This window comes from Cellulosimicrobium composti (assembly GCF_009711085.1).
Classification (GTDB): domain Bacteria; phylum Actinomycetota; class Actinomycetes; order Actinomycetales; family Cellulomonadaceae; genus Cellulosimicrobium; species Cellulosimicrobium composti.
Genome location: NZ_WMKA01000021.1, coordinates 1 through 57,671, shown reverse-complemented (window position 1 = coordinate 57,671; position 57,671 = coordinate 1). Strand labels below are relative to the sequence as shown.

General features: G+C 75.3%; 47 protein-coding genes (1 of these 47 running past the window's edge). 37 read left to right on the top strand and 10 right to left on the bottom strand.

The genetic code is table 11. The annotated features are described in order from the left end of the window. Positions 1-301, bottom strand: partial view of an APC family permease gene (locus GJV82_RS10620; RefSeq protein WP_318657511.1) — the 5' portion only. It extends 1,040 nt beyond the left edge of the window; only the first 301 of its 1,341 coding nucleotides appear in the window; the start codon lies at positions 299-301; the stop codon falls past the left edge of the window. A 108-nt stretch (positions 302-409) separates the two neighbouring features. Between GJV82_RS10620 and ald the strand changes: the two genes are divergently transcribed. From ald to GJV82_RS10605, 3 genes are all read left to right on the top strand, one after another. After that, positions 410-1,525 carry an alanine dehydrogenase gene (ald, locus tag GJV82_RS10615; protein ID WP_155099189.1) on the top strand — a complete coding sequence of 372 codons (1,116 nt, stop codon included), beginning with the start codon at positions 410-412 and terminating at the stop codon, positions 1,523-1,525. A 71-nt stretch (positions 1,526-1,596) separates the two neighbouring features. Next, positions 1,597-2,232 carry a GNAT family N-acetyltransferase gene (locus GJV82_RS10610; RefSeq protein ID WP_318657510.1) on the top strand — a complete coding sequence of 212 codons (636 nt, stop codon included), beginning with the start codon at positions 1,597-1,599 and terminating at the stop codon, positions 2,230-2,232. A gap of 99 nt (positions 2,233-2,331) precedes the next feature. Then, on the top strand, positions 2,332-4,494 hold the full coding sequence (locus GJV82_RS10605) for a M3 family metallopeptidase (RefSeq protein ID WP_404812960.1): 2,163 nt from the start codon (positions 2,332-2,334) through the stop codon (positions 4,492-4,494). A 21-nt stretch (positions 4,495-4,515) separates the two neighbouring features. On the opposite strand, the gene GJV82_RS10600 is transcribed toward GJV82_RS10605, so the two are convergent. Further along, positions 4,516-5,223, bottom strand: coding sequence for a response regulator (locus tag GJV82_RS10600; RefSeq protein WP_024840163.1), 708 nt, complete (start codon positions 5,221-5,223; stop codon positions 4,516-4,518). Then, complete coding sequence (locus tag GJV82_RS20760; protein ID WP_024840164.1) at positions 5,220-6,482, bottom strand: sensor histidine kinase; 1,263 nt, start codon at positions 6,480-6,482, stop codon at positions 5,220-5,222. The genes GJV82_RS10600 and GJV82_RS20760 overlap by 4 nt, the downstream gene beginning before the upstream one ends. 166 nt (positions 6,483-6,648) lie before the next feature. On the opposite strand from GJV82_RS20760, the gene GJV82_RS20070 reads away from it, so the two are divergent. The 3 genes from GJV82_RS20070 to GJV82_RS10580 all read left to right on the top strand — a co-directional run bounded on the left by GJV82_RS20070 (position 6,649) and on the right by GJV82_RS10580 (position 10,739). Continuing rightward, entirely contained in the window at positions 6,649-7,260 is a 612-nt protein-coding gene (locus GJV82_RS20070; RefSeq protein ID WP_225873265.1) for a hypothetical protein, read from the top strand. Between the two features lie 180 nt (positions 7,261-7,440). Beyond that, positions 7,441-9,204: a multicopper oxidase family protein gene (locus tag GJV82_RS10585; protein ID WP_155099186.1), complete on the top strand. Its 1,764-nt coding sequence runs from the start codon at positions 7,441-7,443 to the stop codon at positions 9,202-9,204. A 155-nt stretch (positions 9,205-9,359) separates the two neighbouring features. After that, the gene (locus tag GJV82_RS10580; protein WP_115943675.1) at positions 9,360-10,739 is read left to right on the top strand and encodes a M20/M25/M40 family metallo-hydrolase; all 1,380 of its coding nucleotides are present in this window, start codon (positions 9,360-9,362) and stop codon (positions 10,737-10,739) included. Positions 10,740-10,749: 10 nt separating this feature from the next. On the opposite strand, the gene GJV82_RS10575 is transcribed toward GJV82_RS10580, so the two are convergent. Both GJV82_RS10575 and GJV82_RS10570 read right to left on the bottom strand, forming a co-directional pair. Next, on the bottom strand, positions 10,750-11,577 hold the full coding sequence (locus GJV82_RS10575; RefSeq protein ID WP_318657509.1) for a fructosamine kinase family protein: 828 nt from the start codon (positions 11,575-11,577) through the stop codon (positions 10,750-10,752). Between the two features lie 10 nt (positions 11,578-11,587). Further along, the gene (locus tag GJV82_RS10570) at positions 11,588-11,821 is read right to left on the bottom strand and encodes a DUF5703 family protein (protein ID WP_024840169.1); all 234 of its coding nucleotides are present in this window, start codon (positions 11,819-11,821) and stop codon (positions 11,588-11,590) included. A gap of 102 nt (positions 11,822-11,923) precedes the next feature. On the opposite strand from GJV82_RS10570, the gene GJV82_RS10565 reads away from it, so the two are divergent. Next, a complete protein-coding gene (locus GJV82_RS10565) occupies positions 11,924-12,238 on the top strand; it encodes a hypothetical protein (RefSeq protein ID WP_024840170.1) in 315 nt (104 codons plus the stop codon). 63 nt (positions 12,239-12,301) lie between these two features. On the opposite strand, the gene GJV82_RS10560 is transcribed toward GJV82_RS10565, so the two are convergent. Continuing rightward, a complete protein-coding gene (locus GJV82_RS10560; RefSeq protein ID WP_024840171.1) occupies positions 12,302-13,270 on the bottom strand; it encodes an aldo/keto reductase in 969 nt (322 codons plus the stop codon). A gap of 186 nt (positions 13,271-13,456) precedes the next feature. On the opposite strand from GJV82_RS10560, the gene GJV82_RS10555 reads away from it, so the two are divergent. Next, positions 13,457-14,332 carry an undecaprenyl-diphosphate phosphatase gene (locus GJV82_RS10555; RefSeq protein ID WP_318657508.1) on the top strand — a complete coding sequence of 292 codons (876 nt, stop codon included), beginning with the start codon at positions 13,457-13,459 and terminating at the stop codon, positions 14,330-14,332. 16 nt (positions 14,333-14,348) lie between these two features. Here the strand turns inward: GJV82_RS10555 and GJV82_RS10550 are convergent, their stop codons facing one another. Beyond that, entirely contained in the window at positions 14,349-15,413 is a 1,065-nt protein-coding gene (locus GJV82_RS10550; protein ID WP_061267731.1) for a CorA family divalent cation transporter, read from the bottom strand. A gap of 119 nt (positions 15,414-15,532) precedes the next feature. On the opposite strand from GJV82_RS10550, the gene mshC reads away from it, so the two are divergent. Then, complete coding sequence (gene mshC / locus GJV82_RS10545) at positions 15,533-16,807, top strand: cysteine--1-D-myo-inosityl 2-amino-2-deoxy-alpha-D-glucopyranoside ligase (protein ID WP_318657507.1); 1,275 nt, start codon at positions 15,533-15,535, stop codon at positions 16,805-16,807. Between the two features lie 79 nt (positions 16,808-16,886). Here mshC and GJV82_RS10540 read toward each other — a convergent pair whose 3' ends face one another. Next, positions 16,887-17,753, bottom strand: a complete 867-nt coding sequence (locus tag GJV82_RS10540; RefSeq protein WP_024840174.1) for a PAC2 family protein — start codon at positions 17,751-17,753, stop codon at positions 16,887-16,889. A gap of 151 nt (positions 17,754-17,904) precedes the next feature. Between GJV82_RS10540 and GJV82_RS10535 the strand changes: the two genes are divergently transcribed. Further along, the gene (locus GJV82_RS10535; protein WP_024840175.1) at positions 17,905-18,648 is read left to right on the top strand and encodes an HAD family hydrolase; all 744 of its coding nucleotides are present in this window, start codon (positions 17,905-17,907) and stop codon (positions 18,646-18,648) included. A 60-nt stretch (positions 18,649-18,708) separates the two neighbouring features. On the opposite strand, the gene GJV82_RS10530 is transcribed toward GJV82_RS10535, so the two are convergent. After that, the gene (locus GJV82_RS10530) at positions 18,709-20,931 is read right to left on the bottom strand and encodes an alpha/beta fold hydrolase (RefSeq protein WP_155099185.1); all 2,223 of its coding nucleotides are present in this window, start codon (positions 20,929-20,931) and stop codon (positions 18,709-18,711) included. A gap of 40 nt (positions 20,932-20,971) precedes the next feature. Further along, positions 20,972-22,066: a class I SAM-dependent methyltransferase gene (locus tag GJV82_RS10525; protein ID WP_155099184.1), complete on the bottom strand. Its 1,095-nt coding sequence runs from the start codon at positions 22,064-22,066 to the stop codon at positions 20,972-20,974. A 125-nt stretch (positions 22,067-22,191) separates the two neighbouring features. On the opposite strand from GJV82_RS10525, the gene GJV82_RS20755 reads away from it, so the two are divergent. From GJV82_RS20755 to GJV82_RS10395, 27 genes are all read left to right on the top strand, one after another. Then, positions 22,192-24,918 carry an ATP-binding protein gene (locus tag GJV82_RS20755; RefSeq protein ID WP_155099183.1) on the top strand — a complete coding sequence of 909 codons (2,727 nt, stop codon included), beginning with the start codon at positions 22,192-22,194 and terminating at the stop codon, positions 24,916-24,918. A gap of 51 nt (positions 24,919-24,969) precedes the next feature. Continuing rightward, complete coding sequence (locus tag GJV82_RS20750; RefSeq protein ID WP_024840179.1) at positions 24,970-26,148, top strand: site-2 protease family protein; 1,179 nt, start codon at positions 24,970-24,972, stop codon at positions 26,146-26,148. Between the two features lie 206 nt (positions 26,149-26,354). Further along, positions 26,355-27,386, top strand: coding sequence for a tRNA (adenine-N1)-methyltransferase (locus GJV82_RS10510; RefSeq protein ID WP_376739796.1), 1,032 nt, complete (start codon positions 26,355-26,357; stop codon positions 27,384-27,386). A gap of 182 nt (positions 27,387-27,568) precedes the next feature. Continuing rightward, positions 27,569-29,227 carry a proteasome ATPase gene (gene arc / locus GJV82_RS10505; RefSeq protein ID WP_024840181.1) on the top strand — a complete coding sequence of 553 codons (1,659 nt, stop codon included), beginning with the start codon at positions 27,569-27,571 and terminating at the stop codon, positions 29,225-29,227. 143 nt (positions 29,228-29,370) lie between these two features. Beyond that, positions 29,371-31,008 (top strand): depupylase/deamidase Dop, encoded by a 1,638-nt coding sequence (gene dop, locus GJV82_RS10500; protein ID WP_034603909.1) that lies wholly within the window; start codon positions 29,371-29,373, stop codon positions 31,006-31,008. Positions 31,009-31,159: 151 nt separating this feature from the next. Next, on the top strand, positions 31,160-31,360 hold the full coding sequence (locus tag GJV82_RS10495) for a ubiquitin-like protein Pup (protein WP_024840183.1): 201 nt from the start codon (positions 31,160-31,162) through the stop codon (positions 31,358-31,360). 19 nt (positions 31,361-31,379) lie between these two features. Next, positions 31,380-32,315 (top strand): proteasome subunit beta, encoded by a 936-nt coding sequence (gene prcB / locus GJV82_RS10490; protein WP_024840184.1) that lies wholly within the window; start codon positions 31,380-31,382, stop codon positions 32,313-32,315. Continuing rightward, positions 32,312-33,109, top strand: a complete 798-nt coding sequence (gene prcA / locus GJV82_RS10485) for a proteasome subunit alpha (protein ID WP_024840185.1) — start codon at positions 32,312-32,314, stop codon at positions 33,107-33,109. Before prcB ends, prcA begins: the two co-directional genes overlap by 4 nt. Positions 33,110-33,115: 6 nt before the next feature. Further along, the gene (gene pafA / locus GJV82_RS10480) at positions 33,116-34,477 is read left to right on the top strand and encodes a Pup--protein ligase (protein ID WP_155099182.1); all 1,362 of its coding nucleotides are present in this window, start codon (positions 33,116-33,118) and stop codon (positions 34,475-34,477) included. 13 nt (positions 34,478-34,490) lie between these two features. Next, entirely contained in the window at positions 34,491-35,519 is a 1,029-nt protein-coding gene (locus tag GJV82_RS10475) for an FKBP-type peptidyl-prolyl cis-trans isomerase (RefSeq protein WP_318657506.1), read from the top strand. Then, positions 35,516-36,286, top strand: coding sequence for an imidazole glycerol phosphate synthase subunit HisF (gene hisF / locus GJV82_RS10470; protein WP_024840188.1), 771 nt, complete (start codon positions 35,516-35,518; stop codon positions 36,284-36,286). The genes GJV82_RS10475 and hisF overlap by 4 nt, the downstream gene beginning before the upstream one ends. Before the next feature lie 290 nt (positions 36,287-36,576). Continuing rightward, positions 36,577-38,478: an ABC transporter ATP-binding protein gene (locus GJV82_RS10465; RefSeq protein ID WP_155099196.1), complete on the top strand. Its 1,902-nt coding sequence runs from the start codon at positions 36,577-36,579 to the stop codon at positions 38,476-38,478. Then, a complete protein-coding gene (locus tag GJV82_RS10460; protein ID WP_115942628.1) occupies positions 38,475-40,346 on the top strand; it encodes an ABC transporter ATP-binding protein in 1,872 nt (623 codons plus the stop codon). Before GJV82_RS10465 ends, GJV82_RS10460 begins: the two co-directional genes overlap by 4 nt. 196 nt (positions 40,347-40,542) lie before the next feature. Then, the gene (hisI, locus tag GJV82_RS10455; protein ID WP_225873271.1) at positions 40,543-40,914 is read left to right on the top strand and encodes a phosphoribosyl-AMP cyclohydrolase; all 372 of its coding nucleotides are present in this window, start codon (positions 40,543-40,545) and stop codon (positions 40,912-40,914) included. Next, positions 40,911-42,488, top strand: a complete 1,578-nt coding sequence (locus GJV82_RS10450) for an anthranilate synthase component I (RefSeq protein ID WP_196217223.1) — start codon at positions 40,911-40,913, stop codon at positions 42,486-42,488. The genes hisI and GJV82_RS10450 overlap by 4 nt, the downstream gene beginning before the upstream one ends. Then, the gene (locus GJV82_RS10445; RefSeq protein ID WP_024840193.1) at positions 42,485-43,114 is read left to right on the top strand and encodes a Trp biosynthesis-associated membrane protein; all 630 of its coding nucleotides are present in this window, start codon (positions 42,485-42,487) and stop codon (positions 43,112-43,114) included. The genes GJV82_RS10450 and GJV82_RS10445 overlap by 4 nt, the downstream gene beginning before the upstream one ends. A 107-nt stretch (positions 43,115-43,221) precedes the next feature. Further along, a complete protein-coding gene (locus GJV82_RS10440; RefSeq protein ID WP_024840194.1) occupies positions 43,222-43,473 on the top strand; it encodes an HGxxPAAW family protein in 252 nt (83 codons plus the stop codon). Next, positions 43,470-44,045, top strand: coding sequence for a DUF4190 domain-containing protein (locus GJV82_RS20745; RefSeq protein ID WP_115942625.1), 576 nt, complete (start codon positions 43,470-43,472; stop codon positions 44,043-44,045). Before GJV82_RS10440 ends, GJV82_RS20745 begins: the two co-directional genes overlap by 4 nt. A 10-nt stretch (positions 44,046-44,055) precedes the next feature. Continuing rightward, the gene (locus GJV82_RS10430) at positions 44,056-44,487 is read left to right on the top strand and encodes a DUF2752 domain-containing protein (RefSeq protein ID WP_034603911.1); all 432 of its coding nucleotides are present in this window, start codon (positions 44,056-44,058) and stop codon (positions 44,485-44,487) included. A 175-nt stretch (positions 44,488-44,662) separates the two neighbouring features. Then, positions 44,663-45,475 (top strand): indole-3-glycerol phosphate synthase TrpC, encoded by an 813-nt coding sequence (gene trpC / locus GJV82_RS10425; RefSeq protein WP_024840197.1) that lies wholly within the window; start codon positions 44,663-44,665, stop codon positions 45,473-45,475. Between the two features lie 127 nt (positions 45,476-45,602). Beyond that, the gene (gene trpB / locus GJV82_RS20060; protein ID WP_318657514.1) at positions 45,603-46,871 is read left to right on the top strand and encodes a tryptophan synthase subunit beta; all 1,269 of its coding nucleotides are present in this window, start codon (positions 45,603-45,605) and stop codon (positions 46,869-46,871) included. Next, a complete protein-coding gene (gene trpA / locus GJV82_RS20055) occupies positions 46,868-47,782 on the top strand; it encodes a tryptophan synthase subunit alpha (RefSeq protein ID WP_024840199.1) in 915 nt (304 codons plus the stop codon). Before trpB ends, trpA begins: the two co-directional genes overlap by 4 nt. After that, positions 47,779-48,792: a prolipoprotein diacylglyceryl transferase gene (lgt, locus tag GJV82_RS10415; RefSeq protein ID WP_034603912.1), complete on the top strand. Its 1,014-nt coding sequence runs from the start codon at positions 47,779-47,781 to the stop codon at positions 48,790-48,792. The genes trpA and lgt overlap by 4 nt, the downstream gene beginning before the upstream one ends. A 138-nt stretch (positions 48,793-48,930) precedes the next feature. Further along, positions 48,931-53,514: a glutamate synthase large subunit gene (gene gltB / locus GJV82_RS10410; protein ID WP_155099180.1), complete on the top strand. Its 4,584-nt coding sequence runs from the start codon at positions 48,931-48,933 to the stop codon at positions 53,512-53,514. Next, the gene (locus GJV82_RS10405) at positions 53,507-54,973 is read left to right on the top strand and encodes a glutamate synthase subunit beta (RefSeq protein WP_024840202.1); all 1,467 of its coding nucleotides are present in this window, start codon (positions 53,507-53,509) and stop codon (positions 54,971-54,973) included. The genes gltB and GJV82_RS10405 overlap by 8 nt, the downstream gene beginning before the upstream one ends. 112 nt (positions 54,974-55,085) lie before the next feature. Beyond that, positions 55,086-56,516 carry a pyruvate kinase gene (gene pyk / locus GJV82_RS10400; protein ID WP_155099179.1) on the top strand — a complete coding sequence of 477 codons (1,431 nt, stop codon included), beginning with the start codon at positions 55,086-55,088 and terminating at the stop codon, positions 56,514-56,516. Positions 56,517-56,893: 377 nt separating this feature from the next. Further along, the coding region (locus GJV82_RS10395) for a nucleotidyltransferase domain-containing protein (protein ID WP_155099178.1) at positions 56,894-57,671 on the top strand (778 nt) is incomplete at its 3' end.

Sequence of the window (57,671 nt, the reverse complement as noted above, 5' to 3'; positions counted from 1 at the left end):
CGCCGCCGCGGTCCGGGTGCCGGGCCGCGAGCGCCGCGAACGTGCCCGCGAGAGGCACGCTCGCGAGGAGGACGAGCGCTACGGCGAGCACGGACGCGGGCCCGGCGACGCGCGTCGCGAGGCCGGGCAGCGCGAGCACGCCCGTGCCGAGCACGCTCGCGACGTAGAGCGCGCTGCCGCGCGCGATCCCGAGCGTGCCGGACGGCGCACGGCCGAGCCCGGGAGCGGGATCGGCGAGGGCGCCGGACGGCGGGGCGGGAGGCGCCGTGCCGGGGGCCGGGGGAGGCGTCGTCGTGTCCACGCTGCCACCCTCGCGACGGCGGCACGGGCGGACGAGTGGCAGGGACGCCACCTGTGCACAAGATCCTGCCACCCTGCGCGGCGCGACGGCCTGCGGCCACACTGGACCATGAGGATCGGCATACCCACCGAGGTCAAGAACCACGAGGACCGCGTCGCGCTCACCCCCGCCGGCGCCCACCACCTCGTGCGCGCCGGGCACGACGTGCTCGTGCAGTCCGGGGCCGGGACCGGCTCCCACCTGTCGGACGCGGAGTTCGAGAGCGCCGGGGCGCGCGTCGTGCCCACCGCCGAGGAGGTCTGGGGCGAGGCCGAGCTCGTGTGCAAGGTCAAGGAGCCGGTCGCGAGCGAGTACGGCTTCCTGCGCGAGGACCTCCTGCTGTTCGCCTACCTCCACCTCGCCGCCGACGAGGCGTGCACGCGCGCGCTGCTCGACGCGGGCACGACGTCGGTCGCCTACGAGACGGCGCAGGCCGCCGACGGCTCGCTCCCGCTGCTCGCGCCCATGAGCGAGGTCGCCGGGCGCATGGCGACGCAGGTCGGCGCGTGGCTCCTGCAGCGCCCCGCGGGCGGGCGCGGCGTCCTGCTCGGCGGCGTCCCGGGCACCCGCCCGGGACGGGTCGTCGTGCTCGGCGGCGGGACCGCCGGCCGCAACGCCGCCGAGATCGCGGTGGGGATGCGCGCCGAGGTCACGGTCGTCGACCTCTCGCTGCCCGTGCTGCGCGCGGTCGACCAGGAGTTCTCCGGGCACGTCCGCACGGTCGTGTCGAGCGCGTACGCGATCGAGCGCGAGGTGCTCGAGGCCGACCTCGTCGTCGGGGCCGTGCTCGTCGCGGGCGCCCGCGCGCCGCGCCTGGTCGGCGACGACCTCGTCGCCCGCATGCGCCCGGGCGCCGTGCTCGTCGACGTCGCCGTCGACCAGGGCGGGTGCTTCGAGGGGTCGCGGCCCACCACGCACGACGACCCGACGTTCGCCGTGCACGGCACGACGTTCTACTGCGTGGCGAACATGCCCGGCGCTGTGCCGGTGACGAGCACGCTCGCGCTCACCAGCGCGACGCTGCCGTACCTCGCGGCGCTCGCGGACGGCGGGGTCGCGGCCGTGAGCGAGGAACCCGTGCTGCGGTCCGGCGCGTCGACCCACCGCGGGACGCTGCTCAACGAGGCGGTCGCGGACGCGCACGACCTGCCGTGGACGCCCGCGCAGGACGCGCTGCGCGGCTGACGGTCGCCCTCTGGCGGGACGTGCCCGCAATCGGGATGACGCGGGGTCGCGGCGCGTGCGAGCCTCGGGGCGTGCTTCCCTTCTCCCTCGACGACGGCCGTGTCCACCTGTCCACCCCCACCCCCGACGACGTCGACGCCATCACCGCGGCGTGCCAGGACCCGCAGGTCGCGGCCTGGACGGTCGTCCCGTCCCCGTACGCGCGCGCGGACGCGGTGCAGTTCGTCGAGGAGTACGTGGCGCCCGGCTGGGAGCGCGGCGACGTGCTCACGTGGGGCGTGCGCGAGAGCGCCGGGCCGTCGGGCATCCCCGGCCCCGAGGGCCCCGGGCGCCTGCTCGGGATGGTCGGACTGAGCGCGGACGACGCGCCCGCGGGGCACCGGTCGGCCGAGATCGGCTACTGGACCGCCCCGGAGGCGCGCGGCCGCGGCCTCATGACGGCGGCGTGCCGGCTCGTCGTGGACTGGGCGTTCGACCCGGAGGGCGGCGGCCTCGCGCGCCTGTTCTGGCAGGCGTACGTGGGGAACTGGCCGTCGCGGCGCACCGCGTGGCGGCTCGGCTTCCGCGTCGAGGGCACGGTGCGCGGCTACGCGCTCCAGCGCGGCGAGCGCCGGGACTCGTGGCTCGGCACGCTCCTGCCGAACGACCCGCGCGAGCCGAACGAGCCGTGGCCCGCCGACGCCCCGTCGCCGGGCCGCGCCGCCTGACGCCCGCCCGGTCGGCCGCGGACGCCCGAGGACGCGCGGCCGGCCGGAGCGTCCGGTGCCCGCGAATCCGTTTCCGTCGTGCGCGGCCGCGGGGTCAAGATGGGGCCCATGACCTCCGAGCCCACGACGCGCACCGACGCGCCCGCGCCCACCCCCGTGCCGGCCGGCGCCGCGACCCTCGCCGACCTCGACCCCGCCAACCCCTTCGCGGCGCCGTCCGCGCTGCCGTACGAGCTGCCCGACTACGACGCGATCCGCGAGGTGCACTACCTCCCGGCGCTGCGCGCGGCGACCGCGGCCCAGCGCGCGGCGGTCGAGGCGATCGCGACGGACGACGCGCCCCCGACCGAGGACAACGTGCTCGCGGCGCTGGAGCGCTCGGGCCGTGACCTGGCGCGCGTGCTCAACGCGTTCTACAACCAGCTCTCGGCGGACGCGACGCCGGGCCTGGAGCAGATCGAGGAGGAGTTCGCCCCGGAGCTCGCGGCGCACCACGACGCGATCTACATGGACGCGCGCCTGTACGCGCGCGCCCGCGCGCTCCAGGACGCCGTGGACGCGGGCGAGCAGACGCTCGAGCCCGACGCCGCGTGGCTGCTGCACACGCTGCTCGTCCGGTTCCGGCGCTCGGGCGTCGAGCTCGACGCCGCGCAGCAGGAGCGCCTGCGCGAGCTCAACGGGCGGCTCACGACGCTGGAGGCCGCGTTCGGCCGCGCGCTGCTCGCGGGCGCGAACGCGGCGAGCGTGCTCGTCACGGACCGTGCCGAGCTCGAAGGGCTGCCCGAGGACGCCGTCGCGGGCGCGGCGGCCGCCGCCGCGGCGCGCGGCCACGAGGGCGCGTGGCTCCTGGAGATGCAGCTGCCCACCCAGCAGGGGGTCCTCGCCGCGCTCGCGCGCCGGGACGTGCGCGAGCGCGTCCAGCAGGCGTCGGAGTCGCGCGGCGCGACCGGCGACGACCACGACACGCGCGAGATCGTGCTGGAGACGGTGCGCCTGCGCGCCGAGCGCGCGCGCCTGCTCGGTTACGAGCACCACGCCGCGTACGTGGCGGAGGACGCGACGGCGAAGACGACGGAGGCCGTGAACGCGATGCTGTCGCGCCTCGCGCCCGCCGCGGTCGCGAACGCGCGCCGGGAGGCTGCGGACCTCGAGGCCGCGCTCCAGGCGGACGAGCCGGGGGCGACGCTGCGGGCGTCCGACTGGTCGTTCTACGCCGAGCGCGTGCGCAAGGACCGCTACGCGCTCGACGACGCGCTCCTGCGGCCGTACCTGGAGCTCGAGCGCGTCGTGCACGACGGCGTGTTCCTCGCCGCGAACCGCCTCTTCGGCATCTCGTTCGCCGAGCGCCACGACCTCGTCGGCTACCACCCGGACGTGCGCGTCTTCGAGGTGTTCGACGCGCAGACGCCGGGCGAGCCCGGCCAGGGCCTCGGGCTGTTCCTCGCCGACTGGTACACGCGCGAGTCCAAGCGCGGCGGGGCGTGGATGAACAACCTCGTCGACCAGAACCACCTGCTCGGGCAGAAGCCGGTCGTGGTGAACAACCTCAACATCGTCAAGCCGCCGGCGGGCCAGCCGACGCTGCTCGTGTGGGACGAGGTCATCACGCTGTTCCACGAGTTCGGGCACGCGCTGCACGGCCTGTTCTCGGACGTGCGGTACCCGTCGCAGTCCGGCACCGAGGTGCCGCGCGACTTCGTCGAGTACCCGTCGCAGGTCAACGAGATGTGGGCGTGGGAGCCGTCGGTCCTGCGCTCGTACGCGGTGCACCACGTCACGGGCGAGCCGATGCCCGCCGAGTGGGTCGACACGATGCTCGCCTCGCGCCAGTTCAACGAGGGCTTCGGCACCACGGAGTACCTCGCCGCGGCGCTGCTCGACCAGGCGTGGCACCAGGTCGGCCCGGACCAGGTGCCGTCGTCTGCGGACGACGTCGTGCCGTTCGAGGCCGCCGCGCTCGACGCCGCGGGCGTCGCGTTCGCGCCCGTGCCGCCGCGCTACCGCACCACCTACTACAACCACGTGTTCGGCGGCGGGTACTCGGCCGGGTACTACTCGTACATCTGGTCGGAGGTGCTCGACGCCGACACGGTCGAGTGGTACCGCGAGAACGGCGGGCTGTCGCGCGAGAACGGCGAGCGCTTCCGCCGCGTGCTGCTCGCCCGGGGCGGCTCGCAGGACCCGCTGGCCTCGTTCCGGGAGCTGCGCGGCCGCGACGCCGACATCGGGCCCCTCCTCGCGCGCCGCGGGCTCGACGCCTGACGCGGTCCCGGCGCCCCGGACCTACCCGGGCGGGGCGCCCGGGCGGACCAGGCCGGTCTCGTACGCCACGACGACGAGACCGGCCCGGTCGCGCACCCCGAGCTTGGCGAGGACGCGGCCCACGTGCGTGCGCGCCGTCGCGGGGCTCATGAACAGCGCCGCGCCGATCTCGTCGTTCGTCAGGCCACGGCCGACGTGCGCGAGCACCTCGCGCTCGCGCTCCGTGAGCCGCTCGGCGACCGCGCGGGCGAGGTCCTCGTCGCGGCGCGTCGCGTCCACCGCCTGCGCGACGACGCGCGACGTCACCGCGGGGGAGAGCAGCGCGTCGCCCGCGGCCGCGGTCCGCACCGCCGCGCGCAGCTCGTCCGGGCTCGCGTCCTTGAGCAGGAAGCCGGACGCCCCGGCGCGCAGCGCCGCGAAGAGGTTCGCGTCGTCGTCGAACGTCGTGAGCACGACGACGCGCGGCCCCTCCGCGGGGTCCCCGGGCGGCGTGCCCGGGCCGGGGCGCGCGGCGCCGTCGACCACCTGCCGCGTCGCCTCGACGCCGTCGAGCACCGGCATCTGCAGGTCCATGAGCACGACGTCGGGCCGGACGCGCCGCACGAGCGCGACCCCCTCGCGCCCGTCGGCGGCCTCCCCGACGACCTCGACGTCGTCGGCGCGCTCCAGCAGCGCCCGGATCCCCGTCCGCACGAGCGGCTGGTCGTCGACCAGCACGACCCGGATCACGGCGCGCCCCCGTCGCCGCTGCGCCGGACCGCGCCCGCCGACCCCTCCGGGACGGGCACGCGGGCGCGCAGCCGGAACCCGCCGCCGTCGGGCACGTCGGTCGTCACGGTCCCGCCCAGCACCGCGACGCGCTCGCGCAGCCCCCGCAGCCCGAACCCGTCGCCCGGCGGACCCGCGGCGGCGCGGCCGTCGTCGCGCACCTCGACCGCGAGCGCGTCGCCCGGCGGGTCGAGCGCGACGCGCACGCGCGCCGAGGACGCGCTCGCGTGGCGCAGCACGTTGGTCAGCCCCTCCTGCACGACCCGGTACACCGCCGCACCCGCGGCGCTGCCGTCCGCGGTCCCGGCCGGGAGGTCGACGTCGAGGGTCACGTCGAGCCCGGCCGCGCGGGCCGTGCGCGCGAGGTCGTCGAGCCGGTCGATGCGGGCCTGGTCCGCGACGCCCGCCGGGGCGCCGGCGCCGCGCAGAGCGCGCACCGTGGCGCGCAGGTCCGTGAGCGCGGCCGTGGTCGAGGCCCGCACCTGGTCGAGCTCGGCACGCGCGGTCGCGAGCGCCACGTCGTCGCGCGTGCTCACGGCGTCGTCGAGCGCCTCGCGCGCCACGTTCGCGTGCAGGGACACGACCGCGAGGTGGTGCCCGACGACGTCGTGCAGGTCGCGCGCGACGGCCTCGCGGTCGCGCGCGAGCCGGTCGGCGGCCTCGAGCTCGAGCGTCTGCTCGCGCAGCGCGTCCGCGTGCCGCCGCTGCTCGTCGCGCTGGCGCCGCGCGAACGCGCCGTGCCCGAGCGCGATCGCGGCCGCCATGAGCGCGACGGTCGTCGCGAGCTCGTACCCGAGGACGTACCCCGCGTCGTCGCCCTCGGCGAGCCGGAAGTACGTCGACGCGACGACGAGCGCGGCCGCGACCCCGACGGACCACCAGAGGCGGCCGGCGACGGCCGCCGAGTAGAGCGCGACCGAGACCGGCAGCGCGAGCCCGATGGGCGGCAGGTCGAGCGTGTAGTACGCGCAGATGACGAGCGCTGTCGCGACGAGCACGCCGACGGGGAACCGGCGCCGCCCGAGGACGAGGAGCCCGAGCACGACCGCGATCGGGTAGGCGAGCCACGGGTCGGTGCGGCCACCACCCACGTCGGCGGCGATCGCGAACGCGACGACGTCGAGCACCGCGAAGCCGAGCAGCGCGTCGATCAGCCACGGCGGCGGCGCGGGGCGCGGCGCGCCCGCGGGCGGCGTCGGCGGCAGCTCGGAGGTCGTCACGCCTCCCGAGTCTAGGAACGGGCCTGCGGTCGCGCGTCCGTCCGGAGGCGGCACGACCTCGGGGTCGCGTACGTCCAGACGCGTACCTGAGCCGCGCGCGACGGCGCAGACGGTCGGGCACCGGGCCGGACGCGGCCGTGCGGCCCCGCTCCCTAGCGTCGTGGACATGACCACGAACCCCGTCCCGCCGGACCCGTCCGACCGTCCCGTCCCGCCCGCGTCCCCGTCCGGCGCGCCCGACCCGACCGGTGCGCCGTACCCGACCGGCGCCCCGTACCCGACCGGTGGGCCGCACCCGCCCGACGCCGCGCGCTCGCACGCCGGGGCTCCCGCACCGACCGGCGGACCTGTCCGGCCGGGACCGCCCCCGCCCTCGCCGCGCCTCGCGGACGTCGTCCGCTCGCTCAGCTGGCCGCTCGTCCTCGGGCTCGGGGCGCTCGCGCTCGTGCGCCCGCTCCTGAGCGTCACGGGCGTCGACGACGCGATCGGGCGGCCCGCCGCGCCGCTCCTCGTCACGCTCGTGCTCACCGTGGTCTGGGTCGCCGCGATCGTCGCCGCGCGCCCGGCCCACCCGGTCGCGACGGGCGTCGCCGTCGGCCTGACCTACGCCGTGCTCGCGCTCGTCATCAGCGCCGTGCTGTCGCCGATCCTCACGGGCGAGCTCCAGGGACCCGTCGCCCGGCCCGTGGCGATCCTGCCGATGCTGCTCACCAACGCCGTGTGGGGCGCGCTCGCGGGCCTCGTGGCGCACGGCCTCCTCGCCGCGCGCCGCCGCTGAGCCTGGGAGCACCCCGAGGCGCGGCACGCCGCGCTCAGGGTCCGGTCCGGGCCTGGGTACGCGCCCGCGCGGACGCGCCCGGCCCCTCCCCGTCCCTAGCGTCGACGACGCCCCGCGCACCCGGGGGCGCCGCCGACCACCCGCCCGCCGACCGCCGTCGTCCACCTGGAGCACATGCCGATGACCGCCCCGTCCACCACCCCGTACCCCGTCACGCCGCCCGCCGGCGGAGAGCCGCCGACCCCGCCGGCCGGTCGGTCCCGTCGTCGCCGCAGCCCGGTCGTCCGTGTGCTCGTCGTGCTCGGGGTCGTCGCCGCGCTGTTCGTCGGCACGGTCGTCACCGTCGTCGCGGTCGCGTGGGCGCGCGCGTCGACCAGCACCGTCGGCGCGGTGGAGTTCACGCGGCCGCTCGCCGTCCCGCCGCTCGCCGAGTCGCGCGTCGAGGACGGCGTGCGCGTGTTCGAGCTCGAGGCGCGTGAGGGCGTGGCCGACCTCGGCGCGTCCGCGCCGACCCCCACCCTCGGGCTGAACGGCGACCACCTGGGCCCCACGCTGCGCGCCGCGCGCGGGGAGCGGGTCCGCGTCGACGTGACGAACGCGCTCGACGAGACCACGACGCTCCACTGGCACGGCATGCACCTGCCGCCCGCGATGGACGGCGGGCCGCACCAGATGGTCGAGCCGGGAGAGACGTGGTCGCCCACGTGGACGATCGACCAGCCCGCCGCGACGCTCTGGTACCACCCGCACCTGCACGGGCAGACCGCGAGCCAGGTGTACCGGGGTCTCGCCGGCATGTTCCTCCTCGACGACCCGGCCGCCGCCGACGGGCCGGCCGGCGACCTGCCGCACGAGTACGGCGTCGACGACGTCCCGCTGATCCTGCAGGACAAGAGCTTCCGGCCCGACGGCCGGCTCGAGGACTCGCCGAGCTTCCTCTCGCCCGTGGGGACGCTCGGCGACACCGTCCTCGTCAACGGCACGCCCGGTCCGTACCTCGACGTCACGACGCAGCGCGTGCGGCTGCGGCTGCTCAACGGGTCCGACTCGCGCGTGTACGACGTCGGGCTCGCCGACGGCTCTTCGGTCCAGCTCGTCGGCACCGACGGCGGGCTCCTGCCCGCCCCGCGCACGGTCGAGAGCGTGCGCCTGTCGCCCGGCGACCGCGCCGAGGTCGTCGTCACCATGACCCCCGGGCAACGCGCCGTCCTGCGCAGCTTCCCGCCCGACCTGGGCGTCAACCCGCTGTTCGAGCGGTTCTCGGGCGGCGACGACACGTTCGACCTGCTCGAGCTGCGGGCGGCGGACGAGCTCGCGCCCAGTCCCGCCGTGCCGGACGCCCTCGGTACCGACCCCGCGGACGTCCTCGACGAGGGCGACGCCGTGCGCACGCGCACGTTCCAGCTCTCCGGCCGGTCCATCAACGGGCGCACGATGGACATGGCGCGCGTCGACGAGGTCGTCACGACGGGCGAGACCGAGGTCTGGGAGGTCACCGGCCTCGACGACACGCCGCACAGCTTCCACGTGCACGACGTCCAGTTCCGCGTCCTCGACGTCGCGGGCCGCCCGCCGGGCCCCGACCTCGCGGGGTGGCAGGACACCGTGTACGTCGAGCCCGGCCACGTCACGCGCCTCCTCGTGCGGTTCGACGCCGCCGAGGGCACGACCGACCCGACGACGCCCTACATGTTCCACTGCCACCTCCTCACCCACGAGGACCAGGGCATGATGGGCCAGCTCGTCGTCGTCGCCCCGGGGGAGCAGGCCCCCGACCGCATCGAGGTGCCCGACGGCGTCGCGCACGACGACGGCGCGCCGGGTGACGGTCGCGACGGGCACGGCGGAGGGGACGGCCACCGCGGAGGGGACGGCCACGACGACGCCGCGCCGGGCGACGGCACCGGCCCCCGCCGCGTCGACCTCGACGACCACGGCCACTGACCGGCCGAGCATGCGGTTGCCGCCCGATCCGGGTGCCGGACGAGCGACAACCGCATGCTCGGCCGGTGCGGGCGATGACGCCGCGGCGCGTCCGGGATGCGGGCACGGGGCCGGGGCGGTCGGCCGGGACGACGGCGGCGGGTACGGTGTCGCTCATGACCGTTCCGCACCCGGACCCCCTGGCCAGCGCCGCCCGCACCCCGGCGACCGTCGACGCCCCCGGCCCGGTGCCGCGCGCGGAGGACGAGGTGGCGCGGATCTGCCAGGACCTGCTGCGGATCGACACGTCCAACTTCGGCGACGGGTCCGGACCGGGGGAGCGCGCCGCGGCGGAGCACGTCATGGGCCTGCTCCACGAGGTCGGGCTCGAGCCGGAGCTGTTCGAGTCGGCGCCGGGGCGCGCGAGCGTCGTCGTGCGGCTCGAGGGCGCCGACCCGAGCCGGCCGGCCCTCGTGCTGCACGGGCACCTCGACGTCGTGCCCGCGCAGGCGTCGGACTGGTCCGTCGACCCGTTCGCGGGCGAGGAGATCGACGGCCTGCTGTGGGGCCGCGGCGCCGTCGACATGAAGGACATGGACGCGATGATCCTGGCGGTCGTGCGCCAGATGGCGCGCGAGGGACGCAAGCCCGCGCGCGACGTCGTCGTGGCCTTCTTCGCCGACGAGGAGGCGGGCGGCGTCTACGGGGCGCGCCACGCCGTCGACCACCGCCCCGAGCTGTTCGAGGGCGCGACCGAGGCGATCAGCGAGGTCGGCGGGTTCTCCGTCGAGGTCGGCGGGCGCCGCGCCTACCTCCTGCAGACGGCCGAGAAGGGCATCGCGTGGCTGCGCCTCGTCGCCGAGGGCCGCGCCGGCCACGGCTCGCAGGTCAACGAGGACAACGCGGTGACGCGCCTCGCCGAGGCGGTCGCGCGCATCGGCGCCCACCACTGGCCGAACACCCTCACCCCCACGGTCGACCGGCTCCTGCGGGGCGTGGCCGACCTCACGGGGCTCCGCTACGACCCGCAGGACCCGACCTCGGTCGAGGCGCTCGTCGCGGCGCTCGGCCCCGCGTCGCGGTTCGTCGGCGCGACGGTGCGGCACACCTCGAACCCGACCCAGCTCTCCGCGGGCTACAAGGCGAACGTCATCCCGGGCCGCGCCGAGGCGGCGATCGACGCCCGCCTCCTGCCCGGCCACGAGGACGAGGGCTTCGCGACGCTGCGGGCGCTCGCGGGCGAGCACGTGCGGGTCGAGGAGATCCACCGCGACATCGCGCTCGAGGTGCCGTTCGAGGGCGACCTCGTCGACGCGATGGTCGACTCGCTCCTCGCGGAGGACCCCGAGGCGACGGTGCTGCCGTACACGCTCTCCGGCGGCACGGACAACAAGTCGCTCGCGCGGCTCGGCATCACCGGGTACGGGTTCGCGCCGCTGCGCCTGCCCGGGGACCTCGACTTCTCCGGCATGTTCCACGGGGTCGACGAGCGCGTGCCCGTCGACTCGCTCCGGTTCGGGGTGCGCGTGCTGGACCGGCTCCTGCGCACCTGCTGACCGCGCGGCGTCAGGCCTCGCCGAGCAGCGTCCGGACCGACGAGCGCAGCTGCGCCCGGTACCCGCCGCCGAACAGCACGGCGTGCACCGCGACCGGGTAGACCTGGTGCAGCACGACGCGGTGGCGCCACCCCCGTGCGAGCGGGTGCACCTCCTGGTACCCGGCGAGCACGTCGTCGAGGAACGGGGCGCCGAAGAGCGCGAGCATCGCGAGGTCGGCCTCGCGGTGCCCGCCGTGCGCCGCGGGGTCGACGAGCACCGCCTCGACGCGCGGGCCGTCGTCGGTGGCGTCGCGCGCGGACCACAGCACGTTGCCCGACCACAGGTCGCCGTGCAGTCGCGCCGGCACGTCGTCGAGCGCGGGCCGCGCGAGGTCCGCGAGGCGTTCGCCGAGCCGTTCGAGCAGGCGGGCGTCCTCGGCGTCGAGCGCGCCGCGGTCACGACCCTGCCGCGCGACGGGCAGCAGCCGCGCCTGGGCGTAGAACGACGGCCAGTCCGGCCACGCGCCCGTCGGCATCGGCAGCGGGTCGTCGAGAGGACCGAAGAACGCGTCGCCCGTCCAGCCGGGCGGCGCCGCGCCCCAGGCCGGGGCGCCGGCGTCGTGCACGACGGCGAGCGACCGGCCGAACGCGCGGGCCGCCTCGGCCGTGGGTGCGGCGGGCGCCACGCGCTCCAGGGCGAGGTGCGTCGCCGCGACGCCGCGGACCTCGACCACGCGCGGGCCCCCGGGCACGCGCAGCCACCCGAGACCCGCGGCCTCGCAGCGGAAGAAGCCCGGGGGCGCGTCGGCGCGCGCCTTGGTGAAGACGCCCGGCCCTGGGTCGTCCCGGTCGGTCACCGGCCCGGGCTCACAGGGTCGAGCTGACGCGGATGATCTTGCGCCGCAGCCAGACGCGGCGCTCGCCCCCGACGTAGAGCCGCGTGCGGGCGAGCTCCCAGCGCCCGTACTCGGCCTCGTCGGTCAGCAGCCTGCGCGCGTCCGACCGGCTCGTGGAGCGGTCGATCGTCAGGACGCGGTACTCGTACTGCCCGCCGTTCGTGGCCCAACCGGACCGCCGGCGTGACGTCGGCCTCTCCTCCACGCGCCACCGTCCTCTCTCGCCTGTCCTGGTCGTCGGCCGGGCGGGGGGAACGAGCCCGGCTAACGAGTGCCATTGTGCCCCTTCCGGCGCTACCGTCAGGGTATGACCGCTGACCCGCGTGCCGCGCTCGACCGGTTCATCGCCGCGCTCGAGGCCCACTACAACGCCGTCGCCGCACGCCGCGGGGAGGACGACCCCGCCGTCGACGACGCCTACTACGTGCTCGCGGACGCGTTCGAGGTCTACGACGAGGCGCTCGGACAGGTCCACGGGGAGGCGACGCCGTTCTACCTCGCGGAGGAGGACGACGAGGACGACGACGAGGAGGACGAGGACGCGCTCGACGACGACCTCGACGACGCGCTCGACGACGACGACGTCCTCACCGGCGAGCTGGAGACCGACGGCGCGCGCTGACTCCCCGCACCGCCCGGGCGGTCCTGCCCGCCGTGCCGCACCCGGCCCGGTCGCGGGCGGCGGTCACCACCGCTCGGGGTAGCCCACCTCGACGGCGCTCACGTCGTCGAGCGCCGCACGCACCGCGTCCGGGAGCACGAGGTCCGTCGCGGCGAGCGACGTCCGCAGCTGCGCCGGGGTGCGCGCCCCGACGATCGCGCTCGCGACGGCGGGACGCCCGAGCAGCCACGACAGCGCGACGTCGAGCGGCGCCCGGCCGAGGCCGTCGGCCGCGGTGACGACCGCCTCGACGACCCCCGACGACGCCTGGTCCAGGTACGGCTCGACGAACGCCGCCAGGTGCGGCGACGCGCCGCGCGAGTCCGCGGGCAGGGAACGGCGGTACTTGCCCGTGAGCACGCCCCGGCCGAGCGGGGACCACGCGAGCAGGCCGAGCCCGAGCGCCTCCGCCGCCGGGACGACCTCGCGCTCGGCGCCGCGCTGGAGCAGCGAGTACTCGAGCTCGACGGCGGCGAGGCCCACGTCGTCGGTGCCGCCGAGCAGGGTCGCGGCGCGTGCCGTCGACCACGCGGGGTGGTTGGACAGGCCCACGTAGCGCGCGCGACCGGAGGTCACCGCGTGGCGCAGCGCGGAGAGCGTCTCGGTGAACGGCGTGCTCGGGTCGGGGGCGTGCACGAGGAACAGGTCCACGTGGTCGGTCCCGAGCCGCGCGAGCGAGTCGTCGAGCGAGTCGAGCAGCGCGCCGCGCGACGCGTCGACGACCGGGCCCTGCGCGGTGTGGCGCACGCCCGCCTTGGTGCACAGGAGCACGTCGCGCCGGTCGACCTTCGTCCCGAGGAGGGAGCCGAGGAGCGACTCGGCGTCGCCGTCGGCGTACGACGCGGCGGTGTCGACGAGGGTCCCGCCGGCGTCGACGAAGTCGCGGAGCTGCTCGGCGGCGTCGAGCTCGTCCGTGTCCCGCGCCCACGTCATGGTGCCGAGCCCGAGCTCGGACACGCGCAGGCCGGTGCTGCCGAGGTGGCGGTTCTCCATGGGAGCCGAGGGTACCGGCGCGGCCTCGCGGGGCGACCGGGGCGCGCGGCGCGGGGCCGGGACCCGGCGAGGTTCACCCGCCGGGCGACCGCCACGCGGCGCCGCCCGCGCCGCCGCCCCGGACGCCGCCCGACCCGCCCGGCGAGGTCCGGGGCCGCGGGACCCGAGCGGGTATCGTGACCGCTCGTGAACGCGTGGGAAGCCGTCCTGCTCGGCCTCGTCCAGGGCCTGACCGAGTTCCTCCCGATCTCCTCGAGCGCCCACCTGCGCATCGTGGGGGAGCTCATCGGCTCGCAGGACCCGGGGGCGGCCTTCACGGCGATCACCCAGATCGGGACCGAGACCGCGGTGCTGCTGTACTTCCGCCGCGACATCGCGCGGATCTGCGCCGCCTGGTGGCGGTCGCTGGGCGGCGAGCACGGCGCGCACTGGCGCGACCGGCTCGGGCGCCACGACCACGACGCCGCGATGGCCTGGTTCATCGCGCTCGGTTCCGTCCCGATCGTCGTGCTCGGACTGCTGTTCCAGGACGCGATCGAGAACACGTTCCGCAACCTCTACCTCACCGCCCTCATGCTCGCGGTGTTCGCGCTCCTGCTCGGCTGGGCCGACCGGGTCGGCGCCAAGCGGCGCTCGCTGCGCGAGCTCTCGCCGGGGCAGGCGGTCGCGTTCGGCTTCGCGCAGGCGCTCGCGCTCGTCCCCGGCGTCTCGCGCTCGGGCGGCACGATCACCGCCGGCCTGCTCATGGGCTTCACGCGCGAGGCGGCGGCGCGCTACTCGTTCCTCCTCGCGATCCCGGCCGTCATGGGCTCGGGCTTCTACCAGCTCTTCAAGTCCGCGGACGAGCCGGCACCCGGGGCCCCCGGCGCCGGGGCGACCCTCATCGCGACGCTCGTCGCGTTCGTCGTCGGGTACTTCGTCATCATCGCGTTCCTCAAGATCGTCTCGACCTTCAGCTACACGCCGTTCGTGGTCTACCGCCTCGTGCTCGCGGCGCTCGTCGTGCTGCTCCTGCTCGTGGGCGTGCTGGAGCCGGGCGGGACGGCCGTCTCGACGCCGTGACCCTCTCGGGCCGCGGTCAGAGCCAGCCGACGCGCTTGAAGACGCGGTAGAGCACGACGCAGCCGCCCGCCATGAGGGCGAGCGCGAAGGGGTAGCCGAACGCCCAGTGCAGCTCCGGCATGTTGCGGAAGTTCATCCCGTACACGCCCGCGACGATCGTCGGGTACACGAGGATCGCCGCCCACGCCGAGATCTTGCGCATGTCCTCGTTCTGCCGCACCGAGACCTGGGTCATGTGGACCTGGAGCATGTCCGAGAGCAGGTCGTCGTGCGCGTCGAGGTGCCGGTCGATCCGTTCGACCGTCGTCACGACGCGCTCGAGCATGCGCCGGTTCACCCCGAGGTGGTCGGGGACGTCCGGGTCGAGCAGCTCGGGCAGCTCCGCCGTGACGGGCATCAGGGCGCGCCGCGCCTCGGTGATCTCGCGCTTGAGGTCGTAGATGCGCTCGACCGGGTCCTCGCGCTGCTGGTCGAACACCACGCGCTCGGTGTCGGCGACGGCGTCGCCCAGGCCCAGCTCGACCTGCGAGGCGCCGCCGACGATGGCGAGGACCGCGGCGGAGACGATCCGCTGGACGGGCGAGCCGTGGGGGTCGCCGGGCGCGGCGACCTTGTCGAGCATGATCGCGTGCACGTCCGCGTCGCCCTCCTCGGCGGTGAGGACGAGGCCCGGGCCGAGCAGCGCGGCGAACTGGCCCGTGTGCACCTGGCGGTCCGACTCGGTGAACCATGCCGTCGGGGTCACCAGGAGGAGCCAGTCCGCCGCGACGCGGCGCACGTGCGCCAAGGGGTGGCGGTTGTGCCGCGCGAGGTCCTGCCGCGTCGGGCCCACCCCGGTCGTGACCTGGGCCGCGGCGTCGAGCACGGCGTCGAGGTCCTCCAGACGCGCCCAGGTCACCGTGGCGCGGGCGGCGTGCCGGTCGCCAGGAGTGTCCAGGGTGCCGGGATCGGCCGGGTGCACGCCGTCGGCGCCGGGCTCGACCGTCCACGCCGCGACGGCGCGCACGGTCGGTCGTCGGGGCGCGGGGGCGGGCGCGCCGTCGGGCGGGGTGCCCGTCCGCGGCTCGGTGGGGTTCGTCACGTCCGCATTGTCCCGCGCCCCGCACGGACCTGCCCGGTCGCCGTCGGGCGCGGCGCCGCGCCTCGCCCGCGTGCCGGACGGCGGTCCGACGGCGGCGCCCCGGCGGCTAAGGTTGACGCGTGCACAGCTGGCCCGCCCCGCAGATCCCCGAGCTCCCCGGACGAGGCCTCCCGGTCCGGGTGCACGACTCGTCGACCCGCGAGCTCGTCGTCGCCGCGCAGGGGGAGGACGCCACCCTCTACGTGTGCGGCATCACGCCCTACGACGCGACCCACATCGGCCACGCCGCGACGTACGTCGCGTTCGACCTCCTCGTGCGCGCGTGGAAGGACGCCGGCCACACCGTGCGCTACGCGTCCAACGTCACCGACGTCGACGACCCGCTGCTGGAGCGTGCCGCCGCGACCGGCGTCGACTGGCGTGCGCTCGCCGTCGAGCAGACGGCGCTGTTCGCCGAGGACATGACGGCGCTCGGCGTCGTCCCGCCGGACGTCTACGAGGGCGCGGTCGAGACGATCCCCGCCGTGGTCGAGGCGGTCACGCAGCTCCTCGACGCCGGGCTCGCCTACCGCGTCCCCGTCGAGCCCGGCGCGGGCGGCACCGACCCCGGCCTCGGCGACGTGTACGCCGACCTCTCGGCGGACGCCGGCTTCGGCTCCGTCTCGCGCCTCGCGCGCGACGTCATGCAGCACCTGTTCGCCGAGCGCGGCGGCGACCCCGACCGCGAGGGCAAGAAGGACCCGCTCGACCCGCTGCTGTGGCGGCGCGAGCGGCCGGGCGAGCCCGCGTGGGACGGCGGCGCGCTCGGCACCGGGCGTCCCGGCTGGCACGTCGAGTGCGCCGTGATCTCGCGCGACGGTCTCGGCCTCCCGTTCGACGTCCAGGGCGGGGGAGCGGACCTGCTGTTCCCGCACCACGAGATGTCGTCGTCGCACGACCGCATGCTGTCCGGGGGCGGGGCGCCGCGCGCGCACGTGCACGCCGGCCTCGTCGCGTACGACGGCGAGAAGATGAGCAAGTCGCGCGGCAACCTCGTGCTCGTGTCCACCCTGCGCGCCACGGGCGTCGACCCGATGGCGATCCGCCTCGCCCTCCTCGCGCACCACTACCGCGGCGAGTGGGAGTGGACCGACGACGACCTGCCCGCGGGTGCGCGCCGTCTCGAGACCTGGCGCGACGCCGTCTCCGGCAACGGTGGGCCCGACGCGACGGCGACGCTCGCCGCCGTGCGCGCCGCGCTCGCGGACGACCTCGACGCGCCCGCGGCGCTCGCGGCCGTCGACGCGTGGGCCGCCGAGTCGCTGCGTCCCGGCCGGGACACGTCCGGCGACGACGAGGGGGCTCCCGGCGTCGTCGCGCGGGCGGTGAACGCGCTGCTGGGCGTCCGGCTCTGAGGCCGCACGCGCCCGCCGTCGTCGAGGGCGGGCGGCGCGGTCCCCGCGACCGGGGCGTCCCCGGATCGCGCCCGGGGTGTCAGACGGTCGGGCCCTTGCCCGGGTTGCCGCGGTCGCGACGGCGCAGGTAGCGCTCGAACTCGCGCGCGATGGCCTCGCCGCTCGCCTCGGGCAGCTCGGCCGTGTCCTTGGCCTCCTCGAGCTGCTGCACGTACTCGGCGATCTCGGCGTCCTCCGCCGCGAGCTCGTCGACGCCGTGCTGCCACGCCTCGGCGTCCTCCGGCAGGTCCCCGAGCGGGATCGGCTCGGACAGGAGCTCCTCGATGCGCGCGAGGATCGCGAGCGTCGCCTTGGGCGACGGCGGGTGCGCGACGTAGTGCGGCACGGCCGCCCACAGCGACACCGACTGCAGCCCGCGCTCCGCGGCGGCGTGCTGCAGCACGCCCACGATGCCGGTCGGCCCCTCGTAGGTGCTCGGCTCGACGTCGAGCACGGCCTGCAGGCCCACGCTCTCGGACGTCGCCGTCATGGGGATCGGGCGCGTGTGCGGCACGTCCGCGAGCAGCGCGCCCAGCGTCACGACCGTGCGCACGCCGTGCTCCTCCGCGATGTCGAGGAGCTCGCGGCAGTACCGGCGCCACCGCATCGACGGCTCGATGCCGTGCACGAGCACGACCCGGCGCCCCGTGGGGGACAGCACCGCGGACGCGATCGTCGTCGTCGGCCACGTGATCTCGCGGCGCCCCTCGTCGTCGGTCGTCACCACGGGGCGGTTCACCTGGAAGTCGTGGTACTCCTCCGGGTCGAGCTCGTCGACGTCCTCGGCGCCCCACACCTCGTGCAGGTGCTGGAGCGCGGCCGTCGCGGCGCTCCCCGCGTCGTTCCAGCCCTCGAACGCCGCGATCATCACGGTCTGCCGGGTGCCCTCGGTCGCGTTCTCGGTCATCGCCCCAGCCTATGCGGCCGGGCCCGGCGACGGCGGGGCGGGTTCGCGCGTGGCGTAGCCCACGTCGGCGCGCGGCGCCGCCCGCGTAGGGTGGAGGAGCCGGGCGGTCGCCGCCCGCGCCCCTCTCACCCCCGTTCCCTGGAGCTCCACCGTGACGTCGCACGCCCCTGCCGAGACCGCCCCCGCCGACCGCACGCTCCCGCAGGCGGTGCTGTGGGACATGGACGGCACGCTCGTGGACACGGAGCCCTACTGGATCGCCGCCGAGCACGAGCTCGTCGAGGCCCACGGCGGCACGTGGACGCACGAGGACGCGATGTCGCTCGTCGGGAACCCGCTGCGCGAGTCGGCGAAGGTGCTGCGCGACCGCGGTGGCGTCGACCTCCCGGTCGACGAGATCGTCGCGTTCCTCATCGGTCGCGTCATCGACCAGGTGCGGGTCGAGGTCCCGTGGCAGCCGGGCGCGCGCGAGCTGCTCGCCACGCTGCGCGACGCGGGCGTGCGGTGCGCGCTCGTCACCATGTCCTACCGCGAGCTCGCCGCCCCGGTCGCGGACCTCGCCCCCGAGGGCGCGTTCGAGGTGCTCGTGTGCGGGGACGAGGTCGAGCGCGGCAAGCCCGACCCCGAGCCGTACCTGCTCGCCGCGCGGCGGCTCGGCGTCGACGTCACGCGCTGCGTCGCGGTCGAGGACTCGCCCGCGGGCATCGCGTCCGCGCGCGCGTCCGGCGCCGCCACGCTCGGCGTGCAGGCAGTCGTCCCCGTGCCGGCGGCGCCCGGCCTGAGCCGGACGCCGTCGCTCGAGCGCGTCGACCTCGACCTGCTCGCGCGGCTCGTCGCGGGCGAGGTCGTCGACCTCATGGCCGACGACGCGGTGCCGGAGGCCGTCGCCCCCTGACGCCGACGCCGGCGGCGACCTCGACGGGGCCGGGGACCCGCCCGGCGCACGCGGCGCGGCCTACAGCAGCTCGGCCAGCATCGCGGCGGCGCGGGCGGCCCCGTCGGTCTCGACCGGCAGGACGGTCCGGGGAAGCGGACCGCCGGCGCGCCCCGTCGCGAGCTCGGCGGCCATGGCCGCGGCGAGGGCGTCCGGGTCGCACGCCTGCGCGTACTCCACGCACCGGCCCGCGCCGTACCGCTCCAGCCGGTGGCGCACGTGGACGTTCTGCTCGAAGTGGTGCCGCAGAGGCACGTAGAGGAACGGGCGCCCGGCGGCCGCGAGCTCCATGCACGTCGTCAGGCCGCCCTGCACCACCGCGAGGTCGCACGCGCCCAGGTACCGGTGGAGGTCGGGCACGTACCCCCGGTAGGTGACGCCGCGCCGCCGCGGCAGGCTCGCGGGGTCGATCCGCGGTCCGGTCACGACGAGGACGCGCAGCCCGTCGACCAGCCGGCGCGCGAGCGGGACGGCGTCGAGCACGTGGCGCAGGAGCGGCGCGCCGACGCCCGACCCGCCGACGGTGACCACGCAGAGCACGTCGTCCGGGCCGTACCCGAGCCCGTGCCGCAGTGCCGCGCGCTCGCCCGCCGTCGGGGGCACGAAGCCCGTGACGTACCCGGCGAAGTCGAAGTTCGCCTCGGTCCACTCCCGGATCCCCGGCAGGCCCGGACCGAACGGGAGGTCGACGACGTCGGCCGGGTTCCCGACGAACACGGACCGGTCCCGGACCCGCCGGTAGCGGGCGCGCTGCTCGATCATCTCGGCGTTGCGGTCGGCGGTGAGCGCGGCCTCCGCGGCGCCGCCGTCGGGCATCGGCACCCAGCCGACGAAGTCGGTCATCCACGCGAACGAGAACCGCTTGAGCTCCGGGTTCTCGTGGAGGAAGTGGTCGACGTCCCACGCCTCGTCGCCCACGACGAGGTCGTAGCGGCCCCCCTCGACGACGTCCGCGAAGACCATGAAGTTGCTCACCATGAGCTCGTCCATCCGGCGGATCGCCTGGAAGGCGTGCAGGTCGTGGTCGGCGGACTCGTCCTCGACGTGGGCCGACTCGTTCGCGAGCCACGCCGAGGCGGGGTGCACGCGCTCGCCGGCGTCGGCGAGCACGCGGGTCACGGGGTGCTGGGTGAGCCAGTCGATCTCGAGGTCCGGGTGGTGCTCGCGCAGCGCGCGGGCCACGGCGAGGTCGCGGCGGGCGTGGCCGAGACCGATCGGGGAGGACAGGTAGAGCGCACGCCGGTGGCGGCTCGGCGCGCGCGTCCACGTGCGCCGGCGGGCGCGGGGGACCGTCGCGGCGGGGACGGTCCGCTCCACGAACTCGCGCAGGAGCAGGTTGATCCGGACCGGGTCGCGTGCGGGCAGGCCGTGCCCCGCGCCCTCGACGAGGACGAGCTCGCCCCCGGTGAGCTCGGCGAGCCGCTCCCCGACGGCGGCCGGCCGGATCGCGTCCTGCTCCCCGTGCACGACGAGCACGGGGCACGTGACCCGCGCGCACACGGGCTCGAGGGGCGTGCGGGTCGCGCCGTCGAGCCCGAGCCGGCCGGCCGTCGTGTCGGCGAGCGTGCGCGGGCTGATCTCGTGGGCCCAGCGGACGACGTCCTCGACCTGCTTGGTGGAGTGCGGCTCCGTGAACATCCTCCGGGCGAAGAAGTCGACGTAGTCGTCGTACCCGCCGCCGAGCCAGTACGCCCGGTTGTACTTGGCCCAGCCCTCGGTGGTGTCGTGGCGGGTGTCCCAGGCGTACCGCTCGCGCTCCGGCGCGGCGACGGCGAGGTCGCACGACGCGGCGATGGCGACGACGCCCTGCACGCGGTCGGGGTGGTCCGCGGCGAGGTGCACCGCCCACGCCGCGCCGCTCGAGTACCCGACGACGACCGCCCGCTCGGTGCCCGTGGCGTCGAGCACGGCGGCCGCGTCGGCGGCGTACTGCACGTCGGCGTAGGCCGCGGCGCCCTCGGGGCGTCCGGCGGCCCCGCTGCCGCGGCCGTCGAACGTGACGACGCGCAGGTGCCGGGCGAGGAAGGGGACCTGGGACTTCCAGAACCGTGACGGCACGAGCGACCACGTGGGCAGCAGCAGGACGGTCGGCCCCGAGGTGCCGTGCACGGCCCAGGGGAGCGCGACGCCGTCCCGGACGACGACGCCGGTCCGGTCGGGCGGCCGCACCGGAGCGGGCCAGGGACGGCCCTCCGGCTCACGACGGCCCGTCATCCGTGCAGTCTCCTCCGGTGCAGCGCTCATGCCCACCCCTCCTTCGCTCGTGGCGACGGTCGGCCCGGAATCAGGGCCGGATCTCCAGCACGCGGTTGAACGGCGTCTCGGCGACGGACGCGAACCGCCCGAACCCGCCCGCCGTCGCGACGTCCCGGATCCGGGCGGGGCCCGCCTGCGTGCCCAGCGCGACCCCGACGTCCTGCGACAGCGACGCGGGGGTGCACAGCAGCGTCGAGAAGCCGTAGTACGCCCGGCCGACCGGGGTGAGGTTGTCCTCGACGTGGTCCCCGGCCATCGGCTCGACGACCATCCACGTGCCGTCCGGGGCCAGGGCGCGCCGGACCTGCTCCGCGGCCCCGACGGGGTCGCCCATGTCGTGCAGGCAGTCGAACATCGTCACGAGGTCGAAGCCCGTCCCGGGCAGCTCCTGGGCCGGGGCGACCTCGAACCGCACCCGGTCGGCGACCCCCGCCTCCGCGGCCCGCTGCCGCGCGACCGCGATCGACTCCGGGTGGTAGTCGGATCCCACGAACGTCGACCGCGGGAACGCCTGCGCCATGAGGATCGTCGAGGCGCCGTGCCCGCACCCGACGTCCGCGACGAGCGCGCCCTGCTCGAGCTTGGCGACCACGCCGTCGAGCGCGGGCAGCCACTCGGCGACCAGGTGGGCGTGGTAGCTCGGTCGGAAGAAGCGCTCGCACCCGACGTGGACGTCGGTGACGTGCTCGTGCCACCCGTAGCCGCCGCCGCTGCGTGCCGCGTCGAGGACGTGGTCGACGTCGTGCACGGTGCCGAGCGCGAGCTGGAAGAGTCCGGGCAGGAACGCCGGGCTGTCCTCGACCGTGAGGGCCACGGCCTGCTCCGGGGGGAGGGTGTACCGGCCCGACGCCGGGTCGTACGTCACGTAGCCGCCCGCGGCCTGGGCGTTGAGCCACTCCCGTGCGTACGGCTCGGCCGTCGCGCTGCGCTCGGCGAGCTCGGCCGGCGTGGTGGGGCCGTGCGCGGCGAGGTCGCGGTAGTACCCGAGCTTGTCGCCGAGGACGACGAGCGCGGCGTTGAGGGTCGCGCCCACCTCGTCGACCGCACGGAGCACGAAGCCCATGAGGGCGTCGGTGTCGAGCGCGGGGGGCGGGGTGGTCGCGGTGGTGGTCGACTGGCTCATCGGAGGTCTCCTGTCGTGTCCGGTGCCGGCGGGGTGCCGACACCGCCGAACGTAGGGACCGGCGCCCGGCGCCCGCGTCAGGTGGCCCCCCTGGTCCTGCGGCCGCCCGCTCCTAGACTGGCCGGGTGGTGCTCGTCGGCAGGGCCACCGAGCAGGAGACGCTCGCCCGTCTCCTCGCGTCCGCGCGGCTGGGCCGCGGCGGCGCGCTCGTCGTCGCGGGCGAGCCCGGCGTCGGCAAGTCGGCGCTGCTCGCCGACGCGCTCGACGGGGCGGGCGCCGACGGCGGCGTCCGAGTGCTCGGGACGACGCCGGCCGAGACCGAGCAGGACCTCGCGTTCGCGGCGCTCCACGCGCTCCTGCGCCCCGCGCTCGGGCTGCTCGACGACATCCCGGCTCCGCAGGCGGCCGAGCTCGGCGCCGCGCTGAGCCTGCGGCACGGGAGCGGGCGCGACCGGTTCGCCATCGGCGCCGCGACCCTCAGCCTGCTCAGCCGGTTCGCCGAGGACGGCCCGGTCGTGCTCGTGCTGGACGACGTGCAGTGGGCCGACCGCCCGTCGGTCGACGCCCTGGCGTTCGCCGCCCGACGCCTGCGCGACGACCCCGTCGCCGTCCTCCTCGCGGGCCGCAGCGGCGAGCTCCCCGACGCCGTCCTCGCGCTGCCCCGCCTCGACCTGGCCGGGCTCGACCCCGGCGCCACGGCGACGCTGCTCGCCACGGCCTTCCCAACCGGGACCGCACGCCCGCCCGACGTCCTGCACCGCGAGACGGGCGGGAACCCGCTCGCGCTCCTCGAGCTCGCGGGCGACCCGGTGGACGCCGCCGCGGGGCTCGACGCCCCCGGGCTCCCGCGCGCGCTGCCCGGGCGGCTCCAGCGGGCGTTCGCGCGGCGCCTCGACGCGCTCCCCGCCGAGGCACGGGCGGTCGCGCTCGTCGCCGCGGCGGCCGACGGGGACCTGCGCCTGACGCGCGCCGTGTGCGCGCGCCTCGACCTCGACCCGGCGCGCCTCGACGACGCGGAGCGTGCCGGGCTGCTCTCCGCCGCGGACGGGCGCGTCGTGTTCCGCCACCCCCTGCTGCGCGCCGTCGTGCACGGCGACGCCGAGCCCGCGCTGCGCCGCCGCGTCCACCGCACGATCGCGGACGAGCTCGGGCCCGCCGACGAGGACCGCCGCGCCTGGCACCGGGCAGCCGCCGCGACCGGTCTCGACGAGGGCGTCGCGGGGGCGCTCGCGGCCGTCGGCGACCGCGCGTCGGCGCGGACCGCGTTCACCGTGGCGTCCACCGCGTACGAGCGCGCCGCGCGGCTGAGCCCCGACGCCGGGGACGCACGGTCCCGGCTCGTCGCGTCCGCGCGCGCCGCGTGGTCGGGCGGGCAGCCCGGCCGCGCCCTGGCGCTCCTCGACGAGGCCGAGCCGCCCGCGGGCCCGTGGTCGGTGGCCGGCGCCCAGCTGCGCGCGACCGTCGCGCTGCGCGCCGGTTCGGTGCGCGACGGCCTGGACCTGCTCGAACGTGCCGCGGACCTCGCGGGCGTCGACGACGGGGTCCTGCTCCTCGCCGAGGCGTGCCGGGCGTCCATGTACCTCGTGGACACGGTCGCCCTGCACCGCGTCGAGGAGCGGCTCGCCGCCGCGCTGCCCGAGGCGACGAGCCCGGTGTCCGGGGCGGTCGGCCTGGCCGCGTCCGGTGCCACCGGGGTCCTGCTCGGCCGCGACACGACCGACCGGCTGGCCGCTGCCGTCGGGCGCCTCGCCGCCGTCGACCCGCTCGCGCACCCCGCCGCGCTGCCCTGGCTCATGCTCGCACCCCTGTTCCTGCGCGACCGCGAGCGCGGCGCCGAGCTGCGGGCCCTCGTGGACGAGGTGCGCACGCGCGTGGGCGTCGGCGCGCTCCCGGACGTGCTCTTCCACGTGGCGCGCGACCAGGCGACGTCCGACGCGTGGGACCGGGCCGCCGCCAACTACGACGAGGCCGCGCGGCTGGCGCGCGAGACCGGGCAGGGCGGCGAGCTCGCGATGGCGCTCGCCGGGCTCGCGAGCCTCGAGTCGCGCACGGGCCGCGGCGCGGCGTGCCGCGAGCACGCGGCGGACGCGACCGTCCTCTGCGAGGAGCGGTCGATGCGCTTCGGCGTCGTCTGGTGCGAGCTCGCGCTCGGCGACCTCGCGCTGTCCGAGGGGGAGTCCGGCGAGGCCGTCGACCGGCTCACCGCGCTCGCCGCGACGCTCGACGAGCGGGGGATCGGCGACCCCGACCTGCATCCCGGCCCCGAGCTCGTCGACGCCCTCCTGCGGACCGGTCGTCCCGCGCCGGCCCGAACGGTCGCCGAGCGCTTCGCGGACGCCGCCGCGGCCACGGGCCGGCCGTGGACTCGCGCCCGCGCCGACCGCGCGCTCGCGCTCGTCGTGCCCGACGACGACGAGGCCGACCGGCTCTTCGCCTCGGCGCTCGCGCACCACGCGCGCACGCGCGACGTGTTCGAGCGCGCGCGCACGCAGCTCGCGCACGGGATGCGGCTGCGGCGCAGCGGACGGCGCGTCGCCGCACGGGCCGCGCTGCGCGACGCGTGGGACACGTTCGACGACCTCGGCGCGCAACTCTGGGGCGCGACCGCGCGGACCGAGCTCGAGGCGACCGGCGAGCACGTCGTGCCCCGCGAGCGGCACGGGCCCGGCGCGCTGACGCCCCAGGAGCTCCAGGTGTGCCTGCTCCTCGCCGACGGCCGCACGACGCGCGAGACGGCCGCCGCGCTCTTCCTCAGCCCCAAGACCGTCGAGTACCACCTGCGCAAGGTGTACACGCGGCTCGGCATCCACTCGCGCGACGAGCTCGCGGCGGTCCTCGCGGACGCGGGATGAGCCGCGCCGCCCGCGTCGCCGCGGCCGCGCACGAGCGCTTAGGCTTCCCGGGTGGACGGACCCGAGCCCAGAGCCCCCCGCACGCCCGCACCGGCAGGCCCGCGCACGAAGGGCTGGGTCATCGGCCGCGTCGTCGGCGCCCCGGTGATCCTCACGCCGTCGTGGTTCCTCGCCGCCGCGATCCTCACCGTCCTGTTCGCCCCGACGGTGCAGCGGCTCGCGCCGCACCTCGACGCCGAGATCTACCTCGTCTCGTTCGCGTTCGTGCTGCTGCTCTTCGCGTCCGTGTTCCTGCACGAGGTCGCGCACGCGGTCGTCGCCCGCGCGCGGGGACAGCACGTCACCGAGCTCGCCGTCACGCTCTGGGGCGGGCACACGGCCTACTCCGGCACCGCGTCGCGGCCCCTCGACGGGTTCCTCATCTCCGTGGTCGGCCCGCTGACCAACCTCGCCCTCGCCGTCGTGTTCTGGCTGACGTTCCAGGCGCAGCCGACGTTCACCGTGCCCGCGCTCCTGCTGTACGCGGCCGCGTTCTCCAACGCGTTCGTCGGCTTCTTCAACCTCCTGCCCGGGCTCCCGCTCGACGGCGGCCAGATCCTCGAGGCGGCCGTGTGGGCCGCGACGGGCTCGCGGACCAAGGGCACCGTCGCCGCGGGCTGGGTCGGGCGCGCCGTCGCGGTCGGCGTCGTGGCGTGGGCGCTCCTGTGGCCGCTGTCGTACGGCGCGCGCCCGGACCTGTGGACCGTCGCGTGGGCCGCGCTCATCGGCGCGTTCCTCTGGAGCGGCGCCGGCCAGGCCATCGCGGTGGGCCGCACGCGCGAGGCCGTCTCGGGGCTCACCGTCCGGGGCCTCGCCCGTCCCGCGGTCGCCGTCCCGTCGACCGCCACGGTGGGCGCCGTCGGGCGCTCGGTGGCGCTCGCGGGCGGTCCGCACGTCGTCGCCGTCCTCGTCGACGGCGCGGGCGGCCCCGTCGGGTACGCGGACCCGTCCGCGGCGGCGGCCGTGCCGCCCGACGCCGCCGAGACGACGCCCGTCGGCGCCGTCGCCGTCCCGGTGCCCGCGGGCGCGACGATCGACGCCGCACTGCAGGGCCAGGACATGCTCGCGGCGCTGTCCCGCGTCGGGCGCGAGGCCGCGGTCGTCGTCGTGACCGACGGCGGCCGCGTCGTCGGGGCGCTCGAGGTGGCCCGGGTCGTCGCGGCCCTGCGCGACGCGCAGCGCGGCCGCTGAGCGCGGCGTCGTCCCGAGGCCCCGGGCCGGGCCCGGCGCCACCGCCGCCGCGGCCCGTAGGATGGTCGCCCGTGACCTCCGAGCCCACCCCCACGCCCGGCCCCCCGACCCCGACGCCCGGACCGGGGGACGCCGCCGCCCCGGCGCGCGCCGCGTCCGACCGACCCGCCGCGACGGGCGCCGACGAGCGCCGCGGCCCGCTGCGCGTGGGCGACAAGGTCCAGCTCACCGACCCGCGCGGGCGTCTGCACACCATCACGCTCGCCCCCGGCGCGACGTTCCACACGCACAAGGGCTACCTGCGCCACGACGACCTCATCGGCCGGCCCGAGGGCAGCGTCGTGCGCAACACGGCCGAGATCGAGTACCTCGCGATGCGTCCGCTCCTCGCGGACTACGTGCTGTCGATGCCGCGCGGCGCCGCCGTCGTCTACCCCAAGGACGCGGGGCAGATCGTGGCGATGGCCGACATCTTCCCCGGCGCGCGCGTCGTCGAGGCGGGCGTGGGCTCGGGCGCCCTCACGATGTCGCTCCTGCGCGCCGTCGGGGACGCGGGCGAGCTGCACTCGATCGAGCGCCGCGAGGACTTCGCCGCGATCGCGCGCGGCAACGTCGAGACGTTCTTCGGCGGCCCCCACCCCGCGTGGACGCTGTCCGTCGGCGACCTCGCCGACGTCCTGCCGACCGTCGCGCAGGACGGCACCGTCGACCGCGTCGTCCTCGACATGCTCGCGCCCTGGGAGAACCTCGACGTCGTGGCGCGCGCGCTCGTGCCCGGCGGCGTGCTCGTCTGCTACGTCGCGACCACGACGCAGCTCTCGCGCCTCGCGGAGGACCTGCGCGCCGACGGCCGCTACGCCGAGCCCGTCGCGTGGGAGTCCATGGTGCGCGGCTGGCACCTCGAGGGACTCGCCGTGCGGCCGCAGCACCGCATGATCGGGCACACCGGCTTCCTCCTCACCGCGCGACGCCTCGCCGACGGCGTCGCCCCGCCCGAGCGCAAGCGCCGCCCTGCGAAGGGCGCGTACCCGACCGACGCCGAGCAGTGGTCGCCCGAGGAGCTCGGCGAGCGCCCGGTGTCGGAGAAGAAGATCCGCCGCGTGCGCCGCGACGTCGGCCAGGCGCCCGAGCAGGACGCCGCGACGGCATCCGCAGACCCCGCCGTCGACGCCGCCGCGGGCGAGCCCGGGGACGGCGTCGAGCAGGCCGGGAGCGCGCCCGACGTGTCGGGGTCGTGACGGTCGGGTAACGATCGGGACCCGGTCGTCTCACCCTGGGTGTCGTCCGTGTGCACGGGCCAGAATTGTGCCTAAGGTCTACACCCGACCGCCGGACGGTGGTCGGCACGGGTGCCCTCCGCGGGTCCGCCGTCCGCCGTCCACCGCGCGGTCGGCCGAGCGCCGGCGAGAGGGGACACCCGATGAGCGAGACATTCGGCCGTAGCGACGAGGCCCCGCAGAGCAGCGCGCGAGAGCTCGCGCTGCTGTCCGCGAAGAACGAGAGGCTCGCCGAGGCGCTGCGTGCCGCGCGCGACCAGATCCTCGACCTCAAGCGGCAGATCGACGACCTCGCCAAGCCCCCGGGGACGTACGCGGTGTTCCTCGCCGCGCACCCGGACGGGTCGGTCGACGTGTCCGCCGCCGGGCGCAAGATGCACGTGGGCGCGAGCCCCAGCCTCGACGTCCAGCGCCTGCGCCCCGGCCAGGAGGTCAAGCTCAACGAGGCCATGACCGTCGTGGCCGCGGGCGGCTACGAGCGCACCGGCGAGATCGTCACCGTCAAGGAGGTCCTCGACGCGGACCGCGTGCTCGTCGTCGGCCGCGCCGACGAGGAGCGGGTCGTGCGGCTCGCCGGATCCGTCGCGCACTCCACGCTGCGCGTCGGGGACTCCCTCACCATCGACACGCGCAGCGGCTTCGTGTTCGAGGTGATCCCCAAGTCCGAGGTCGAGGAGCTCGTCCTCGAGGAGGTCCCGGACATCGCGTACGAGGACATCGGCGGCCTCGGCCCGCAGATCGAGCAGATCCGCGACGCCGTCGAGCTCCCGTTCACCCACCCCGACCTGTTCCGCGAGCACGGCCTGCACCCGCCCAAGGGCGTCCTGCTCTACGGGCCCCCCGGGTGCGGCAAGACGCTCATCGCGAAGGCGGTCGCCAACTCGCTCGCGCACACCGTCGCCAAGGCGCGCGGCGAGCAGGTCGCGGACGGCTCCGGCGCCGCGCGCAGCTACTTCCTCAACGTCAAGGGACCCGAGCTGCTCAACAAGTACGTGGGCGAGACCGAGCGGCACATCCGCCTCATCTTCGCCCGCGCCCGCGAGAAGGCGTCCCAGGGGACGCCCGTCGTCGTGTTCTTCGACGAGATGGAGTCGCTGTTCCGCACGCGCGGCACCGGCCTGTCGTCCGACGTCGAGACGACGATCGTGCCCCAGCTCCTCGCCGAGATCGACGGCGTCGAGCGCCTCGACAACGTCATCGTCATCGGCGCGTCCAACCGCGAGGACATGATCGACCCCGCGATCCTGCGGCCGGGCCGCCTCGACGTGAAGATCAAGATCGAGCGTCCCGACGCCGAGGGCGCCAAGGAGATCTTCGCCAAGTATCTCACCGAGGACCTCCCCATCCACGCCGCCGACCTCGCCGAGCACGGCGGCAACCAGCGCGAGGCCCTCGACGCGATGATCCGCTCCGTCGTCGAGCGCATGTACTCCGAGGACGAGGAGAACCAGTTCCTCGAGGTCACGTACGCCAGCGGCGACAAGGAGGTCCTGTACTTCAAGGACTTCAACTCCGGCGCGATGATCCAGAACGTCGTGGACCGCGCCAAGAAGTCCGCGATCAAGGACTTCCTCGCCACCGGCCAGCGCGGCATCCGCGTCGACCACCTCCTCGCGGCGTGCGTCGACGAGTTCAAGGAGAACGAGGACCTGCCCAACACCACCAACCCCGACGACTGGGCGCGCATCAGCGGCAAGAAGGGCGAGCGCATCGTCTTCATCCGCACGATCGTCCAGAAGAAGGGCGAGGGCGGCTCCCCGCGCACCATCGACACGGTCACCAACACCGGCCAGTACCTGTAGCCCGTCCCCGACGCCCCGGCACGTCCGCCCGACGCGCCGGGGCGTCGTCGTGCGGCCGGGGCGCCGGGCGGTGCCTGCGGTGGACGGCGCCGCGGGGCGTCGGGGGACCGGCATAGGGTGAGCGCGTGAGCGTTCGACGGGTCATGGGGATCGAGACCGAGTACGGCGTCCTGCAGCCGGGGAAGCCGATGGCGAACCCGATGCTCCTGTCGAGCCAGGTCGTCACGACGTACCGGGCGCTCGTCGCGCGCGGCGACGGGGCGCGCGGGCGCGCGCGGTGGGACTACGACGACGAGGACCCGTTGCAGGACGCGCGCGGGTTCCACGTGCCGCGCGCGTCGGCCCACCCGTCGCTGCTCACGGACGACCCGACGCGCCCGGCGCCGTCGGGCCCGGTCGCGGAGGCGGGGGCCCACGAGCCCGCCGAGGGGTCGTTCCAGGAGGTCGCGCGGCCCACGACGGAGGAGTACGACGACCCGAGCGCGGCGAACGTCATCCTCACGAACGGCGCGCGGCTCTACGTGGACCACGCCCACCCGGAGTACTCGTCGCCGGAGGTCACGGTCCCGCACGACGTGGTGGGCTGGGACGTCGCGGGGGAGCGGGTCATGCTCGCGGCGTCGCGCGAGCTCGACCAGGTGCCGGGCGGCTCGGTCGTGCTGTACAAGAACAACGTCGACGGCAAGGGTGCGAGCTACGGCACGCACGAGAACTTCCTCGTGGACCGTTCCGTGCCGTTCGGGGTGCTCGTGGAGATGCTCACGCCGTTCCTCGTGACCCGGCAGGTCTTCGCCGGCTCGGGGCGGGTGGGCCTCGGCCCGACGGGCGAGGAGCACGGGTTCCAGGTCTCGCAGCGCGCGGACTACGTCGAGGCGGAGGTGGGGCTCGAGACGACGCTGCGCCGCCCGATCGTCAACACGCGCGACGAGCCGCACGCCGACCGCCAGCGCTGGCGCCGGCTGCACCTCATCATCGGCGACGCCAACATGCTCGAGACGGCGACGTACCTCAAGACGGGCACGACGTCGCTCGTGCTGTTCGTCGTCGAGCACCTCGAGGAGCTGGGCGCGGCGGTGCGGACGCGGCTCGCGGCGCTGCGCCTCGCGGACCCCGTCGGGGACGTGCAGCGCGTGAGCCGCGACCTCGACCTCACGACGCGGCTCGCGCTCGCGGACGGGCGCCGGCTGACGGCGATCGAGGTCCAGCGCGAGTACCTGGACGTGGCGCAGGACGCGGCCGAGCGGCTCGCGGGGACGGACGGCGTCGACGCCCCGACGCGCGACGTGCTGGCGCGGTGGCGCTCGGTGCTCGACCGCCTCGCGACGGACCGCGACGCGTGCGCGCGCGACGTGGAGTGGGTCGCGAAGCTGCGGCTGCTCGACCGGCTCCGGGAGCGCGACGGGCTCGACTGGGGCCACCCGCGCCTCGCGGCGATGGACCTGCAGTGGTCGGACGTGCGCCCCGAGCGCGGCATCTACCACCGCCTCCTCGCGGCGGGCGCGGTGGACCGGGTCGTCACGGAGCGCGAGGTCGGCGCGGCGGTGCACCACGCCCCGGAGGACACGCGCGCGTTCTTCCGCGGCGAGGTCATGGCGCGCTACGGCGACCAGGTCTCGGCGGCGAGCTGGGACTCCGTGATCTTCGACGTGCCGGGCGCGCCGTCGCTGCAGCGCGTGCCGATGATGGACCCGCTGCGCGGGACGCGCGCGCACATCGGCGCGCTGCTCGACGCGAGCCCGGACGCGGCGTCCCTCCTGGCGGGTCTGGCGGGCCCGTCCTGAGCCGCGGCGACTAGGCTGGACGCACGACGGCGCCCGCCCCGCGTGGAACGGGCGCCGCGTGCGAGCAGGGCCGGGAAGGGCGCGAGCCCGGACCGGGTTGGAACGGACAGAGCGTCGGCGCGGCACCGGGCCGACGGACGAGGAGGCAGTCATGGCGGGCACCGAACGCACCCACGCGTCGCACGAGGACCGGCGTCCTGACGACGAGCCCGAGGGCCCGGAGGTCCCGACCGCGCCGCAGGCGCAGTCGCGCGACGCCGAGGTCGACGCCCTCCTCGAGGAGATCGACGAGGTGCTGGAGACGAACGCGGAGTCCTTCGTCCGGGGCTTCGTGCAGAAGGGCGGCGAGTAGGAAGGGTGACGGCAACTCGATGAGCACCGACCAGCCCGGGCGACTGCCCGACGCGTTCACGACCCCGGGGTCGTCGTCGTTCCTGGACTTCCTGGCCGGGCACGCGCCCGACCTGCTGCCGTCGCAGCGCGTCGCGGCGCACGGCGTCGGCGGCACGGCGCCCGACGCGCCGCACGCGACGACGATCGTCGCGCTGACGTTCGGCGCGGAGGGCGTCGCGGGCGGCGTCGTGATGGCGGGCGACCGCCGCGCGACGATGGGCTCGATGATCGCGAACCGCGAGATCGAGAAGGTCTTCCCGGCCGACGAGTACTCCGCGGTGGGGATCGCCGGCACGGCGGGCATCGCGGTCGAGCTCGTGCGCCTGTTCCAGCTGGAGCTCGAGCACTACGAGAAGATCGAGGGCGCGCTGCTGTCCCTGGACGGCAAGGCGAACCGCCTGTCGACGATGATCCGGCAGAACCTCGGCCTCGCGATGCAGGGCCTCGCCGTCGTGCCGCTGTTCGCGGGCTTCGACCTGGACCGCGGCGCCGGGCGCATCTTTTCCTACGACGTGACCGGCGGCCGGTACGAGGAGCGCGCCTACCACTCGGTGGGGTCCGGCTCGGTGTTCGCGCGCGGCTCGCTGAAGAAGCTGTGGCGCACGGAGCTCGACCGCGCCGCGTCGGTGCGCGTCGCGGTCGAGGCGCTGTACGACGCGGCGGACGACGACTCCGCGACGGGCGGCCCGGACCCGGTGCGCCGGATCTGGCCCGTCGTCGCGGTCGTGACCCGGGACGGCTACGAGCGCGTCCCGGACGACGAGCTCGCCGCCGTCGTCGAGGAGATCGTCGCGGAGCGCTCGGGGACGGGCGTGCCGCGTCGCCGACCCGCGGTGACCAACGCCGAGGCGGTGCCGCACGACCAGCCGCACGACCTGTCGCAGGGCCCCGCGTCGGGAGGTGACGCCGAGTGAACATGCCCTTCTACGTCTCGCCCGAGCAGCTCATGAAGGACCGGGCGGACTTCGCGCGCAAGGGCATCGCGCGCGGCCGGTCCGTCGTGGTCCTCGCGTACGAGGACGGGATCGCGTTCGCGACGGAGAACCCGTCGCGCGCGCTGCACAAGATCTCGGAGATCTACGACCGCATCGCGTTCGCCGCGGTCGGCAAGTACAACGAGTTCGAGAACCTGCGGGTCGCGGGCGTGCGGTACGCGGACCTGCGCGGCTACTCGTACGACCGGACGGACGTCAACGCGCGCGGCCTCGCGAACGCGTACGCCCAGACGCTCGGCACGGTCTTCACCACGGAGTCCAAGCCGCTCGAGGTCGAGCTCGTCGTCGCCGAGGTGGGCCGCACGGCCGCCCAGGACCAGCTCTACCGGATCTCGTACGACGGCTCGGTCGCCGACGAGCAGGGCGTCGTCGTCATGGGCGGCCAGGCCGACCAGCTGGGCAGCGTCCTGCGCGACGCGTGGCAGCCGGGCCTCGGGCTCGGGGAGGTGCTGCGCCTCGCGGTGCGCGCGCTCGGCTCGGGCGGCGACGGCGACGAGACGCGGGCCATCCCGGCCGCGCAGCTCGAGGTCGCGGTCCTCGACCGCACCCGTCCGCGCCGCGCGTTCCGCCGGCTCTCCGGCTCGGCGCTCGAGGAGCTCCTCGCGGCGGGCGACGACGCGACCACCGGCGACGGCGCGCCGTCCGACGGCGGCCCGTCCGACGGCGCGCCGGACGACGCGAGCGGCGCGGGCGCCGCGACCGACGAGGGGTAGGACCGCATGGACCGCAGGATCTTCGGGCTCGAGACCGAGTACGGCGTGACGTGCGCGTCGGACGACGGGCGCGGGCTGTCCGCGGACGAGGTCGCGCGCTACCTGTTCCGCAAGGTGGTGGCGTGGGGCAGGTCGTCCAACGTCTTCCTGCGCAACGGGTCCCGTCTGTACCTCGACGTCGGCTCGCACCCGGAGTACGCGACCGCCGAGTGCGACGACGTGCGGCAGCTCGTCGCGTACGACCGCGGCGGGGAGCGCATCCTCGAAGGTCTCGTCGCCGACGCGCAGCAGCGCCTCGAGCACGAGGGGCTTTCCGGTCGCATCCACCTGTTCAAGAACAACACGGACTCGGCGGGCAACTCCTACGGGTGCCACGAGAACTACCTCGTGCGGCGGCAGGGCGACTTCGCGCGCCTGTCCGACGTCCTCGTGCCGTTCCTCATCACGCGCCAGGTGCTCACCGGGGCGGGCAAGGTCCTCGCGACGCCGCGCGGGGCGGTCTACTGCCTGTCGCAGCGGGCGGACCACATCTGGGAGGCGGTGTCGAGCGCGACGACCCGCTCGCGCCCGATCATCAACACGCGCGACGAGCCGCACGCCGACGCCGAGAGCTACCGGCGCCTGCACGTCATCGTGGGTGACTCGTCGATGGCGGAGACGACGACGATGCTCAAGGTCGGCTCGACCGACCTCATCCTGCGCATGGTCGAGGCGGGGGTGCCGATGCGCGACCTCGCGCTCGAGAACCCGATCCGCTCGATCCGCGAGATCAGCCACGACATGACGGGCAAGCAGCCGGTGCAGCTCGCGAGCGGCCGGACGGTCACGGCGATCGACCTGCAGGGCGAGTACCTGCAGCGCGTCAAGGAGTTCGTCGAGCAGGACGTGTCGCCCACGCCCGTCGTCAAGCAGGTGCTCGACCTCTGGGAGCGCGGGCTGCGCGCCCTGGAGACGGGTGACTTGTCGCTCGTCGACCGCGAGCTCGACTGGGTCATCAAGTACCGGCTGATCCAGCGCTACCAGGCGAAGCACGGGCTGGAGCTCGACGACCCGCGCATCGCGCGGCTCGACCTCGCGTACCACGACATCTCGCGCACCGAGGGGCTGTACAACCTGCTCGCGGCCCGCGGGATGGTCGAGCGCGTGACGACCGACCTGGAGGTGTTCGAGTCGACCGCCGTCCCGCCGCAGACGACCCGTGCCAAGCTGCGCGGCGACTTCGTGCGCGCCGCGCAGGAGGCGCGGCGGGACTACACGGTCGACTGGGTCCATCTCAAGCTCAACGACCAGGCGCAGCGCACCGTGCTGTGCAAGGACCCGTTCCGGAGCGTCGACGAGCGCGTCGAACGCCTCATCGAGTCGATGTGACGCGGGACGTGATGTGACGAACCTGGCCCCCGCGGTCGGGCGCCCCCCGGGTGCCCGACCCGTCCGTCGTCGTGCGCGCGCGCCGCGCGGCACCCTCGCGCTCGTCGTGGCGCTCGTCGCCGCGCTGCTCCTCGGTGCGTGCACGGAGCCGGAGGACGCGACGCCCACGCCGCTCAACACCGACCTCACCGTCGCCGGGTCGTCGGGCGCGCCGCCCGACCTCCAGTACCGTGCGCCGCTCGACGTGCCCGCGGCGAGGTCGGAGGTCGTGTGGCCCGGTGCGGGCGCCGAGCTCGCCGACGGCGGCCCGCTGCTCCTCAACCTCTACGCCGAGGACCTGCGGGACGGGACGGTCCTGCAGAACACGTACACGGACGCGCCGCGGTGGCGCGCGCTCACCGACGAGTCGGTCGGCCGCGACCTGCGCGACCTGCTGCGCGGCCAGCGGGTCGGCGCCCGTCTGCTGCGCCTCGAGGAGGACGACGGCGTGCCCGTCGCGCTCGTCGTGGACGTGCTGCCCACGCGCGCGTCGGGGGAGGCGGTCCCGCCCGTGGAGGGCCTGCCCACCGTGACGCTCGCGGACGACGGCGCGCCGACCGTCGTCGTCCCGCCGGACACCCCCGCGCCCGCAGGGCTCGTCGTGCAGCCGCTGGTCCGCGGCGACGGCCGCCAGGTCGAGGTGGGGCAGGTCGTGACCGTCCGCTACACGGGCGTGCGCTGGTCCGACGGTGAGGTCTTCGACTCCTCGTGGACCGACGGCGCCGCGCCGCTCTCTATCATGATCGGCATCGGCGAGGTGATCGAGGGCTGGGAGCAGGGGCTGCTCGAGCAGTCCGTGGGCAGCCAGGTCCTGCTCGTCGTGCCGCCCGACCTCGCGTACGGCGCCACGACCAACCCCCTCGCGGGGGAGACCCTCGTCTACGTCGTGGACATCCTCGACGCCCAGTTCCCGGTGACCGAGGAGGCCGTGCCCGAGGGCATGGACGGCGCCGGTACCGACACGACCGGCGACGCGCCGGCCGACCAAGGAGAGTCCTCATGACCGTGGCGATCCGCGTGATCCCGTGCCTCGACGTCGACGCCGGACGCGTCGTCAAGGGCGTGAACTTCGAGAACCTGCGCGACGCGGGCGACCCGGTCGAGCTCGCCGCGCGGTACGACACGGAGGGGGCCGACGAGCTGACGTTCCTCGACGTCTCGGCGTCGTCGGGCAACCGGGAGACGACCTACGACGTCGTGCGGCGCACGGCCGAGCAGGTCTTCGTGCCGCTCACCGTGGGCGGCGGCGTGCGCTCCGCCGACGACGTGGACCGGCTCCTGCGCGCGGGCGCGGACAAGGTGGGCGTGAACACCGCGGCGATCGCGCGGCCGGAGCTCATCGCGGAGATCGCGGACCGCTTCGGCAGCCAGGTGCTCGTGCTGTCCGTCGACGCGCGCCGCACCACGGGCGACGTCCGCACGGACTCCGGGTACGAGGTCACGACCCACGGCGGGCGCCGGGGCACGGGCATCGACGCGGTCGAGTGGGCGGCGCGCGCGGCGGGGCTCGGCGCGGGCGAGATCCTGCTCAACTCGATGGACGCCGACGGCACGACCGCGGGCTTCGACCTGGAGATGCTCACCGCGGTCCGCGCCGAGGTGCGGGTCCCGCTGGTCGCGAGCGGCGGCGCGGGCACGCCCGAGCACTTCGTGGCCGCGGCGCGCGCGGGCGCCGACGCGGTGCTCGCCGCGAGCGTGTTCCACTTCGGCGCCCTCACGGTCGGCCAGGTGAAGGACGCGATGCGCGCGGCAGGCGTCGAGGTGCGCTGAGCCCGTCCTCGCCCGGCCGGTGCGGCGGGCCGCGCGCGGGGCGGCGGGGGAGACCCGTCGGTGGTGTCGGGGGCGCGTGAGAGGATCGTGCAACCCCCTGAACGAAAGACGAGGACCGTCCCGTGCCCGGCAGCAGGACGCGCCCCACCGGCGCCGACGCCCCGCCCGCCCCGACCGACCCGCCGGACCCGCAGCGCCGGCCGGAGCCCCGTGACGGGCTGCCCGCCGAGCCGACCGTGCGGCGCCCGCACGCGCTGACCGGCTCGCGCGTCCGCCGCTCGCTCGCCCTCATGGGTCGCGGCATCCGCGACGAGCCGCGCACGTACGCGCTCGCGATCGGCTCCTCCGCGCTCTTCGGCGCGCTCACCGTCGCGGTGAGCAGCGCGATCGGCACGGTGACGGACGAGGTCGTCGTCCCCGCGGTCGCGGGCGACCCCGCGGCGCGCGGCCGCATCTGGGTCGCGGGGCTCGTGCTCGCCGGGATCGCGGTCTCGCTCGCCGCGAGCGTCGCCGCGCGCCGCATCTTCGCGGGCAACGGCTTCGCCGCGCTCCAGGCCCGCCACCGCACGGCCGTGACGCGTCAGTACCTGCGCCTGCCGATGTCGTGGCACCGGTCGCACCCGGCCGGTCAGCTCCTGTCGAACGCGAGCTCGGACGTCGAGGCGGCGACGGGCGTGTTCAACCCGCTGCCGTTCGCGCTCGGCGTCGTCGTCATGATCGGCGTCGCCGCGGTCATGCTCTTCCGCGTGGACGTGTGGCTCGCGTGCGCGGCGCTCGTCGTCATCCCCGTCGCGATCGCGGTGAACGTCGTCTTCCAGCGGTACATGTCGCCCGCGATCACCCGGGCCCAGCAGCTGCGCGCCGAGGTGGCCGACGTCGCGCACGAGAGCTTCGAGGCCGCGCTGCTCGTCACGTCGCTCGGTACGGCCGACCGCGAGGAGCGCCGGTTCGCCCGCCGCACCGACGAACTGCGCGCGGCGAACGTGCGCGTCGGCGTCGTGCGCGCGTTCTTCGACCCGGTCATCGAGCTCCTGCCCTCGCTGGGCACGCTCCTCGTGCTCGCCGTGGGGACGGTCCGGCTCACCGCGGGCGACGTCGCGGCGGGCGACATCGTCACCGCCGCCTACCTCCTGACGATCATGGCCGTGCCCGTCCGCGCCTTCGGCTGGGTCCTCGGCGAGCTTCCCCGGGCCCTCGTCGGGTACGAGCGGATCAGCCGCGTCGTCGACGCGGGCGGCGTGCTGCGCCCGGGGAGCGGCGCCCTGCCCGCCGGTAGGTCCGGGCTCGGCGTCCGGCTCGAGGGCGTGGGCGTCGACGTGCGCGCGGGCGGACGCGAGATCACCCTGCTCGACGGCGTCGACCTCGACGTGGCGCCGGGCACCACCGTCGCCGTCGTGGGTCCCACGGGCGCGGGCAAGACGACGCTCGTCTCCCTCCTCGCGCGGCTCTCGGACCCCACGCGGGGGCGCGTCCTGCTCGACGGCACCGACGTGCGCGACGTGCGCGAGGGCGACCTCACCGCGCAGGTCGCGCTCGTCGCGCAGCAGGCGTTCGTCTTCGAGGACACCGTGCGCGCCAACGTCACGCTCGTGGACGAGGGCGACGCCGGCCCCGACGACGCGCAGGTCTGGGAGGCGCTGCGCCTCGCGCGCGTCGACGACGTCGTCGCGCGCCTCCCCGAGGGGCTGGACGCGCCGCTGGGGGAGCGCGGGGCGAACCTGTCCGGCGGCCAGCGGCAGCGCCTCGCCATCGCGCGGGCGCTCGTGCGCCGCCCGCGCCTGCTCGTCCTCGACGACGCGACGTCCGCCGTCGACCCGCGCGTCGAGCAGGAGATCCTCGCGGGCCTCGCGCGCGAGGGCGCCGACCGGCCGACCGTCGTCATGGTCGCCTACCGCATGTCGAGCGTCGCGCTCGCCGACCTCGTCGTGCACGTCGAGTCGGGCCGGGTCGTGGACGTCGGGACGCACGACGCGCTGCTCGCGCGCGACCCCGGGTACCGCGAGCTCGCGACCGCGTACGCGCGCGAGGCCGAGCGACGCGAGGCCGAGCGCGCGGACGCCGTCGACGACGCGGCCCGGGACGCGCGGGACGCCGAGCAGGACGACCGCCGCGGCGAGGACCTCGCCCGGCGCGAGGAGACCGAGGAGGACGACGTCGTGCGGCACGTCGAGACGGGGGCGCTGGAGGAATGACCCGGACCACCGAACGACCCGCCGCCGGTGCGGCCGCCACCGGGGCCGGCACGGCGACGCGCGCGGCCGACGCGCGCATCGCGTCCGCGAGCACGCTCGGCGTCCTCGCGACGCTGCGCCGCGGCGTGCAGGTCTCGCCCCAGATCCTCGACGGCGTCTGGATCACGCTCGGGCTCGCCGTCGCGGCGGCGCTCGGCCGGGTCGTCGTTCCCGTGACCGTCCAGCAGACCGTCGACACCGGCGTCCTCGCCGAGGGCGGCCCGGACACGACGCGCGTCGCGCTGCTCGTCGGCGTCGCCGCGGTCGTCATCGTCCTCGCGGGCCTGTGCTCGGCGTTCGTCAACGTCCGGCTCTTCCGCTCGACCGAGGCCGGGCTCGCCGGGCTGCGGGTGCGCGCGTTCCGCCACGTGCACGACCTGTCCGTCCTCACGCAGAACACCGAGCGGCGCGGCTCGCTCGTCTCGCGCGTCACGAGCGACGTCGACACCATCTCGCTGTTCGTGCAGTGGGGCGGCATCATGCTCCTCGTCTCCGTCCTGCAGATCGGCGTCGCGACGGCGCTCATGGCGGTCTACTCGTGGCAGCTCACGCTCGTCGTGTGGGCGTGCTTCGTGCCGCTGTTCCTCGTCCTGCGCCCCGCGCAGGCACGCGTCAACGACGCGTACACCCAGGTCCGCGCGCGCGTCGGGGCGATGCTCGGCGCGATCTCCGAGTCGATCGTCGGCGCGGAGACGATCCGCGCCTACGGCGCCGGGGCGCGGACCGCGCGCCGGATCGACGGCGCCGTCGACGCGACCCGGCGCGCCATGGTCCGCGCGCAGAAGCTCGTCGCGGTCGTCTTCTCGAGCGGCGTCCTCGTCGCGAACCTCGTGCTCGCCGTCGTCGTGGTGGTCGGGTCGCTCCTGGGCGTCGCCGGTGACGTCACGGTCGGGCAGCTCCTCGCGTTCCTCTTCCTCGTCCAGCTCTTCACGGGCCCCGTGCAGATGGCGACCGAGATCCTCAACGAGCTCCAGAACGCCGTGGCGGGGTGGCGGCGCGTCCTCGCGGTGCTCGAGACGCCCGTCGAGGTCGTCGACAAGGGCGACGACGGCGAGCGCAGCCCGCGCGGCCCCGCCCACGTGCGCCTCGAGGGCGTCAGGTTCGCCTACCCCGACGGGCCCGAGGTCCTGCACGGCGTGGACCTCGACCTCCCGGCGCGCGCGTCGGTCGCGGTCGTGGGCGCGACGGGCTCGGGCAAGACGACGATCGCCAAGCTCGTCACGCGGCTCATGGACCCGACCGCCGGGCGCGTGCTGCTCGACGGCACGGACCTGCGCGACCTGTCCGTCGCGTCCCTGCGCGAGCGCGTCGTCCTCGTGCCGCAGGAGGGCTTCCTCTTCGACGGCACGCTCGCCGACAACGTCGCCTACGGCCTGCGCGGCGACGCCGAGACCGAGCCCCCGGCCGCGCGCCGCGCCCGGATCGAGGCCGCCGTCGAGCGGCTGGGGCTCACCGACTGGGTCGCCGACCTGCCGGACGGGCTCGACACGCCCGTCGGACAGCGCGGTGAGTCCCTGTCCGCGGGGGAGCGCCAGCTCGTCGCCCTCGTGCGCGCCTACCTCGCCGAGGCGGACCTGCTCGTCCTCGACGAGGCGACCTCCGCCGTCGACCCCGCGACCGAGGTCCGCATCGCGCGCGCCCTCGCGTCGCTCACGGCGGGCCGCTCGACCCTGACGATCGCGCACCGCCTCTCGACCGCCGAGGCCGCGGACCTCGTGGTCGTCGTCGACGCCGGCCACGTCGTCGAGGTCGGCCACCACGACGACCTCGCGCGCGCCGGCGGCGTCTACGCCCGCATGCACGACGCCTGGGTGTCCCAGACCCGCTGAGCGGCCGCGGGTCGTCGCCCGGCCCCGCGGGACCCTCCCGGGCCGGGCCCCCGGCGAGACGGCGGACCGGGCCGGGCCCGGCGTCTGGCAGGATTCTCGGGTGCCCGACTCCACGACCGGACCCACGACCGACACGCCGGACCGAACCGCCCTCGACCCCGCGGTCGCCGCGCGCCTCAAGCGCGACGACGCCGGACTGGTCGCGGCGATCGTCCAGCAGCACGACACGGGCGAGGTGCTCATGCTCGGCTGGATGGACGACGAGGCGCTGCGCCGGACGCTGACGAGCGGGCGCGTGACGTTCTGGAGCAGGTCGCGGCAGGAGTACTGGCGCAAGGGCGACACGTCCGGGCACGTGCAGGTCGTGCGCTCGGTCGCCCTCGACTGCGACGGCGACGCGCTGCTCGTGCGCGTGCACCAGGTCGGGGCCGCCTGCCACACCGGGACGCGGACGTGCTTCGAGGCCGGGGGAGACCTCGGCGCCGTCGTCGGCGACCTGCCACCCGGCGCCGACGACGCCCCGGCCGCACCCGACCCCGACCCCGACCCCGAGGAGGAGAACCAGTGAGCGCGACCGTCGACCCGGCCGAGACCACCGTCGTCCCCGCGGGCGGTCCCGCGTGGGGCGAGACGTGGCCCGTGCTCGACGGCTTCCGTGCGCTGGCCGCGTCGCGCCGGGTGATCCCGGTCGTCCGTCGCCTCCTCGCCGACGACGTCACGCCCGTCGGGCTGTACCGGAACCTCGCGCAGGGGCGACCGGGCACGTTCGTCCTGGAGTCCGCCGAGTCGGACGGCCGCTGGGCGCGGTACTCGTTCGTGGGCGTCGCGTCGCGCGCGACGCTCACCGCGCGCGACGGCCGCGCCGTCTGGTCGGGCGACGTGCCCGCGGGCGTCCCGCTCGAGGGCGACGTCGTGGACGTGCTGGAGGCCACCCTCGACGTGCTGCGCACGCCCGCGGTCGCGGGCCTGCCGCCGCTGACGGGCGGCCTCGCGGGCGCGATCGGCTGGGACGTGATCCGCCACTGGGAGCCGACGCTCCCGTCGGACGCGCCCGACGAGCTCGGCGTCCCGGAGCTCACGCTGTGCCTCGCGACGGACCTCGCGGTCGTCGACCACGCGGAGGGCAGCGTGTGGCTCGTCGCGAACGCGATCAACTTCGACGACACCGACGAGCGCGTCGACGACGCGTACGCGGACGCCGTCGCGCGCCTCGACGCGATGCAGGCGCGGCTCGTCGCGGGCGGGGCGCACGTCGCGTCGGTCGTGGCTCCGGACGCCGCGGAGCCGGAGCTCGAGTTCCGCTCGACGCGCGAGGAGTTCGAGGCGTCCGTCGTCGCGGGCAAGGACGCGATCCGGGAGGGCGAGGTGTTCCAGGTGGTGCTCTCCCAGCGCCTGGACCTCGACTGCCCGGCGGAGCCGCTCGACGTCTACCGCGCGCTGCGGACGATCAACCCGAGCCCGTACATGTACTACTTCCAGCTCACCGACGCCGACGGGCGGGACTTCGCGGTCGTCGGGTCGAGCCCGGAGACGCTCGTCAAGGTCGAGGACGGGCGCGTCACGACGTTCCCCATCGCGGGCTCGCGGCCCCGCGGCGCGACGCCCGAGGAGGACGTCGCGCTCGGCGAGGAGCTCCTGCAGGACCCGAAGGAGCTCGCCGAGCACATCATGCTCGTCGACCTGTCGCGCAACGACCTGGTCAAGGTGTGCGAGCCGACGACCGTCGAGGTCGTCGAGTTCATGGCGACCAAGCGGTTCAGCCACATCATGCACCTGTGCTCGACGGTCGTCGGGACGCTGCGCGAGGGCGCGACCGCGCTCGACGCGTTCCGGGCGACGTTCCCCGCGGGCACGCTCTCGGGCGCGCCGAAGCCCCGGGCGATCGCCCTCATCGACGAGCTCGAGCCGGCGTCGCGCGGGATCTACGGTGGGACCGCGGGGTACTTCGACTTCGACGGGAACATGGACATGGCGATCGCGATCCGCACCGCGCTGATCCGCGACGGTCGCGCGAGCGTCCAGGCTGGCGGCGGCATCGTCGCCGACTCGGTGCCCGCGCTGGAGTACGCGGAGTCGCGCAACAAGGCGGCGGCCGCGGTGCGCGCCGTGCAGGTGGCCGCACGGCTGAAGGGGCTCGCATGAGCCGGACGGCCGGCCCGAGCCGTCGGACCGCGATCTGGGTGCTCCTCCTGCTCGGGGGCGCGACCCTCGCGGCGGCCGTGCCCACGTGGCTGAGCACGACCGGCGCGACCCCGCTCGACCCGCAGGTCGAGGTGGCCGTCGCCGGGACGGCGGCCGCGCCCGGCGTGAGCGCCTCGGCGCTCGTGCTCGTGGCGGCCGCGCTCGCGCTCGGGCTCGTCGGCCGGGTCGGGCGCTGGGTCGTCCTGGCCGTCGCGGCGGCGAGCGGCGTCGTCGCGGCCGTCTCGGCGCTGGGTGTGGCGCTCGACCCGGAGCCGAGCGCGCGCGCCGCCGTGGCCGACGCGACGGGCGTGACCGAGCTCACCGCGCCGGTCACGCTCACGGTCGCGCCGTGGCTCGCAGCCGTGCTCGGCGTCGTGACCGTGCTCACGGTCGTCTGGGTCGCCGTCGGGTCGCGGTCGTGGAGCGGGGCGTCGACGCGGCACGAGCGCGCGACGTCGACCGACGCCACGACCGGGACGGCGGGGCAGCCCGCGCCCGGCGCGGGCACGACCGCGGCGGCCGACGAGATCACGGACCACGACGCGTGGGACGCGCTCTCGCGCGGCGAGGACCCGACCGACCGCTGAGCAGCACCGACGCCCCCGCGCGGGCGGGGGAGACCGCGGCTGCGGGGCACGCGCACCGGCCCGGTCCGATAGGCTCTGACCACATCTTCACGAAAGGCACGACCCTCATGGCCGAGAACCAGAAGACCACCGAGATCGCGTACCTGCCGCCCGCGGCACCGCCCACGAACCACGGCCACACCGTCGCCGCGTGGTTCACCATGATCGGCATCATGCTCGGTGCGGTCGTCGCGGCCGTCGGCGTCGTGATCGCCGCGGTCTGGCTCTTCTGGGTCGGCATGGGCGTCGTGGCGCTGGCCCTCGTCGGCGGCGTGGTGCTCCGTAACATGGGCTACGGGCAGAAGCAGGTCTCGCGGTGACGCAGCCGCCGGGACCCGCCCCGTACGACCCCGCGAACCCGGGCGACGGGTCGCAGGCGCCGTACGGCGCGGCGGAGCCCGGCGGCACCCCGCAGCACCCCTCCGGCGGCCCGGGCGTCCCGCCCGGCGCGCCGTACCCGGCGGGGCCGTACGGCTCCCCGCAGGCGTCGGGCCAGCCCCCGTACGCGGGTCAGCCCGGGCACGAGGCCCAGCCGTACACCGGTCAGCCGCAGAGCCCGGGTCAGCCGCCGTACGCGGCCGGCGCCTACCCGGCGAGCGCGTACGCCCCGCCGTACTACCCGAAGAACAGCCTCGCGGTCTGGTCGCTCGTGCTGGGCATCGCGTCGTTCGTGCTGAGCTGCGGCTTCGTCACGGGCATCCCGGCGGTGATCGTCGGCAACGCGGCGAAGCGCGCGGTCGCCGAGGGCCAGGCCGACAACGAGGGCATGGCGACGGCCGGCATCGTGCTGGGCTGGGTCGCGATCGGGCTCTCCGCGGTGGGCCTGCTGCTGCTCCTCGTCTTCTTCCCGGCCCTGTTCGCATGGGTCGGGACCATCCCCGACCAGTCCTGACGGAGCATCGGTGGCGACCGAGGCGGTGCGACGTCGTCCGGTGCCGCGCGCGGCGCGGGCACCGCTCGCCGTCGGTGCGCTCGTGGCCGCGGCGACCGTCTACGTCGCGGTCGTCGACCCGAACCGTCCCGGCCACTACGTCACGTGCCCGCTGCTCGCCCTGACCGGCCTCGCGTGCCCGGGGTGCGGCGGCCTGCGCGCCACGCACGACCTCGCGCACCTCGACCTCGTGGGCGCGTGGTCCATGAACCCGCTCTGGGTCGTCGCCGCGCCGCTCCTCGTCGCCCTCTGGGCGGTGTGGCTCGTGCGCGCGTGGCGCGGGCGCCCCGCGCCGCGCGTCCCGGCCGGCGTCGCCTGGGCGACGCTCGGCGTCCTCGTGGTCTTCGGGGTGCTGCGGAACGTGCCCGCGCTCGTGCCCTGGCTCGGCCCCGTCGCGTCCTGACGCGCTCAGGAAGGCCCGCGGCGCTCGTCTCGGGGTTCGAACCGTGGTCATCGTCACTCGGGGGCGGCCCTACGATGGCAGGTACCTCCCTGTCAACGGGTCGGCCGAACCTGTGGGTGCACGACGGCCGACCGGCCCGGCCGGGGGGCAGGACGACACGGGGAGTGGTGGGACGATGACGGTTCTGGACGACATCGTCGCCGGCGTGCGCGAGGACCTCGCGGTGCGCCAGGCGGCGACCTCGCTCGACGAGCTGAAGGAACGTGCTGCCCGAGTCCCCGGCGCCCTCGAGTGCGTGAGCCGCCTCAAGGCGGACGACGCCGTCGCCGTCATCGCCGAGGTCAAGCGCTCGAGCCCGAGCAAGGGCGCGCTCGCGGCGATCTCCGACCCGGCCGAGCTCGCGGGCGAGTACGAGAAGGGCGGCGCCGCCGCGATCTCCGTGCTCACCGAGCAGCGGCGGTTCAACGGCAGCCTCGCCGACCTCGACGCCGTCCGCGCACGGGTCGACGTCCCGGTGCTGCGCAAGGACTTCGTCGTCACGCCGTACCAGGTCTGGGAGGCCCGGGCGCACGGGGCGGACATCGTCCTCCTCATCGTCGCGGCGCTCGAGCAGACGGTCCTCACGTCGCTCGTCGAGCGCGTCCACTCGCTCGGCATGACCGCGCTCGTCGAGGTGCACACGCTGGACGAGGTGTCGCGCGCGCTCGACGCCGGGGCGCGCGTCGTCGGCGTGAACTCGCGCGACCTCAAGACCCTCGACGTGGACCGCACGACCTTCGCGCGCCTCGCGCCCGCGATCCCGGACGAGGTGGTGCGCGTCGCCGAGTCCGGCGTGCGCGGCCCGCACGACGTCATGGACTACGCCCGCTCCGGCGCGCACGCCGTGCTCGTGGGCGAGGCGCTCGTGACCGACGACGCGCCGCGCGCGTCGGTCGCCGACCTCGTCGCGGCCGGGTCGCACCCGTCGCTGTGGTCCGTGCGGCCCTGAGGCACGTCGGCACCGTCCGTCACGCCCCAGCGGCCGCGCCCCGGCCCAGCACACCCCATCACGCAGGAGGACCGGCCCCGTGCCCGACCTGACTTCATCGACCACCCCCGGCGGCGCCGAGCACTCGGTGCGCGCCGACCTGACGCGATCCCTCGCGACCCAGGAGGGCCCGTACTTCGGCGAGTTCGGCGGACGCTACGTCCCCGAGGCGCTCGTGGCGGCGCTCGACGAGCTCGAGACCGAGTACCGCAAGGCCCTCGACGACCCCGCGTTCGTGGGCGAGCTCGCGCGCCTGCAGCGCGAGTACACCGGGCGTCCCAGCCCGCTCACCGAGGTGCCGCGCTTCGCGGAGCACGCGGGCGGCTCGCGCGTGTTCCTCAAGCGCGAGGACCTCAACCACACGGGCTCGCACAAGATCAACAACGTGCTCGGCCAGGCGCTGCTCGTGAAGCGCATGGGCAAGACGCGCGTCATCGCCGAGACCGGCGCGGGGCAGCACGGCGTGGCGACGGCCACCGCGGCGGCCCTGCTCGACCTCGAGTGCGTCGTGTACATGGGCGAGGAGGACACGCGGCGCCAGGCGCTGAACGTGGCGCGGATGCGCCTGCTCGGCGCCGAGGTCGTGCCCGTGACGATCGGCCAGCGCACGCTCAAGGACGCGATCAACGAGGCGCTGCGCGACTGGGTCGCGAACGTCGAGACGACGCACTACCTCCTCGGCACGGTGACCGGCCCGCACCCCTTCCCGGAGATGGTGCGCGAGTTCCACCGGGTCATCGGCGAGGAGGCCCGCACGCAGATCCTCGACCGCATCGGCCGCCTGCCGGACGCCCTCGCGGCCTGCGTGGGCGGCGGGTCGAACGCGCTCGGGCTGTTCAACGCGTTCCTCGACGACGAGGGCGTCGAGCTGTACGGCTTCGAGGCCGGCGGCGAGGGCATCGAGACGGGCCGCCACGCGGCCCGGTTCAGCGGCGGCGCGCCGGGCGTGCTGCACGGCGCCCGCTCGTACCTGCTCCAGGACGACGACGGCCAGACCCTCCCGAGCCACTCGGTCTCGGCGGGGCTCGACTACCCGAGCGTCGGCCCGGCCCACTCGTGGCTGCACGACCTCGGGCGGGCGACATACCAGCCGGTCACCGACGCCGAGGCGATGGAGGCGTTCCGGCTGCTGTGCCGCACGGAGGGCATCATCCCGGCGATCGAGTCGGCGCACGCGCTCGCGGGCGCGCTGCGCGTCGGCCGTGCGGCGGCGGAGGCCGGCCGCACGGACCACGTGATCCTGGTCAACCTGTCCGGGCGCGGGGACAAGGACGTCGCGACCGCCGCACGGTGGTTCGACCTGGTGGACGACGAGGCGATCGCCGAGACGGCGACGGGCACGGAGGGACAGCTGTGAGCGCGGCACCGACCCAGGACGCCCCCGGGGCGTCGACCGCGGCGACGGGCTCCGTCACCGCGCGCCGTCTGCTCGAGCTCCGCGCGGAGGGCCGCGCCGGGCTCGTGGCCTACCTGCCGGTCGGGTTCCCGACGGTCGAACGCTCGATCGAGGCGGCGCTCGCGGTCGTCGAGTCGGGCGTCGACGTGCTCGAGCTCGGCGTCCCGTACACGGACCCGGTGATGGACGGCCCGGTCATCCAGGCGGCGGCCCAGGCGGCGCTCGACGGCGGCGTGCGCGTCGCGGACGTGTTCCGCGTCGTGGCCGCCGTGACCGAGCGCACCGGGGGGCGCGTGCCCGTGCTCGTCATGACGTACTGGAACCCGGTGCTGCGCTACGGCGTCGACGCGTTCGCGCGCGACCTCGCCGCGGCCGGAGGGGCCGGGCTCATCACGCCGGACCTCATCCCGGACGAGGGGCGCGCGTGGCTCGACGCCTCCGAGGAGCACGGCCTGGACCGCGTCTTCCTCGTCGCGCCGAGCTCGACGCCCGAGCGCCTGGCCCTGACCGTGCGCGCGTCGCGCGGCTTCGTCTACGCGGCGTCGACGATGGGCGTCACGGGCGTCCGCGAGGAGGTGGGCCCGCAGGCCGCGCGGCTCGTCGCCGACACGCGCGCCGCGGGCGCCGACCTCGTGTGCGTCGGTCTCGGGGTGTCCACGGGTCGCCAGGCGTCCGAGGTGGGCCGGTACGCCGACGGCGTCATCGTCGGCTCGGCGTTCGTGCGCCCGATGCTGGCGGACGCGCCCTGGGACGAGCGCCTCGCGGCCGTGCGTGCCGTGGGTGCCGAGCTCGCCGCGGGCGTGCGGTCCGCGCGGTCCGGCGCCGAGCAGACCACCGACGCACCCACGACCCCCGGAGAGGTGGACGCATGAGCGCCGCGCTGGCGGCCGGGCAGCTCGTCGAGGCGGTGGGCGTCCTGCCCGCGGCGATCCCGAGCCCCCCGCAGCACACCTGGTACCTCGGCCCGTTCCCGATCCGGGCCTACGCGCTCGCGATCCTCGCGGGCATCGGCGTCGCGCTGTGGCTCACGCGGCGCCGCTGGGTCGAGCGCGGGGGAGAGGCCGACGACGTCCTGGAGATCGCGTTCTGGGCCGTCCCGTTCGGGATCGTCGGCGGACGGCTGTACCACGTCTTCTCGACGCCCGACCCGTACTGGGGCCCGGGCGGCGACCCCGTGCGGGCGCTCTACGTGTGGGAGGGCGGCCTCGGCATCTGGGGGGCGGTCGCGCTGGGCGCCGTCGGCGCGTACATCGGGTGTCGCCGGCAGCGCGTGAGCTTCCCCGCGTTCGCGGACGCGCTCGCGCCCGGTCTCCTGCTCGCGCAGGCCGTCGGACGGCTCGGCAACTGGTTCAACCAGGAGCTGTTCGGGGCGCCCACGACGCTCCCCTGGGGCCTGCGCGTCGACGACTCGGTCGCGGCCGCCGCCGGCTACCCGCCGGGTACCCTGTTCCACCCGACGTTCCTCTACGAGATGATCTGGAACATCGGGGCTGCCCTTCTCCTGATCTATCTGGACCGTCGGTTCCGACTGGGTCATGGTCGGGTATTCTGGCTCTACGTCTTCGTCTACACGCTCGGTCGTGTGTGGATCGAGATGCTGCGCATCGACGAGGCCGAGCTCGTCCTCGGCCTCCGGCTGAACGTCTGGACCTCGATCGTGGTCGGCGTCGGTGCGTTGATAGCGTTTATCGTTGTCGGGCGTCGCCACCCCGGGCGCGAGGAGACCGTGTCCCTCGACGTGCCGGACGAGGCGCCCACCGCGGGGTCCGAGGAGCCGGTCGAGGAGTCGACCGACGACGAGGACGCCGAGAAGCACGAGGACTCCGACGACTCGGAGGAGTCCGAGCAGGCAGATGCCGCGCGACCAGACCCCGGTCGCTGAGCGTCCGTCATTCATAGGCGAATCCGCCGGGCGACCGCCCGGTGGGTTCTGTCATGTCCATAGGGCCGATGACGTCCCGAACCCCCCAGCTGGAACCAGCTCGGCCGTCATGGTCGGGCGCCTGTGAGGACGGTGTTGATGACCACGCCGCAGTATCGGGACGCGCACCGGGCACCCGCCCTGTCCGCCCCTCCCACGGCATCCGGTCTCTACGACCCCGCCGCCGAGCACGACGCGTGCGGCGTGGCCTTCGTGGCGACGCTCCGCGGCACGCCCGGACGCGACATCGTTGACGCGGGCCTGACGGCCCTGCTCAACCTCGACCACCGCGGCGCCGTCGGCGCCGAGGAGAACAGCGGCGACGGCGCCGGGATCCTCACGCAGATCCCGGACGCGTTCGTGCGCGACGTCGTCGACGCCGAGCTCCCGCCCGCCGGGCACTACGCCATCGGCATGGCGTTCCTGCCGCAGGACGCGGACACGGCCGCCGCCGCCGTGCGCGGGGTCGAGGCGATCGCCGCGGAGGAGAAGCTCGAGGTCCTCGCCTGGCGCGACGTCCCCGTGACGGCCGACCTCGTCGGCCCGAGCGCGCGGGCGTCCATGCCGCTGTTCCGGCAGGTCGTCGTGGCCGACCCGGCGCGCGAGCTGTCCGGCGTCGAGCTCGACCGCCGCACCTACCGCCTGCGCAAGCGCGCGGAGAACGAGTTCGACCTGTTCTTCGCCTCGCTCTCGGCACGCACCCTCACGTACAAGGGCATGCTCACGACGGCGCAGCTCGAGCCGTTCTTCCCCGACCTGTCGGACCCGCGCTACGCGAGCGAGATCGCGCTCGTGCACTCGCGGTTCTCGACGAACACGTTCCCGTCGTGGCCGCTCGCGCAGCCGTTCCGCATGATCGCGCACAACGGCGAGATCAACACGGTGCGCGGCAACCGCAACTGGATGGCCGCGCGCGAGGGCACCCTCGCGAGCGACGCCCTCGGCGACCTCGCGCCGCTCCTGCCGGTGTGCTCGGACGGGTCCAGCGACTCGGCGAGCTTCGACGAGGTGCTCGAGCTGCTGCACCTGTCGGGCCGCTCGCTGCCGCACGCGGTGCTCATGATGATCCCCGAGGCGTGGGAGAACCACGCCGAGATGGACCCGGACCTGCGCGCGTTCTACGAGTACCACTCCACGCTCATGGAGCCGTGGGACGGGCCGGCGTGCCTCAACTTCACCGACGGCACCCTCATCGGCGCCGTCCTCGACCGCAACGGCCTGCGCCCCGGTCGCTACTGGGTGACCGAGGACGGTCTCGTCGTGCTCGCGAGCGAGGCGGGCGTGCTCGACCTCGACCCCGCGACGATCGTGCGCAAGGGCCGCCTCGAGCCGGGTCGCATGTTCCTCGTCGACACCGGCCAGGGCCGGATCATCGAGGACGAGGAGATCAAGTCGCAGCTCGCCGCGCAGCGCCCGTACGCGCGGTGGGTCGCGGAGAACGCGGTCTACCTCGACCAGCTCCCCGAGCGCGAGCACGTCGCGCACAGCCCCGCGTCCGTCGAGCGCCGCCAGCGCGCCTTCGGGTACACGCAGGAGGAGCTGCGGGTCATCCTCACCCCGATGGCCAACACGGGCGCGGAGCCGCTCGGCGCGATGGGCACGGACACGCCGATCGCGGTCCTCGCGAAGCGACCGCGCCTGCTCTTCGACTACTTCACGCAGATGTTCGCCCAGGTGACGAACCCGCCCCTCGACGCGATCCGCGAGGAGCTCGTCACCTCGATCGGCGGGGCCATCGGCCCCGAGCCGAACCTGCTCGTGGACACCCCGGAGCACGCGCGCAAGCTCATGCTGCCGTTCCCGGTGCTCGACAACGACCAGCTCGCCAAGATCATCCGCGTCGACAAGGACCCGAACCTCGCGGGCATCTTCCGCGCGGTGACGATCAGGGGCCTGTACCGCGTGGGCGGCGGGGGAGAGGCGCTGCTCGAGCGCCTCGAGGAGATCTTCGCCGAGGTCGACGAGCACGTCGCCGCCGGTGCGAGCTTCATCGTGCTGTCGGACCGCGACTCGGACGCCGAGCACGCGCCGATCCCGTCGCTCCTGCTGTCGAGCGCCGTGCACCACCACCTGCTGCGCCGGCACACGCGCACCCAGGTGTCGCTCGTCGTCGAGGCCGGCGACGTGCGCGAGGTGCACCACGTCGCGCTCCTCATCGGGTACGGCGCCGCCGCGGTGAACCCCTACCTCGCGATGGAGACCGTCGAGGACCTCGCGCGCCGCGGGTACCTCGCGGTCGACCCGGACAAGGCCGTCGCGAACCTCATCAAGGGGCTCGGCAAGGGCGTGCTCAAGGTCATGAGCAAGATGGGCATCTCGACCATCTCCTCGTACCGGGGCGCCCAGGTCTTCGAGGCCGTCGGGCTCTCGCACGACCTCGTCCAGGCGTTCTTCACGGGCACGACGTCGCGCCTCGGCGGCATCGGGCTCGACGTCGTCGCGGCCGAGGTCGCGGCGCGTCACGTCGACGCCTACCCCCGCTCGGGCAACCACCGCCCGCACGTGCGTCTCACCACGGGCGGCGAGTACCAGTGGCGCCGCGACAGCGAGGAGCACCTCTTCGACCCGGAGACGGTGTTCCGCCTGCAGCACTCCACGCGCGAGCGCCGGTTCGACATCTTCCGCCAGTACACGCACCGCGTGGACGAGCAGTCGTCGCGGCTCATGACGCTGCGCGGCCTCCTCGAGCTCCGCGAGGGCGAGCGCCCGCCGGTGCCGCTCGACGAGGTCGAGCCCGTGAGCGAGATCGTCAAGCGCTTCAACACGGGCGCGATGTCGTACGGCTCCATCTCGGCCGAGGCGCACGAGACCCTCGCGATCGCGATGAACCGCCTGGGCGGCCGGTCGAACACGGGCGAGGGCGGCGAGGACCCGGAGCGCCTGTACGACCCGGAGCGCCGCTCGAAGGTCAAGCAGATCGCGTCGGGCCGCTTCGGCGTCACGAGCGAGTACCTGACGAACGCGGACGACATCCAGATCAAGCTCGCCCAGGGCGCCAAGCCCGGCGAGGGCGGTCAGCTCCCGGGGCACAAGGTGTACCCGTGGGTCGCGAAGACCCGGCACTCGACGCCCGGCGTCGGCCTCATCTCGCCGCCGCCCCACCACGACATCTACTCGATCGAGGACCTCGCGCAGCTCATCCACGACGCGAAGAACGCGAACCCGGCCGCGCGCATCCACGTCAAGCTCGTCTCCGAGTTCGGCGTCGGGACGGTCGCGACGGGCGTGTCCAAGGCGCACGCGGACGTCGTGCTCATCTCGGGTCACGACGGCGGCACGGGCGCGAGCCCGCTGACGTCGCTCAAGCACGCGGGCACGCCGTGGGAGATCGGCCTCGCCGAGACCCAGCAGACGCTCGTGCTCAACAACCTGCGCGACCGCATCGTCGTGCAGGTGGACGGGCAGATGAAGACCGGCCGCGACGTCGTCGTGGCGGCGCTGCTCGGGGCCGAGGAGTTCGGCTTCGCCACCGCGCCGATGGTCGTGTCGGGCTGCGTCATGATGCGCGTGTGCCACCTGGACACGTGCCCGGTGGGCGTCGCGACGCAGAACCCCGAGCTGCGCGCCCGGTTCACGGGCAAGCCCGAGTTCGTCGTGAACTTCTTCGAGTTCATCGCCGAGGAGGTGCGCGAGTACCTGGCGCGCCTCGGCTTCCGGAGCATCGAGGAGGCCGTGGGTCACGTCGAGCTGCTCGACGCGCGCAAGGCCGTCGACCACTGGAAGGCGCAGGGCCTCGACCTCGGCCCGATCCTCGAGCAGCCCGTGCCCGTCGAGGGCGCGTCGCTGCGCAACACGACGACCCAGGACCACGGTCTCGAGAAGGCGCTCGACAACCAGCTCGTGACGCTCGCGGCGGACGCCCTCGAGCGGGGCGAGCCGGTGCGCATCTCGCTGCCCGTGCGCAACGTCAACCGCACGGTCGGCACGATGCTCGGCCACGAGGTGACCAAGCGCTACCGCGGCACGGGCCTGCCCGACGACACGATCGACGTGACCCTCACCGGGTCCGCCGGCCAGTCGCTCGGCGCGTTCCTCCCGCGCGGCGTCACGCTGCGCCTCTTCGGGGACGCGAACGACTACGTGGGCAAGGGCCTGTCGGGCGGGCGGATCATCGTGCGGCCCGACCGCAACGCCGTCCTCACCGGGTCGAGCAACGTCGTCGCCGGCAACGTCATCGGTTACGGCGCGACGTCGGGCGAGATCTTCCTGCGCGGCCGCGTCGGGGAGCGCTTCGGGGTGCGCAACTCCGGCGCGACGCTCGTCGTCGAGGGCGTGGGCGACCACGGCTGCGAGTACATGACGGGCGGCACGGTCGTCGTGCTCGGCCCGACGGGCCGCAACTTCGGCGCCGGCATGTCCGGCGGCACGGCCTACGTGCTCGACCTGCGCGAGAGCGCCGTGAACACGAGCGCGCTCGCGACGGGCGAGCTCGGTCTGAGCCCGCTCGAGGACGCCGAGGTGGCGCTCGTCGAGCAGCTCGTCCGTCGTCATCACGAGGAGACGGGGTCGCCCCTCGCGGCCGAGCTCCTCGAGGACTTCCCCGCGGCCGTGCGGCGCTTCACGCGCGTCCTGCCGACCGACTTCGCCCGCATGCGCTCGGCGCTCGAGAAGGCCGAGTCGGCCGGTCTCGACCCCGCGGCGCCGGGCGTGTGGGACCAGATTCTGGAGGTGGCCCGTGGCTGACCCCCGCGGATTCCTGAAGGTGCGGGAGCGTGAGCTCCCGCCGAACCGCCCGGTGGCCGTGCGCCTGCGGGACTGGAAGGACGTGCACGCGCACCTCGAGGAGGGGCAGCCGTTCCTCAAGGAGCAGGCGGGCCGCTGCATGGACTGCGGCATCCCGTTCTGCCACCAGGGCTGCCCCCTCGGGAACCTCATCCCCGAGTGGAACGACCTCGTCTACCGCGAGCAGTGGGCCGACGCGATCGACCGCCTGCACGAGACGAACAACTTCCCCGAGTTCACCGGTCGCGTGTGCCCGGCGCCGTGCGAGTCGAGCTGCGTGCTCGGCATCAACCAGCCGCCCGTGACGATCAAGAACGTCGAGGTCTCGATCATCGACGAGGCGTTCGCCCGCGGGTACGTCACGCCGCAGGTGCCGCAGCGCCTCACCGGCTTCACGGTCGCCGTCGTCGGGTCCGGGCCCGCCGGCCTCGCCGCCGCGCAGCAGCTCACGCGCGCCGGCCACACGGTCGCCGTGTACGAGCGGGACGACGCGATCGGCGGCCTCCTGCGTTACGGCATCCCCGACTTCAAGCTCGAGAAGCACCACATCGACCGTCGCATCGCCCAGATGGAGGCCGAGGGCACGCGGTTCCGCCCCGGCGTCGAGATCGGCGTCGACATCACGTGGGACGACCTGCGCGCGCGGTACGACGCCGTCGTGGTCGCCACGGGCGCGACCGTGCCGCGCGACCTGTCCATCCCCGGGCGCGAGCTCGACGGCATCCACTTCGCCATGGACTTCCTGCACCAGGCGAACGCCGTCGTGGCCGGGCGCGAGGTCCCCGACCAGATCACCGCCACCGGCAGGCACGTCATCGTCATCGGCGGCGGCGACACCGGGTCGGACTGCCTCGGGACCTCGCTGCGCCAGGGCGCCGCGAGCGTCACGACGCTCGCGATCGGCAAGCGGCCGCCGCTCGAGCGGTCGGCGACGCAGCCGTGGCCGACGGACCCCATCGTGTTCGAGGTCTCCACGTCCCACGAGGAGGGCGGCGAGCGCGAGTTCCTCGCGTCGACCGTCGAGTTCCTCGGCGACGAGAACGGGGCGGTGCGCGCGCTGCGTGTCGCGGAGACCGAGTACCTGCCCGACGGCCGTCGCGTGCCCAAGGAGGGCACCGAGCGCGAGATCCCCGCGGACCTCGTGCTCGTCGCGATGGGCTTCACGGGACCGGAGACGGCGACCATCACGGACCAGACCGGCGCGGACCTCACGGGGCGCGGCCTCGTGGCGCGCGGCGACGACTTCGGGTCGTCGCTGCCCGGGGTCTTCGTCGCCGGCGACGCGGGGCGTGGGCAGTCGCTGATCGTGTGGGCGATCGCCGAGGGCCGGGCGGCGGCGGCATCCGTCGACGCCTACCTTCAGGGAGGGACCGAGCTGCCCGCGCCCGTGCGCGCGAGCACCGTGTCCTTGCGCGCTTGACGTGCACCCCGACGTCGGGTGTCCGGCGCCGGGACGATGAGCGGGGCATCCTAGGGAGGGGCACCCCGCGACGACCGGCTCCCGGCCGGTCGGAAGACTAGAGGCTGGAGATATGCGCAGAGCAAAGATCGTCTGCACCATCGGACCCGCGACCGAGTCGAAGGAGCAGCTCCGCGCGCTCGTCGACGCGGGCATGGACGTGGCGCGGATCAACCGCAGCCACGGCAGCGCCGAGGAGCACGCGGCCGTCTACCACGGCGTGCGCGAGGCCGCCGCCCAGTCGGGGCGGTCCGTCGCGGTGCTCGTCGACCTGCAGGGTCCGAAGATCCGCCTGGGCCGCTTCGCCGGTGACGAGAAGCACTGGCTCGAGGAGGGTGACACCTTCACGATCACGACCGAGGACGTCGTCGGCACGAAGGAGCTCGTCTCCACGACGCACAAGGGCCTGCCCGGCGACGCGCGCGTCGGCGACCCGATCCTCATCGACGACGGCAAGGTGCTCGTCCGCGTCACCGCCGTCGAGGGCCCGCGCGTCGTGACGCGCGTCGAGGTCGCCGGCCCGGTGTCGAACAACAAGGGCCTCAACCTGCCGGGCGTCGCGGTCTCCGTGCCCGCGCTGTCCGAGAAGGACCAGGAGGACCTGCGCTGGGCCCTCCAGCTCGGCGCGGACATCATCGCGCTGTCGTTCGTGCGGTCCGCGAAGGACTTCGAGGACGTCAAGCGGATCATGGACGAGGAGGGCCGCATGGTCCCCGTCATCGCCAAGATCGAGAAGCCGCAGGCCGTCGAGAACCTCGCCGAGATCGTCGACGCGTTCGACGGCGTCATGGTCGCCCGCGGCGACCTCGCGGTCGAGCTCCCGCTCGAGCAGGTCCCGCTGGTCCAGAAGCGCATCGTCGAGCTCGCGCGTCGCAACGCCAAGCCGGTCATCGTCGCCACGCAGGTGCTCGAGTCCATGACGAACTCGCCGCGCCCGACGCGCGCCGAGGCGTCCGACTGCGCGAACGCCGTCCTCGACGGTGCCGACGCGGTCATGCTCTCGGGCGAGACCAGCGTGGGCGAGTACCCGATCCTCACGGTCCAGACGATGGCCCGCATCATCGAGGCGACGGAGGAGGCCGGCCGCGAGCGCATCGCGCCGCTCGGCTCGACCCCGCACACGCGCGGTGGCGCCATCACGCGCGCCGCCGCCGAGATCGGCGAGATCCTCGGCGCGAAGTACCTCGCGACGTTCACGCAGTCGGGCGACTCGGCGCGCCGCATGTCGCGCCTGCGCTCGTCGATCCCGCTGCTCGCGTTCACGCCGCGCGAGCACGTGCGCAACGTCCTGTCGCTCACGTGGGGCACCCAGACGTACCAGGTGCCCGAGGTGGAGAACACCGACGCGATGGTCGGCCAGGTCGACACGACCCTGCAGGCCAACGGCCTCGCCGAGGTCGGCGACCTCGTGGTCGTCGTCTCGGGCGCCCCGGTGGGCCAGCCCGGCACGACGAACTCGATCCTCGTGCACAAGATCGGTGACCACTCCGACCTGCGCAAGTGACCCGCCCGCGCCCCTGACGGCGCGGACCGGCACCTGACGCCCGACGGCGGCGCCCCTCCCGGGGCGTCGCCGTTCGTCGTCCCCGGGGTGGGTCCGCCGGGGTCGCCTCCCGCGGCGCCCACCTCCTCTGCGGGCCCTGCTCCCGTTGCCGTCGAGCGGGCACGCTGTGGGTGGGCGGCCCGGTGCCGCCGCCGGACGGGTCGGGTGAGAAGCGCGTCAGAGCCGTGCTCCGGGACGAGCACGACGGACCGGGGCGACGGGCGCGCAAGCCCGAGCACCCGAGTCGTCCCGGCGACCCCGCGGCGACCCGCGCGTGCCCGCTGTGGCCCGCCGCAAAGACGGAGACGTGCGGCGGGTCCGGGCTCTAGCCTCCTGGGATGCGTGCCGTGCCGTTCTCCCTGGACCCTGCGGTCGTGCGTGAGGTCGACGCGCGGCTGGACGGCGTCGTGCTCGACGAGCGCGTCGCGGTCCCGCTCGCGGTGGAGAGCGGGAGCCGGGCGTGGGGGTTCCCGTCACCGGACTCGGACTACGACTGCCGGTTCGTCTACGTCCGTGCGGAGGCGGAGTACCTCGACCCGTGGCCGCGGCGCGACGTCGTCGAAACCCCGCTCGACGCGGTGCTCGACGTGAACGGGTGGGACCTGCTCAAGGCGGTCCGGCTGCTCGTGAAGGGCAACGCGACGGTGCTCGAGTGGGCGCGGTCGCCGATCGTGTACCGCGCCGACGACGCGTTCCGTGCCGAGCTGCTGGCGGTCGCGGAGCGCGTCGTCGACCGTGACGCGCTGCGGCGGCACTACCTGCACGTCGGGCTCGGGCAGCGCGACCGGTGGTGGGCCGGGTCAGAGGTGCCGCTGAAGAAGGTGTTTCACGCGCTGCGTCCGGCGGCGACGCTGCGGTGGCTGCGGGTGCGTCCGGGCGACGTCGTCCCGCCGATGGACCTCGCCGCACTGCTCGCGGAGGGTGAGGCACCCGGCGGTGTGGTGCGGGAGGCGTCGGCGCTCGTCGCGCGCAAGGCCGTGACGCGCGAGACCGGCTCCGGCCCGGTGCCGGGTGCGCTCGCGGCGTTCGTCGACGACGAGCTGGCGCGCGCGTCCGCGGTCGCGGCGGCGCCTGCCGCCGGGCGCGCGGCCGCGCGCGAGGAGGCCGCGCGGTTCT

Bases quoted from the DNA above. Each gene is read 5' to 3' on its own strand.
- GJV82_RS10440 (WP_024840194.1), top strand. From the start codon at position 43,222: ATGGCCGAGAACCAGAAGACCACCGAGATCGCGTACCTGCCGCCCGCG.
- GJV82_RS10465 (WP_155099196.1), top strand. From the start codon at position 36,577: ATGGGTCGCGGCATCCGCGACGAGCCGCGCACGTACGCGCTCGCGATC.
- GJV82_RS20070 (WP_225873265.1), top strand. From the start codon at position 6,649: ATGACCACGAACCCCGTCCCGCCGGACCCGTCCGACCGTCCCGTCCCG.
- GJV82_RS10560 (WP_024840171.1), bottom strand. From the start codon at position 13,270: ATGGAGAACCGCCACCTCGGCAGCACCGGCCTGCGCGTGTCCGAGCTC.
- arc (WP_024840181.1), top strand. From the start codon at position 27,569: ATGAGCGAGACATTCGGCCGTAGCGACGAGGCCCCGCAGAGCAGCGCG.
- dop (WP_034603909.1), top strand. From the start codon at position 29,371: ATGGGGATCGAGACCGAGTACGGCGTCCTGCAGCCGGGGAAGCCGATG.
- pyk (WP_155099179.1), top strand. From the start codon at position 55,086: ATGCGCAGAGCAAAGATCGTCTGCACCATCGGACCCGCGACCGAGTCG.
- GJV82_RS10530 (WP_155099185.1), bottom strand. From the start codon at position 20,931: ATGAGCGCTGCACCGGAGGAGACTGCACGGATGACGGGCCGTCGTGAG.
- GJV82_RS10495 (WP_024840183.1), top strand. From the start codon at position 31,160: ATGGCGGGCACCGAACGCACCCACGCGTCGCACGAGGACCGGCGTCCT.
- lgt (WP_034603912.1), top strand. From the start codon at position 47,779: ATGAGCGCCGCGCTGGCGGCCGGGCAGCTCGTCGAGGCGGTGGGCGTC.
- ald (WP_155099189.1), top strand. From the start codon at position 410: ATGAGGATCGGCATACCCACCGAGGTCAAGAACCACGAGGACCGCGTC.
- GJV82_RS10585 (WP_155099186.1), top strand. From the start codon at position 7,441: ATGACCGCCCCGTCCACCACCCCGTACCCCGTCACGCCGCCCGCCGGC.
- GJV82_RS10565 (WP_024840170.1), top strand. From the start codon at position 11,924: ATGACCGCTGACCCGCGTGCCGCGCTCGACCGGTTCATCGCCGCGCTC.
- GJV82_RS10605 (WP_404812960.1), top strand. From the start codon at position 2,332: ATGGGGCCCATGACCTCCGAGCCCACGACGCGCACCGACGCGCCCGCG.
- GJV82_RS10540 (WP_024840174.1), bottom strand. From the start codon at position 17,753: ATGACCGAGAACGCGACCGAGGGCACCCGGCAGACCGTGATGATCGCG.
- GJV82_RS10525 (WP_155099184.1), bottom strand. From the start codon at position 22,066: ATGAGCCAGTCGACCACCACCGCGACCACCCCGCCCCCCGCGCTCGAC.
- gltB (WP_155099180.1), top strand. From the start codon at position 48,931: ATGACCACGCCGCAGTATCGGGACGCGCACCGGGCACCCGCCCTGTCC.
- trpC (WP_024840197.1), top strand. From the start codon at position 44,663: ATGACGGTTCTGGACGACATCGTCGCCGGCGTGCGCGAGGACCTCGCG.
- prcB (WP_024840184.1), top strand. From the start codon at position 31,380: ATGAGCACCGACCAGCCCGGGCGACTGCCCGACGCGTTCACGACCCCG.
- GJV82_RS10460 (WP_115942628.1), top strand. From the start codon at position 38,475: ATGACCCGGACCACCGAACGACCCGCCGCCGGTGCGGCCGCCACCGGG.
- GJV82_RS10580 (WP_115943675.1), top strand. From the start codon at position 9,360: ATGACCGTTCCGCACCCGGACCCCCTGGCCAGCGCCGCCCGCACCCCG.
- pafA (WP_155099182.1), top strand. From the start codon at position 33,116: ATGGACCGCAGGATCTTCGGGCTCGAGACCGAGTACGGCGTGACGTGC.
- GJV82_RS10445 (WP_024840193.1), top strand. From the start codon at position 42,485: ATGAGCCGGACGGCCGGCCCGAGCCGTCGGACCGCGATCTGGGTGCTC.
- hisF (WP_024840188.1), top strand. From the start codon at position 35,516: ATGACCGTGGCGATCCGCGTGATCCCGTGCCTCGACGTCGACGCCGGA.